The sequence below is a fragment of the Elusimicrobiota bacterium genome, from assembly GCA_028718185.1.
Lineage (GTDB): Bacteria > Elusimicrobiota > UBA8919 > UBA8919 > UBA8919 > JAQUMH01.
The window spans coordinates 115,343-173,013 of record JAQUMH010000004.1; the positions used below are offsets into that span (position 1 = coordinate 115,343).

55 protein-coding genes, 2 tRNA genes and 2 riboswitches (1 of these 59 cut by a window edge) are annotated in these 57,671 nt (G+C 33.6%); all 57 genes read right to left on the reverse strand.

What is annotated here, in order from left to right:
• Nucleotides 1-38: 38 nt before the first annotated feature.
• Nucleotides 39-1,976, reverse strand: a complete 1,938-nt coding sequence (locus tag PHE88_07180; GenBank protein ID MDD5687596.1) for a TonB-dependent receptor — start codon at nucleotides 1,974-1,976, stop codon at nucleotides 39-41.
• 192 nt (nucleotides 1,977-2,168) lie between these two features.
• Nucleotides 2,169-2,370, reverse strand: a riboswitch (cobalamin riboswitch).
• A complete protein-coding gene (locus PHE88_07185) occupies nucleotides 2,326-3,126 on the reverse strand; it encodes an ABC transporter ATP-binding protein (protein ID MDD5687597.1) in 801 nt (266 codons plus the stop codon). It overlaps the preceding riboswitch by 45 nt.
• Entirely contained in the window at nucleotides 3,111-4,109 is a 999-nt protein-coding gene (locus PHE88_07190) for an iron ABC transporter permease (GenBank protein MDD5687598.1), read from the reverse strand. The genes PHE88_07185 and PHE88_07190 overlap by 16 nt, the downstream gene beginning before the upstream one ends.
• Nucleotides 4,099-4,920 carry a cobalamin-binding protein gene (locus PHE88_07195; GenBank protein MDD5687599.1) on the reverse strand — a complete coding sequence of 274 codons (822 nt, stop codon included), beginning with the start codon at nucleotides 4,918-4,920 and terminating at the stop codon, nucleotides 4,099-4,101. Before PHE88_07195 ends, PHE88_07190 begins: the two co-directional genes overlap by 11 nt.
• Nucleotides 4,921-4,940: 20 nt before the next feature.
• The gene (gene cobS / locus PHE88_07200) at nucleotides 4,941-5,666 is read right to left on the reverse strand and encodes an adenosylcobinamide-GDP ribazoletransferase (protein MDD5687600.1); all 726 of its coding nucleotides are present in this window, start codon (nucleotides 5,664-5,666) and stop codon (nucleotides 4,941-4,943) included.
• Between the two features lie 4 nt (nucleotides 5,667-5,670).
• Complete coding sequence (gene cobT, locus PHE88_07205) at nucleotides 5,671-6,738, reverse strand: nicotinate-nucleotide--dimethylbenzimidazole phosphoribosyltransferase (GenBank protein MDD5687601.1); 1,068 nt, start codon at nucleotides 6,736-6,738, stop codon at nucleotides 5,671-5,673.
• Nucleotides 6,739-6,995: 257 nt separating this feature from the next.
• Entirely contained in the window at nucleotides 6,996-7,508 is a 513-nt protein-coding gene (cobU, locus tag PHE88_07210) for a bifunctional adenosylcobinamide kinase/adenosylcobinamide-phosphate guanylyltransferase (GenBank protein MDD5687602.1), read from the reverse strand.
• A gap of 1 nt (nucleotide 7,509) precedes the next feature.
• Nucleotides 7,510-8,022, reverse strand: a complete 513-nt coding sequence (cobO, locus tag PHE88_07215; protein MDD5687603.1) for a cob(I)yrinic acid a,c-diamide adenosyltransferase — start codon at nucleotides 8,020-8,022, stop codon at nucleotides 7,510-7,512.
• 305 nt (nucleotides 8,023-8,327) lie between these two features.
• On the reverse strand, nucleotides 8,328-9,182 hold the full coding sequence (locus PHE88_07220) for a PHP domain-containing protein (GenBank protein ID MDD5687604.1): 855 nt from the start codon (nucleotides 9,180-9,182) through the stop codon (nucleotides 8,328-8,330).
• Nucleotides 9,183-9,255: 73 nt separating this feature from the next.
• The gene (locus PHE88_07225; protein MDD5687605.1) at nucleotides 9,256-10,560 is read right to left on the reverse strand and encodes a PhoH family protein; all 1,305 of its coding nucleotides are present in this window, start codon (nucleotides 10,558-10,560) and stop codon (nucleotides 9,256-9,258) included.
• Between the two features lie 168 nt (nucleotides 10,561-10,728).
• The gene (locus PHE88_07230) at nucleotides 10,729-12,243 is read right to left on the reverse strand and encodes an MBL fold metallo-hydrolase (GenBank protein MDD5687606.1); all 1,515 of its coding nucleotides are present in this window, start codon (nucleotides 12,241-12,243) and stop codon (nucleotides 10,729-10,731) included.
• 308 nt (nucleotides 12,244-12,551) lie between these two features.
• Entirely contained in the window at nucleotides 12,552-16,373 is a 3,822-nt protein-coding gene (locus tag PHE88_07235) for an AAA domain-containing protein (GenBank protein ID MDD5687607.1), read from the reverse strand.
• A 157-nt stretch (nucleotides 16,374-16,530) separates the two neighbouring features.
• The gene (locus PHE88_07240; GenBank protein MDD5687608.1) at nucleotides 16,531-16,788 is read right to left on the reverse strand and encodes a GIY-YIG nuclease family protein; all 258 of its coding nucleotides are present in this window, start codon (nucleotides 16,786-16,788) and stop codon (nucleotides 16,531-16,533) included.
• Between the two features lie 296 nt (nucleotides 16,789-17,084).
• Nucleotides 17,085-17,155 (reverse strand) — tRNA-Gly (locus PHE88_07245).
• 52 nt (nucleotides 17,156-17,207) lie between these two features.
• Nucleotides 17,208-18,107 (reverse strand): GAF domain-containing protein, encoded by a 900-nt coding sequence (locus PHE88_07250; GenBank protein ID MDD5687609.1) that lies wholly within the window; start codon nucleotides 18,105-18,107, stop codon nucleotides 17,208-17,210.
• 102 nt (nucleotides 18,108-18,209) lie between these two features.
• Complete coding sequence (locus PHE88_07255) at nucleotides 18,210-19,646, reverse strand: HD domain-containing protein (GenBank protein MDD5687610.1); 1,437 nt, start codon at nucleotides 19,644-19,646, stop codon at nucleotides 18,210-18,212.
• An 86-nt stretch (nucleotides 19,647-19,732) separates the two neighbouring features.
• Nucleotides 19,733-20,515, reverse strand: coding sequence for an ATP-binding cassette domain-containing protein (locus PHE88_07260; GenBank protein MDD5687611.1), 783 nt, complete (start codon nucleotides 20,513-20,515; stop codon nucleotides 19,733-19,735).
• Nucleotides 20,505-21,236, reverse strand: coding sequence for a L,D-transpeptidase (locus PHE88_07265; GenBank protein MDD5687612.1), 732 nt, complete (start codon nucleotides 21,234-21,236; stop codon nucleotides 20,505-20,507). The genes PHE88_07260 and PHE88_07265 overlap by 11 nt, the downstream gene beginning before the upstream one ends.
• 135 nt (nucleotides 21,237-21,371) lie before the next feature.
• Nucleotides 21,372-22,136: a L,D-transpeptidase gene (locus tag PHE88_07270; protein MDD5687613.1), complete on the reverse strand. Its 765-nt coding sequence runs from the start codon at nucleotides 22,134-22,136 to the stop codon at nucleotides 21,372-21,374.
• Entirely contained in the window at nucleotides 22,133-23,080 is a 948-nt protein-coding gene (locus PHE88_07275) for an ABC transporter ATP-binding protein (GenBank protein ID MDD5687614.1), read from the reverse strand. The genes PHE88_07270 and PHE88_07275 overlap by 4 nt, the downstream gene beginning before the upstream one ends.
• Before the next feature lie 5 nt (nucleotides 23,081-23,085).
• Complete coding sequence (locus tag PHE88_07280; GenBank protein ID MDD5687615.1) at nucleotides 23,086-23,916, reverse strand: ABC transporter permease; 831 nt, start codon at nucleotides 23,914-23,916, stop codon at nucleotides 23,086-23,088.
• Between the two features lie 133 nt (nucleotides 23,917-24,049).
• On the reverse strand, nucleotides 24,050-25,024 hold the full coding sequence (locus tag PHE88_07285) for an ABC transporter permease (GenBank protein MDD5687616.1): 975 nt from the start codon (nucleotides 25,022-25,024) through the stop codon (nucleotides 24,050-24,052).
• Between the two features lie 122 nt (nucleotides 25,025-25,146).
• Nucleotides 25,147-26,769, reverse strand: a complete 1,623-nt coding sequence (locus PHE88_07290; protein ID MDD5687617.1) for a peptide-binding protein — start codon at nucleotides 26,767-26,769, stop codon at nucleotides 25,147-25,149.
• 12 nt (nucleotides 26,770-26,781) lie between these two features.
• Entirely contained in the window at nucleotides 26,782-28,074 is a 1,293-nt protein-coding gene (locus PHE88_07295) for a pitrilysin family protein (protein MDD5687618.1), read from the reverse strand.
• Between the two features lie 4 nt (nucleotides 28,075-28,078).
• Nucleotides 28,079-29,377, reverse strand: a complete 1,299-nt coding sequence (locus tag PHE88_07300) for a pitrilysin family protein (GenBank protein MDD5687619.1) — start codon at nucleotides 29,375-29,377, stop codon at nucleotides 28,079-28,081.
• A 20-nt stretch (nucleotides 29,378-29,397) separates the two neighbouring features.
• A complete protein-coding gene (locus PHE88_07305; GenBank protein MDD5687620.1) occupies nucleotides 29,398-29,847 on the reverse strand; it encodes a hypothetical protein in 450 nt (149 codons plus the stop codon).
• A gap of 46 nt (nucleotides 29,848-29,893) precedes the next feature.
• Nucleotides 29,894-30,133 carry an Lrp/AsnC ligand binding domain-containing protein gene (locus tag PHE88_07310; protein ID MDD5687621.1) on the reverse strand — a complete coding sequence of 80 codons (240 nt, stop codon included), beginning with the start codon at nucleotides 30,131-30,133 and terminating at the stop codon, nucleotides 29,894-29,896.
• A 50-nt stretch (nucleotides 30,134-30,183) separates the two neighbouring features.
• Entirely contained in the window at nucleotides 30,184-30,843 is a 660-nt protein-coding gene (locus PHE88_07315) for an NAD(P)H-hydrate epimerase (protein MDD5687622.1), read from the reverse strand.
• Complete coding sequence (locus tag PHE88_07320) at nucleotides 30,813-31,829, reverse strand: galactose-1-phosphate uridylyltransferase (GenBank protein MDD5687623.1); 1,017 nt, start codon at nucleotides 31,827-31,829, stop codon at nucleotides 30,813-30,815. The genes PHE88_07315 and PHE88_07320 overlap by 31 nt, the downstream gene beginning before the upstream one ends.
• A 60-nt stretch (nucleotides 31,830-31,889) precedes the next feature.
• On the reverse strand, nucleotides 31,890-32,579 hold the full coding sequence (locus PHE88_07325) for an endonuclease V (protein MDD5687624.1): 690 nt from the start codon (nucleotides 32,577-32,579) through the stop codon (nucleotides 31,890-31,892).
• 25 nt (nucleotides 32,580-32,604) lie between these two features.
• On the reverse strand, nucleotides 32,605-33,462 hold the full coding sequence (locus tag PHE88_07330; protein MDD5687625.1) for a radical SAM protein: 858 nt from the start codon (nucleotides 33,460-33,462) through the stop codon (nucleotides 32,605-32,607).
• Entirely contained in the window at nucleotides 33,459-34,028 is a 570-nt protein-coding gene (locus PHE88_07335; protein ID MDD5687626.1) for a YIP1 family protein, read from the reverse strand. The genes PHE88_07330 and PHE88_07335 overlap by 4 nt, the downstream gene beginning before the upstream one ends.
• A gap of 48 nt (nucleotides 34,029-34,076) precedes the next feature.
• Complete coding sequence (gene sppA, locus PHE88_07340) at nucleotides 34,077-35,003, reverse strand: signal peptide peptidase SppA (GenBank protein MDD5687627.1); 927 nt, start codon at nucleotides 35,001-35,003, stop codon at nucleotides 34,077-34,079.
• On the reverse strand, nucleotides 34,990-35,373 hold the full coding sequence (locus PHE88_07345) for a hypothetical protein (protein ID MDD5687628.1): 384 nt from the start codon (nucleotides 35,371-35,373) through the stop codon (nucleotides 34,990-34,992). Before PHE88_07345 ends, sppA begins: the two co-directional genes overlap by 14 nt.
• Before the next feature lie 61 nt (nucleotides 35,374-35,434).
• Nucleotides 35,435-37,294: a hypothetical protein gene (locus PHE88_07350; protein ID MDD5687629.1), complete on the reverse strand. Its 1,860-nt coding sequence runs from the start codon at nucleotides 37,292-37,294 to the stop codon at nucleotides 35,435-35,437.
• Nucleotides 37,291-37,731 (reverse strand): D-aminoacyl-tRNA deacylase, encoded by a 441-nt coding sequence (gene dtd / locus PHE88_07355; GenBank protein MDD5687630.1) that lies wholly within the window; start codon nucleotides 37,729-37,731, stop codon nucleotides 37,291-37,293. Before dtd ends, PHE88_07350 begins: the two co-directional genes overlap by 4 nt.
• 48 nt (nucleotides 37,732-37,779) lie before the next feature.
• A complete protein-coding gene (locus tag PHE88_07360) occupies nucleotides 37,780-38,232 on the reverse strand; it encodes a TIGR00725 family protein (protein ID MDD5687631.1) in 453 nt (150 codons plus the stop codon).
• Nucleotides 38,233-38,365: 133 nt separating this feature from the next.
• A tRNA-Arg gene (locus PHE88_07365) sits at nucleotides 38,366-38,437 on the reverse strand.
• A complete protein-coding gene (gene alaS, locus PHE88_07370; GenBank protein ID MDD5687632.1) occupies nucleotides 38,428-41,064 on the reverse strand; it encodes an alanine--tRNA ligase in 2,637 nt (878 codons plus the stop codon). Before alaS ends, PHE88_07365 begins: the two co-directional genes overlap by 10 nt.
• 55 nt (nucleotides 41,065-41,119) lie before the next feature.
• Nucleotides 41,120-41,593, reverse strand: coding sequence for a regulatory protein RecX (locus PHE88_07375; GenBank protein ID MDD5687633.1), 474 nt, complete (start codon nucleotides 41,591-41,593; stop codon nucleotides 41,120-41,122).
• Nucleotides 41,584-42,033 carry a Mut7-C RNAse domain-containing protein gene (locus PHE88_07380; GenBank protein ID MDD5687634.1) on the reverse strand — a complete coding sequence of 150 codons (450 nt, stop codon included), beginning with the start codon at nucleotides 42,031-42,033 and terminating at the stop codon, nucleotides 41,584-41,586. The genes PHE88_07375 and PHE88_07380 overlap by 10 nt, the downstream gene beginning before the upstream one ends.
• A gap of 8 nt (nucleotides 42,034-42,041) precedes the next feature.
• On the reverse strand, nucleotides 42,042-42,401 hold the full coding sequence (locus tag PHE88_07385) for a peptide chain release factor-like protein (GenBank protein ID MDD5687635.1): 360 nt from the start codon (nucleotides 42,399-42,401) through the stop codon (nucleotides 42,042-42,044).
• Nucleotides 42,402-42,505: 104 nt separating this feature from the next.
• On the reverse strand, nucleotides 42,506-44,497 hold the full coding sequence (gene ligA, locus PHE88_07390) for an NAD-dependent DNA ligase LigA (GenBank protein MDD5687636.1): 1,992 nt from the start codon (nucleotides 44,495-44,497) through the stop codon (nucleotides 42,506-42,508).
• Nucleotide 44,498: 1 nt separating this feature from the next.
• Entirely contained in the window at nucleotides 44,499-44,912 is a 414-nt protein-coding gene (nusB, locus tag PHE88_07395; protein ID MDD5687637.1) for a transcription antitermination factor NusB, read from the reverse strand.
• A 164-nt stretch (nucleotides 44,913-45,076) separates the two neighbouring features.
• A complete protein-coding gene (gene ribE / locus PHE88_07400; GenBank protein MDD5687638.1) occupies nucleotides 45,077-45,544 on the reverse strand; it encodes a 6,7-dimethyl-8-ribityllumazine synthase in 468 nt (155 codons plus the stop codon).
• A gap of 87 nt (nucleotides 45,545-45,631) precedes the next feature.
• Nucleotides 45,632-46,831 carry a bifunctional 3,4-dihydroxy-2-butanone-4-phosphate synthase/GTP cyclohydrolase II gene (locus tag PHE88_07405; protein ID MDD5687639.1) on the reverse strand — a complete coding sequence of 400 codons (1,200 nt, stop codon included), beginning with the start codon at nucleotides 46,829-46,831 and terminating at the stop codon, nucleotides 45,632-45,634.
• Nucleotides 46,828-47,514 carry a riboflavin synthase gene (locus PHE88_07410; protein ID MDD5687640.1) on the reverse strand — a complete coding sequence of 229 codons (687 nt, stop codon included), beginning with the start codon at nucleotides 47,512-47,514 and terminating at the stop codon, nucleotides 46,828-46,830. The genes PHE88_07405 and PHE88_07410 overlap by 4 nt, the downstream gene beginning before the upstream one ends.
• 56 nt (nucleotides 47,515-47,570) lie before the next feature.
• The gene (locus PHE88_07415; protein MDD5687641.1) at nucleotides 47,571-48,554 is read right to left on the reverse strand and encodes a CehA/McbA family metallohydrolase; all 984 of its coding nucleotides are present in this window, start codon (nucleotides 48,552-48,554) and stop codon (nucleotides 47,571-47,573) included.
• Nucleotides 48,547-49,617, reverse strand: coding sequence for a bifunctional diaminohydroxyphosphoribosylaminopyrimidine deaminase/5-amino-6-(5-phosphoribosylamino)uracil reductase RibD (gene ribD, locus PHE88_07420; protein MDD5687642.1), 1,071 nt, complete (start codon nucleotides 49,615-49,617; stop codon nucleotides 48,547-48,549). The genes PHE88_07415 and ribD overlap by 8 nt, the downstream gene beginning before the upstream one ends.
• 156 nt (nucleotides 49,618-49,773) lie before the next feature.
• Nucleotides 49,774-49,898: riboswitch (FMN riboswitch) on the reverse strand.
• 115 nt (nucleotides 49,899-50,013) lie between these two features.
• Nucleotides 50,014-50,241, reverse strand: a complete 228-nt coding sequence (locus tag PHE88_07425; GenBank protein MDD5687643.1) for a zinc ribbon domain-containing protein — start codon at nucleotides 50,239-50,241, stop codon at nucleotides 50,014-50,016.
• A 33-nt stretch (nucleotides 50,242-50,274) separates the two neighbouring features.
• Nucleotides 50,275-51,195 carry a thioredoxin-disulfide reductase gene (gene trxB, locus PHE88_07430; protein MDD5687644.1) on the reverse strand — a complete coding sequence of 307 codons (921 nt, stop codon included), beginning with the start codon at nucleotides 51,193-51,195 and terminating at the stop codon, nucleotides 50,275-50,277.
• Nucleotides 51,196-51,763: 568 nt separating this feature from the next.
• Nucleotides 51,764-52,744: a virulence protein RhuM/Fic/DOC family protein gene (locus tag PHE88_07435; GenBank protein ID MDD5687645.1), complete on the reverse strand. Its 981-nt coding sequence runs from the start codon at nucleotides 52,742-52,744 to the stop codon at nucleotides 51,764-51,766.
• Nucleotides 52,745-52,921: 177 nt separating this feature from the next.
• Nucleotides 52,922-53,446, reverse strand: a complete 525-nt coding sequence (locus tag PHE88_07440) for an NADH-quinone oxidoreductase subunit B family protein (protein ID MDD5687646.1) — start codon at nucleotides 53,444-53,446, stop codon at nucleotides 52,922-52,924.
• Between the two features lie 179 nt (nucleotides 53,447-53,625).
• Complete coding sequence (locus PHE88_07445; protein ID MDD5687647.1) at nucleotides 53,626-55,215, reverse strand: NADH-quinone oxidoreductase subunit C; 1,590 nt, start codon at nucleotides 55,213-55,215, stop codon at nucleotides 53,626-53,628.
• Nucleotides 55,216-55,225: 10 nt separating this feature from the next.
• Nucleotides 55,226-56,683: a hydrogenase 4 subunit F gene (locus PHE88_07450; GenBank protein MDD5687648.1), complete on the reverse strand. Its 1,458-nt coding sequence runs from the start codon at nucleotides 56,681-56,683 to the stop codon at nucleotides 55,226-55,228.
• A 6-nt stretch (nucleotides 56,684-56,689) separates the two neighbouring features.
• Nucleotides 56,690-57,322, reverse strand: a complete 633-nt coding sequence (locus PHE88_07455; GenBank protein ID MDD5687649.1) for a hypothetical protein — start codon at nucleotides 57,320-57,322, stop codon at nucleotides 56,690-56,692.
• A gap of 1 nt (nucleotide 57,323) precedes the next feature.
• On the reverse strand, nucleotides 57,324-57,671 hold the final stretch of the coding sequence (locus PHE88_07460; GenBank protein ID MDD5687650.1) for an NADH-quinone oxidoreductase subunit H. Its footprint extends 573 nt past the window's final position; only the last 348 of its 921 coding nucleotides appear in the window; its start codon lies off the right edge, out of view; its stop codon occupies nucleotides 57,324-57,326.

Genomic DNA, 57,671 nt, shown 5'->3' on the forward strand with positions numbered 1-57,671 from the left:
CGTCGACCACAAATTAATGCTAATTATGAATACTAGATTTAATCCCACAGATACAAATTTACACCGGTTGAATATGTCCTTCCCGGAAGCGGGAAATTTTCCCTTGAAACATACCTTTTATTAAGAATGTTATCGATAGCAAAGAACACTTCTGACTGAAGAATTTCCCTGCTTAATCTTAAACTTACAATCGTATGTCCGGCAACCAGATGTTTTTCCCATGCAGACATCCAATCATTCCACTCCTCCCAGTCCTGCCTGTGTGTAAATTCAACCTTTAAGTTTGCTTTTATTTTTTTTGGTGCCAAATAATTTAAATCGTAATTCAAACGGTGTTTTGGCGTATACTGTAAAGTTTTGTAGGTTCCTGTTTTCTTTCCCATACTTTCAAGAAAGGTATAATTGATATTTTGGGATAGCTTCTTATTTATGTCATTCTGAACTTCAATTTCAATCCCTCTTGAAAACGCTTTGCCTATATTTACAGGTCTCCATTGTTCATAATTTAACGTCGGAAAACTTTTCTGCCACTCAATTAAATCTTTTACATTTGTATAAAAAAATGTAATTTTCGATAATAAAGTCTCTTTTTTATATTCTATACCAAAATCCGTCCCTACTGATTTTTCTGGTTTTATATTTACATTTCCCTGCGTATCTCCGGCATTTCCCCAAATTGAAGCCGGCCAGGAAATGTATGGCGAAAAAGATTCTTCAAAAGTAGGTGCACGGAAAGCAGTCCCGACATTTGCTGATAGTTTTATATCATCAGTTAATTTATATACAGAAGAGATTCTGGGATTTGTTGATTCTTTATAAATAGAATTATAATCATATCTAACACTGGGTGTTAGTGATAATTTTTTAATTTCAAATGTCTTCTGAATATACCCGGCTGAATTTTCTCTGATTTTATTCATTGTTTTAACTTGTAAATCAAATCTCTCAAAACTTTCGACTTTTCTTTCAATTCCGAACACGATATCATTAAGAGTTTCAACTTGTAAGTTTAACCCGAGATTTGAAGGTTGCGAAATACTATCAGTAAAGGCATCGGGATTTTTATAACGTTTTCTCTGATAATCATTATAAATATTTGTTTCAACAGTTATGTTGTTTATATTTATTTTATGCTGGAGCTGATTGTAATATTTTTTATCTCTTTCATATGCATTTGGAAAAGATGCTGCTACTTCATTATTATTATTAAATTTACTAACCGGTGTATTATTAGTTCCGGGTATTCCGATTCTGGAATTCAACAATCCATTGTTAAGTGTTATATCGCCATACTTCCCTAAATTATATCCTGTTTTTAAGGATAAGTTTAAATTATCATAGTCGGAATTTTCCCTGAAACCATCAGTAAAATTCTTGCTTGCTGTCAGGTAAATATCCGCCTTTCCCGGTTTAGCAGAAAAGTTCATATTATAATTTTTAGTGTTGAAACTTCCATAACTATAACCGATTTCTGTTCTTGGTTTTTCATATATCGCTTTTTTAGTAATAATATTGACAACGCCACCCAAAGCATTTGCACCATACAGGGCAGAAGATGGTCCCCGCATAACTTCAACTCTCTCAATATTTTCGGTTGGTATTTCAGTAAGATTTGCGAACCCGAGCGATGTATCATTAACAGGTCTTCCGTCAACCATTACCAGAACCTGTTTTGATGAATCACCGCCGCTCCTTATTCGCATTGTTGATTCAGAACCAATTGTGCCTAATTTGGATACTTCTGTAATTCCCGTTGTCGTATTTAGCACTTCACCCACATTCCCTGAATCTGATTCAATAATATCATTTTCATTTACAACGGAAATATTTGTCGGATTTTTTTCAACAGGAACATCTTTCCTGAGCCCGATATACACGCTGGTTTCTTCCGCAAAAATAATTCCCATAAACGTTAAAACTAATAATATGCTAAATATCTTTTTTCCACATAAAGTGGATATCACTTTATTCAACATTTTCCCCTCCATATTTTATAAATAACTTTGAAATATGCTTCGCGTAATTTATAATAATTCATAGAAATTTGTTGTTTAATTTCTACTAATTTCCATATATTTCCTAATTTCTATCATAATTTGCAATCTCTAATTACCTAATTAACTTTTTCATACCCACCTCCCTTTCTCTCGAAGAGTTCCCCGATGTAACACCGGGTTTAATGAACAAACAGGTTTCCTGACTCAGGTTCGTCTGAAATTTCGCCTTCCCATACCGATTTTTTGTCGGGATAGTGGCATTTATAAAACTTCATCCCCTTTACAGTAGCGGGACTGTTCCCGATTTACACGGGATTCCCTGTTTTGTTCATGCCTGCTTGCCGGCAGGCAGGTTTGACACTAATACAACATACGGCTTTTTTGAAATAGGATTTTCTTTGACAACAACAATTGTATTATAAACATCTTCAATGAGTTTGTAGTTCAAGACACTTTCAGGTTTCCCGTCAGCAGAAACTCTGCCTTCTTTTATAAGAATTATACGATTACAATATTCAGACGCAAGATTTAAATCGTGCATTATTGATAATATTGTTATACCATTTGTATTCATATTCTTTAGTATGTCCATTATTTCCACCTGATGTTTTATGTCCAAATGTGTTATCGGTTCATCCAAAAGCAGTATTTTTGGCTGTTGTGCGATAGCTTGTGCTAAAAAGACTCTTTGTCTTTCACCACCTGAAAGTTCGCTGATTTTTTTTTCTTTTAAAGATATTACATCAAATTCAACCATAGCTTTTTCTACTATTTCCATATCGCTGCTTCCTAATTTCTCAAAACGTTTTAAATATGGAAATCTGCCCATGCAAACATATTCTTCTACGGTAAAAGGAAATATTACGTTTAAAAACTGGGGAAGCACCGCTACACTTCTTGCAAGTTCACTAAAAGAGATTTCAGAAAGATTCTTTCCTTTTAATAATATTTCCCCTTTATAATGTCTTATTATTTTAGTGAGCGCTCTAAAAAGAGTTGTTTTCCCGGAGCCGTTAGGACCCAAAACCCCTATAAAATCACCGTCGTTCACAGAAAAAGACAGGTCTTTTATTATAGATTTGTCATCATAACCGCAAACAAGATTTTTTACTTCTAAAATATTTCCCATTTTTTTGCTCTTATTAAAACAATTAGAAAAAATAATCCGCCGACAATCCCCGTAATAACACCAACAGGCAGTTCTACAGGTTTAATAATTGTCCTTGCAAAGGTATCACAAATAGTAAGAAATATTGCTCCGGAAAGAGCAGACACTGGAATTAAAACCTGGTGGTCCGGACCTACAATTTTTCTCGATAAATGAGGTATAATTAGCCCTACAAAACCTATTATGCCTGATACAGAAACACAAGCCCCGACTATAAGTGACGAAAATACAAAAAATATCTTTTTGCTTTTCTCTACATTAACCCCTAAATGTGATGCTTTTTCTTCTCCTAAAGTCAAAATATTTAAATCGCGGCTGAACAATAAAAGTAATCCAATTCCAAAAAGAACTAAAATAGATACAATTTTTATAAGATTTGTATCTGCGGAAGATAAATCACCCATCAACCATAAAATAGTTCTATGAATGTCAGTTGATTGAGATAATGCAAAAATGAAAAGCACTATAGAAGAAAAAAGAAAACTTAAAACTACTCCGCCCAAAATTAAGATAGGAACAGAAAATCGTTTTTTTGAAGCAATTATATAAATCAGGAAAACGGTCAATAAAGAACCTAAGAAAGCAGATAAAGGCAAATATAAAGCCCCATAATTAGCTAAACCGGTAGCAATCAGGATAGTTACACCCAATGATGCTCCACCTGATATTCCGAGCGTGTAAGGGTCAGCTAATGGATTCCTTAAGATTCCCTGAAACACACAACCGGTTGCAGCTAATCCTGCACCTACAACAATACACAAAATGATTCTTGGAAGACGCACCTGATATATAATTGTTTGAAGCAATGTATCGGTTGTTTTACCGTTTAAAACGGAAATTATATTACTTAATGAGATATTAGTCCCGCCAAATAGCAAAGAAAGAAAAGATACAAGTAATAGTAAAAGTATTAAACCTGAAATAGTTGCAGTTTTATTTTTCATTTTTATTTTGTAGAAAATTACTGATTATTTTTAAAGATTCAAGGTATCTTATAGGCGTAGGCCTGCACAAGGTATTCGCATCAATTATATAAATCCTTTTATTTTTTACTGCATTTATACTTTTATATTTTTTCCAGAAATCGTTCTCATTTTCAGACTCTCCATGACCGCTAATCGCCAGGATTATATCCGGGTTGCGTTCTATAATCGCTTCTATATTTACCCTGAAATATTCACTTGATGTATTTTCAAAAACATTTATTTCACCGGCAGTTTTTACAATTTCATTTATGAATGTTTTATTTCCTACAGTTACTAAAGGGTCTATACCGATTTCAACAAAAATACTATGTTTTTTCTTTACTTTTTTCCTGATTTTATAAACTTCCTGCTGTACTCCGTTTAGAATATTATCTGCTTTCTTTTCCCTTCCTGTAATTTTTGCAATTTGGACAAATTGTTCGCATATTTGTGTAAAATTTATCGGTTCTATAAAAGCAAAAACATTTATGCCGAATTTTTTTAACTTATTTACAACATCCGGCTGTATATTGCTTGCCAAAACAATATCCGGCTTAAGAGATAATATCTTTTCTAAATTAGGTTCCATGTATGTCCCGATTTTTTCTTTCTTTTTTGCTGCTTCAGGGTAATCGCAAAAAGTTGTAACCCCGACTATTTCATCTTCGACATTCAAAAGATAAAGCTGCTCGGTAATTGACGGCAAAAGAGAAATTATTCTCTTCGGCATTTCAGCAGCAAAAGTAGTGTTTGTTAAAAATAAAAAGAAAAAAATAGTTTTTAGCATCATTTTATAACTCTCTTTGAGCGTCATATAAGTACAATAATTAAAAACAATGAAATAACTTCGGATATTTCATTTATAAACCCCAGATTATCTCCGGTAATTCCACCGATTTTATGTTCAAATAATTTTGTTATAAGCAAAGTAGTCAATACTATTACAATTAACACTAACAATCCTGTGGTTTTAAAACATAAGAAAACTAATAATAACGCCAAAATACTTGCAATTAAGCAATCTGTTAGTTTAGATGAATTTATAAACATCTTTCCTAACCCTTCTTTTACAGGTTTTGAGATAATTATAGGAAGAACCATAGAAAATCTTGAGACAACTGACATTAGAATTAATGATTTGAAAACATGTTCTTGAGGCAGTGAATAAATAAAACAAAATTTAGTCAGAACAAGTAAAACTATTCCTACCATTCCAATACTACCGATATGCACATCATCCATTATCCTGATAATTTCATATTTATTTTTCCCGCCATAAAGACCGTCAATCGTATCAGCAAAACCATCAATATGTATCCCACCTGATATAACAGTTAATGTTATTAAAACAAACAAATCCGTTATAAGCTTTGGCATGAATTTCGAGAAAACAATATTTACTCCAATTAAAATAAAACCAATCAGCAACCCCACAACAGGAAAGAATATTACAGGGTGTTTCAATTCCTGTAAATATTTTTTAGGTACAGGTATAATTGTTAATAAACCAATTGCTGAAAAGAAATTTTTAATCATAACATCATTCCATTTTTTTGCTGACTTCTGCCGAATCAAAAGTCGCCATTTGTGTGAGTATTTTGCAGCTTGCATCTACTATATTTATCGCTAACGCTGCTCCGGTTCCTTCACCAAGACGAAGATTTAGATTTAAAATAGGTTTTAATCCAAGATGATTCAGAATAACAATATGTCCCTGTTCAACCGAACAGTGAGAAGCAATCAAATACTCCCTGGTTGTTGGCTGCATAGCACAAGCCAGAAGAGCTGCTGCTCCTGAAATAAATCCGTCAATAACAACAGGAATTTTATTTGCAGCACCGGCAAGAATTATTCCAGCAAGCCCGCCAATTTCAAAACCACCGACTTTAGAAAGAACATCAATCCCGCTTTTGCTATTCGGTTTATTCAATGCAATAGCTTTTTTTATTGTTTCAATTTTGCTCCCTAATGTTTTATCATCAATTCCGGTTCCTCTCCCTGTAACTTTTTCAACTTCAACATTACATATTAGTGAAGTTATTGCAGAAGATGAGGTCGTATTGCCAATCCCCATATCACCCGTGCCTATGATATCAATTCCATTTTTCAGTTCCTCTTCAACAAGTTCTATTCCCATTTCAATAGATTTTATTGCTTCGTCTTCCGTCATTGCAGGACCCTTTGCAAAATTTTTAGTTCCTTTTGCTATTTTTTTATTCCAAAATCCTGAATCCTTAATTTTCAATTCTTCCGCTACCCCTAAATCAGCAACAATGACTTTTGCGCCTATATGTCTTGCTAAAACATTAATTCCGGCGCCGCCACGGATAAAATTATAAACCATTTGTGCTGTTACTTCTTTTGGATAACAGGACACACATTCATCCACAACCCCATGGTCAGCTGCCAGTGTAAATATTACCTTTTTTTTTAATTCCGGCGATTCTTTCTTTGTAATTGCAACAACCTGTTTTGCAAGTTCTTCCAATCTCCCTAAAGAACCCAATGGTTTCGTTAAATTATCAAGCCGTTTTTGTGTATGTTTTAAAAGAATTTCATCAAGTGGTTTGATGTTTTCAACAGTAGTCACAATTTTTTTACCTAACATTTATCCCTCCTAAATTATATTCGATAATTTCATAATTAGCATAGTATTGAAAAATATAGTTTTTTACGATTTAGAGACATTTAGGTGAATAAACCGTTAAAAAATTTCAATGTTTGAACGAACGAAGTGAGAGAGTTTTGAAATTTTAGGTTTATGCACCGTTAAAAATGTCTCGTTTAGTGAAAAACTAGATTTTTTAAACTATTTTTTACAATGCAAGCAACTATCCTTTCCGCCGCTCCATGAAGATATTACTTTCATATTTTTTTAATTGTCATAGGAATTCCTGCTATTAAAAAATAAACTTCATCTGCATATTCAGCCACAACCTGATTTACCCTGCCTAAAATATCTCTAAAATCTCTTGCAAGCTTATTTTTGGGAACTATTCCCATTCCTACTTCATTTGAAACAATAATCATATTTTTGTTTTTGCTTTTAAATTCGCTAAGAAATCTTCTGACATTATCAACAATTTTTTCTTCAGTTTTCTTGTATAACATACAATTCGAAACAAAAATTGTAAGACAATCAATAATTGCAGTATCAAAATCCTTTTTATAAATATCTGAAAGATTATCTTTGATTTCAATCGTTTTGAAACTTTTAGGTCTGGATTTTTTATGCTTCTCTATTCTTATTTTCATTTCATTATCAAAGGGCATAGCAGTTGCAACAAATATTACATTTTTTTTCTTTTTGGCAAGTTCAATGGCGTATGAACTTTTCCCGCTTCTTACACCGCCTAAAATAAATGTTATTTTTCCCATTTTAAAACTCAATCCCTTTACGTGATTTTATTCCTTTATAATACGGATGTTTTACAAGCCGCATATCTGTTACTAAATCAGCTAATTTAAGTATTTTCTTATGAGCACTTCTTCCCGTAATAACTATTTCCATGGTTTTTGGTCTTTTTTTAAGCAGATTGACTATCTTTTCAACATCAACAAAACCGTCATGAATAACAACATTTAACTCATCAAGAATCAATAAATCATATTTATTTTCTTTAAATATCTTTTCAATCAAACCAGTAATTTCTGAACATTCATTTTTAATATCTTTTATTTTTATATTTTTATAAAAACACGGATGCTTTTGTGCAAACGAATAAAAATTTATTTTTTTTAGTTTTGATAAAACATTTTGTTCTCCATAAAAATTTTTATCTTTAAAAAACTGGATTATGCACACTTTCATACCGTGTCCTAAAGTTCTTATAGACAGACCAATAGCAGCTGTTGTTTTCCCTTTGCCATTACCTGTATAAACTTGTATCATATGTATTATTTCCCCTATTTACTTTTGTAGTTGCAGACCCTCGGTCTGCCAACATTATGGCACCGCAAGGCGGTGCGACTACAATTATGAGACTTGCCACAAAAAAAAACCTAACTCCAGAAAGAGTCAGGTAATTTAAACCACCTTTTTCCCCTCGGAATTTTCATAACTGATAGACCGGGCTTTACCGTTGCGGGGCAGCTTCCGAATTCCTACCTAACAGCAGGCAGGTCACGGAATTCCTTCAGTTATAAGTCTTAATTGATATTATATAAAAATTAAATAATTAGTCAAGAAAAAAAATATTAGTTATTTTTTAAATTGCCATTTTGAAGTTTTTTCAACTTAGCAACAGTTGTATATGGAACTTTCACTGTTCCTATTATTGAAGCAACTCCTTCCATAGCACCATGACAATCAGAACCACCGGTTGCTACTAATCCAAGTTTATCTGCTATATTTTTTAACTTTTTAGTCTCGCTTGAAGAAAGTTTAGTATGCCAGACCTCTATACCCTTTAAACCTGATTTAACAAGTGGCGGAATAATATTAATTTCAATGTCTTTAAAATGCGGGTGCGCAAGCACAGGAATACCCCCAACCTGCAAAATCAGCTTTATAGCTTCATCCGACGATAAACAATATTTTTTAACATACGCAGGTTTACCGACAGCTAGATACTTCCAGAACGCTTCAGATATATTTGAAACAATTTTATTTTCGACTAAAGCTTTTGCAAAATGCAGACGACCAATAACGCCTAAACCTGCAATTCCAAATAACCTTTTTTCATCAATAACAACTCCAAGATTTTTAAACTTATCCAATATTTGATATGCCCTTTCTTTTCTTGCTTCACGGAATGTTTTTAGTCTCTCTTGCAAAAACGAATCTTTCCAATTAATAAAATAACCCAATATATGCATTTCCTGTTCTTTATTATTTTCTATTTCAACAGAAAGTTCAATACCGGGAATCACTTCAACTTCTCTTTTTAAACCCTCGTCTATCGCTATTTGCACACCATCGGTTGTATCATGGTCTGTTATACTTATGGCAGCAATTTTAAATTCCTGTGCATATCTAACACTTTCATCCGGAGATAATGTTCCATCTGAATATTTTGTATGAACATGTAAATCAGCAAAAAGGTTATCCATAATAAAAAAAACGCGAATGTTCGCTGAATTAACGCGAATAAACGCGAATCATGTTAATGTTTATTCGCCTATATTATAAGAGTTCGCCTGCTAAGGCTGCTAAATTTGATCTTTCTGTTTTTTTAAAACTAATATGCCCGTAGGTTTCCTGACCTTTGAATCTTTCAACAAGATAGGTAAGACCATTAGAATCGGCATCAAGGTAGGGATTGTCTATTTGATATGGGTCACCTGTTAGCACAACTTTTGTGCCTTCTCCCGCCCTTGAAATAATTGTTTTTATTTCATGAGGGGTAAGGTTTTGTGCATCATCAATAATAATAAACTGTTTAGGAATACTTCTGCCCCTAAGGAACGCTAATGCTTCAATTTCGATTTTCCCGCTGTCAAAGAAATACTGGACTTTTTCTTCGGTATTCTCATCCGGATTGTTTTTATCTACAAGGAACTCCAAATTATCGTATATAGAACCCATCCATTGCGAGATTTTTTCTTCTTTTGTCCCTGGTAAATATCCGATATCTTTACCGACAGGCGTTACTGATTTCCCTACAAGGAGCCGTTTATAATTTTTTTCATCTATTGTTTTTTGAAGTCCTGCCGCTAAGGATAATAATGTCTTACCTGCACCCGGAACACCGATAAGAGTTACAAGCATGATACTATCCGAAAGCAAAAGCTCAAATGCAAATTTTTGTTCCATATTCAGCGGTTTTAGTCCCCAAACAGCAGTTTCTTTATAAACAAGCGCAACGAGTGTTTTTGACTTCATATCATACTTGGCAAGTGCTGACTTTTGCGGGTTTGATTCATCTTTTAACATTACAAATTCATTTGCGGTAAGTTCTTCTTTTACTTTTGTTGATTTATTTTTATAAAATTTATCAAGCACTTCGCTTGATACGCTGATTTCCCTGTAACCCTGGTATAATTGCTCGATTTTTATTTTTTCTTTTTCATAATCCTGAGTTTTAACGCCTATTGCTTCTGCCTTAATTCTCAAATTTATGTCTTTTGTTATGAATACTACCTGTTCTCCCTTTTTTTGTCTTGCAAATGCCGAAGAAAGAATGAGATTATCTTTCCTTGAGTTTGAAAAATCGTAAGGTAGGGTTAGTTTTTGTTCAAGTTCTACGAACAGTTTTCCGCCATCTGCTAAAGAAACGCCTTCGCTGAGCCTGCCTTTTATAATAAGTTGACTTAATTTACGCGATACGCTTCTTGCTGCTTTACCTCTTTCATCATGTAACGTTTTTAAATTATCAAGTTCCTCAATAACTGTCATAGGAATAACAACATTATTGTCCTTAAATTCAGTAAATGCTTCCGGGTCATGAATCAAAACGTTCGTGTCAAGTATAAAAGTTTTTTTAGCCATAATCTTATTTTACATTTTGATTGAAAAAAGTCAAGGATATTTTTACTTTTTCGCAGAAAAAGTACCCCCCTGCCAGTTTTGTCTACAACAAAACTAGGGGGGATTCCTTATAGTATTTTTCTTTTATTCTCAGTCTGCTACTTGTTCAGTGTCTATATGCAAGGGTTTTCACAATTCTATTGACTTTCTCAATTCCGGTCTTAAAACCTTCACTCCAAACTCTTCAAATATAGCAGAATTTTCAGTATGAACAGGTATAACACATTTTGGATTAACCGATTTTATAAATTTTTTCAAGTCCTTTTTGGATATGTGCCCTGACGTGTGTGCATGTTCCATTTTCAATCCGGCGAGTTTTATCCAATTTTTAAGTATATCATACGAAAACTCCATTTCTTCGTTAAACGGTTCTGCTTTTCCGTATATATAAGTTCCCTGTATTTTCCCATTAACCGGTAAAAACTGCAGGAACGTAAGAGGTCCGTTTGAAGTATACAAAATATACTTTTCCGGATTACTTAAAATTGCTTCCCTCCCTATAGGACCCCAGAAAATATTTTCATTTGGTATTTTTATTGCATCCGGATGCTTTTCAGCAGTATCCTGTGCTGAAAGCAATATCCTCTGATAACCATCTCTTCCGGTAACAAAAGTTTCAACAAACAAATTCATTGCTGCAGTAGGCATTTCCGAGTATTTCTTAGATTTTTTATTAAGCTTTTCCCTGGATAAGTAGATTTTAAAATCATCTATACTCAATAAATTATCAACAATATTTTTAGGTTCATTATAATTTAAATACAAAATAAAGTAAGCTTTTTTATCATCAATTACCAATTCTCTTCCCGTCTCTTTTGCCACCCTGTGTAAAGTCCTTACCCTGTCTATATCTGCGGGAGAAGCATCATAAATTACCAATCCTTTCTCTTTTTTTGTAATATCGCATGCAGCTGCAAAAACCTCGTCTTCACTTTCTAATGCATCGTTGTCCTCATTTCTTGATAAACGTGTACCTTCTGTAATTAAAACATCTATTTTTTCTTTTGATATAGCTTCTAAAAACGATTCTGTTTCTTTTTTCCTATACCCGTGGAACCTGAAATCACCGGTATACACTATTTTCTTATTTTTAGTTAAAATCAAAAATGCACTTGCGCCGACTACTGAATGGTCCACATCAAACCTGCGGATTTTAATATCCCTGCCAATCTGCTTCTCTTCATTTAACTCAATAACGTTAAAAGATTCCTGCTCGGCTTCAGCAGCCCAGTTTTTATTAATATCGCCTCTTAATTTAAGGAATTTTTTTGTAGCAGCAGATGAATAGATGGGAATATCGGGACGAACTAACCCAAGATAACCGGAATGGTCAAGATGCCCGTGTGATAAGAGTATAGCATCCACGTTGCGGTCTTCAGGAATCCCATTTACAGTAAAATCTCCATTAGCTTCATAACTTACTTTAAGTCCGGCATTCTTATAAAGGCCTTCTATCTCAGGAATAACACCTATTTTACGAAGGTCATCTATGTTTGTTGGTCTTAATAAAGGGAATTCAAAGAATTTCCCCTCTTCATTAAAAGACATACCAAAATCAAGGAATATTTTAGTATTGCCTTCTTCAAGGAAAATCTTATTCCCACCGATTTCGTCTACACCACCAAAAAATGTTAGTTTAGGCATAATTTATATACTAAGAAAACTTTAATTTGAGAAGATAAGCATTACTTTTTATTTTCAATTATCTATCAAGATTATTGTTGAAATTTTGAGAAATCAACTAAGCCATCCCATCGTTAGCCTATGAACTTATTTATTGTGTAATTATGATGGAATATATCGGTACCCAACTTAGGATACCTACCGTACCAACTGTTATGCACCACTTTAAAGTTAGTTGATGTCCCCTAACTTCCCTTTATCTATTTATCTAACAACATTCATCATTCCCTATAAGACAACCATTTAAACATCGTCCTTCTTCTTCCTGTTTATTTTAACAAATCAATTATAAATTGAAACACTGTGTTGCGATCAAATTTTTCATCTATCCAATCGGCATATTTAATTCGGCAGAATCTCCAACCTGCAGCTTCAAGAACACGTTGGCGTTCCTCATCACTTTCAATATGGATACCATATGCCTCATCTATTTCGTCTTTGAAATGACATGGTCCATCACACTCAATTGCAATACGCTTTCCTGTATTTGTATTACTTATGACAAAATCAATCTTGAAACCACAACTTTCCACTTGATTTTGAATTTTATAACCATGTTTTAGATACGCGAGTAAAAGATTGAAAAATTCTTCTTCAAAATAAGAATCAAATGGCTTGAGATCGGTTGAATAAAATTTAACCTCTCCGTTATCTTGTGCGTATTCAAGATATTTCTTCAACCAAATTCTCTCTGGCATTTCTTGCAGTGACAAACTGATGAAGCAATGTACTTGCAATCTTGCCCGTGAAAACGCAACATTAACTCTACCTTTGTTTATATCGGCTCGAATATCGCCACCTTCACCTGTTAACGGCACATATCTATTTTTTTGCTCAGGCATCCTGATGACGAATGAATAAATTATAATATCTTTCTCATCACCCTGAATACCCTCAATAATACTAACTATGTAATTGTCATCTTCTTCTCTAAATCCCTCTTTCTCAAAGAGGTCGCGGATATAAGTCGCTTGAGCGTTAAAAAATGATAAAATACCAATAGATTTTTCATGATAGCGTTTATCATTACGTAATTCCTTAAAAAGTTCTAATACCCCTTTTGCTTCAGCAACATTTACATTGTCCGAAAATTCTTCACTCCAATCTGATTTAATTTCATGAATAATCATTATGCGGTTTGTATTTTTGTAAGTAAGATAATTATTGTTAATTGGTATTAACTCCTTGCCCTTGGGTGTATAAAAATATTCATTACTAAAACCTATCAATTCTGCCGGTGAACGGTAATGATATCGGAGTGGTCTATCCATAAAACCTCGCTTGTATGCAATATCTAAAACAGATTGAACAGCAGAACCAGTTGATTTAATTTGTCTTTCTTCTGGTATTTGATAACGATGTGCCAGTTCATCAAATATGCGATTTGATTTGAACATTATCGTACTATCACGCATTTGTTCGCTATCACCAACAAATAAAACTCTATTTGTCCGATACATAACTGGCAAAGTATAAGCGACGTTGCATTGAGACGCCTCATCTAAAATTACATAATCGAAAATCCCAGCCTCAAGCGGAATAATGCGACTGGCATCATCAAGTTCCATAATCCAAACAGGAATTAAATCAAGGATCGCTTTGAAATTATTCACATCTTTACGAAGATTATCAAATGTTTTAAACGCTTTTTTTGACTTTCCAAAAGCACTTGCAAGTTTTCTTACAACCTGCTTGATTGTTATTCCCGTTTTCCATTTCTCAATTATTCCCTTATTGATAATATTTTGGATATAAAGAGCGACTCGCTTAATTCTTTTTTCCTCTGTTCGTTTTAACTCAGAACCTATCCTATTTGTGCTGTCCGTTTTTGCTAGTTTTTTAAGTTCTGATTTTATTTCCTGTACACGTAGAATTCTATTTTTTATTTCTTTAAAATCCGTAAGTTTTAAATTATCAATTTTATCGTCTAAAACCTCAAACTCGTCATTGGTGATACCACAATTACTTAATTTTTGTTGTAATATTTTCTCAACATTATTAAGGAATTGGATATTTTCATAGTAAGAACAATGATTATAAAGATAATCCAGTTCCTTTGATTGTTCGTTTCGTGATATCTCGCTGGCCAATATTTTATCTATATAATCAACAATTTCGAGTGGTAGTTTCTTGCGAATATTACTGAGACGTAAATTTCGAATTATATTATTAACTTTACGGAAAAATATTGAATGGCGGTCATAACCTGTTTTTGCAACATCATCTCTAATATTTTCAATTGCTTCAGAAAAATGTTCACTATTTAGTTTAAGAATACGCAAAAACCGATCAAATTCTTTCTTTTTGTCGCTTCGCTCGTATTCTCCGATAACTTTGTTAAGTGTTTCTATTTCCATTCTTATATTTTTTATTTCTTGCCATTCGGCAAATGAAAAACTTTTGGCAAAATATTCAAAATTGGAAACATTAACATCATATTCTTTAAGCTGAATAAGCTCTTGATGTAACTGGTAATATTTTCTCTGAATAGCAATAACTTCATTTAGCGCATTACGATTTTTTTCTTTTTCTTCAACAATCTTATCAATCGTTGGAGATGAAATACTGTCGCCACTATATTCCACTAAATGTTTTCTTGCATTAAATTTGTATCCAAGTTTTTCAATATGAGCTCCGAGTGCACTTAATTGTGGCGCAATACCATCTGCTTCATCTTCTTCCCCAATTTGCGCCGAGTTTGGATTGGGAAGATAGCCAAACAAATATTTTACATCAAGTTTTTTGAGTTTATCTTTTACAACTTTAAGAGCTTGTGCTTTTTGGCTAACGAAAAGTACGCGACTACCAGTAGCGGCAAGATGACAAAGTATATTTGAAATTGTTTCTGATTTCCCGGTTCCAGGCGGACCTTGAATAATTGCCGCTTTGTTTCCAAGAATTGAAAGCGTAGAAAGTTGATATTTGTCGTAAAGAAATGGAAAATATAAGTCTTTTTCATGCGGAGTGCCGGTCTCGATGTTTAATTCATCGTCTTGCGCCCAGCTTGTAAGCGCGGTTTTACTAAGTTCTTCTTCTGTTAATTGAGTAAGTTTTGCTAAATCATCGGCAAGAAAATAATTTGCTTTCGGGCTTAAAGCAATTTTTATTTCTTCAAGTGAAAAAGATTTTTCATCAAAATTAGTGTTCTTTAGTCTAAGTTGTGCCTTTATTTTGTGCCATATTTCTATGAAAATATCTAAATTTATTATGGGCAAAGTAAATTGCCCCTCAATTTCATATTTACCCATCTCTTCTAAAAGCTGAAAATACAAATCATCACCGAGTATTGATTCTAGCATTCCTATGTTCACTTGGACTTCTGGATCAACGAGACAAATAGAATATTCCTTAGCACCTGTTTTTTTGTTAAATTCTTGTTCTATTTTTACCGGTAATGAAAAAAGTGGATACCTATCAATCTTGGTTCTTACTGATTTTTCTTCCACATTTTCTGTTTGTTCATCTGGTAAAATAATGTCTTCACTACTTTCAATAGGAATTTCAATTTCAAAATATCCAAAACTTAATATAATCTGTTTTGTATATTGGTCATTTCTGTATTTGCTATAAATATCATTTATTTTGTTTGCCAGTTCTTTTTCTTTTTCGTAAACATCCATTTCACTTTCAGGAACATCTTTTGGGTCATATTTATAAAAAGTTTTTAAATTAATTAATTCACCAACTTTTTCGTCAGTATCTCTATTTAATAAACCGAGTAATCCAAAAATTACTGTTGGCAAATTAACAGAATATTTCTGTTGTGCCAGCACTGTACGTTCTCTGGTTACTTTTACATAACCAAGACAATACTTTATGAAATTTAAAAGATTGTTATCCATAATATTCATATTTTGCCCAGTTGGAATAATTATAGTCTTTTTATTAAACTCTTCTTTCGTTATCTGATCCGGTTCTTTTGCTAAACCTTGTGTTTTAGGTATGTTTGTCAGTTCTTTTTCCAATGTCTCCGCTTCATTCTTTGATAGTTTCCACCTCTTTTGTGTATTTGGATCAATATAAAAGTATTCCCACTCCTGTGTATTAGGATTTTTTTCCCGGATGTATTTGTGTGCTGCTCTGAAATCCATGCTGATTGCTCCTTCTAATTATCTTCGATTCCTTATTGTCATCTATTTTACAAACAACTTCTTATTTTCAGCTTCTATTTCTCTAACAAATTCTGTTAAAACCTTGAGTAATCAGTCTTTTCTCAAATTTCAAGATTTATTGCAAAAGTCTTCGTTCTTATCTACTTTTTATTAAACGCAATTTCCTTTCCTTTGTCCAGCGTTTTATTTCGCTTTCGCGTTTTGTTGCTGATGACCTGTTGGGGTGTTTTTCTGTATAAACGCATTTAACGGGTGTTTTATTTGAGGTGTATCTTGCGCCGGTGCCTTTATTGTGTTCGGTGAGGCGTCTTTTAAGGTCAGATGTGATTCCGGTATAAAGAGTGGTGTCGGAGCATTTTAGGATGTAAAGGTAATAAGGGCTGGGGCTTTTCATGGGGCAGTGTCCTTTGCTGCTAATAAGGTTAAAGTTTTAAAATTCCTTTAAGACTTTATTGATTACCCCGATTCTTATTCATAAGTGAATATGTAATCGGGGTTACCTACTTGTCCGGTCCAGTAGGTCCGAACGAGTATAATATGGACATATACCTAGTCCTTATGACAGGACTAGGTATTGAAAATTTTGAATTTCCGTGAAATCCTCTATTTATTATCCCGATTTTTATTTATAACTGAATATGTGATCGGGATCATTATTTTACGTTTCCGGTAGGGAACGCAAAATAATTGAGCGGGTGAGGGGAATCGAACCCCCGTCTTCAGCTTGGGAAGCTGACATTCTGCCATTAGACCACACCCGCGTGATAAAAAAGTTAATTAGTTGATTAGTGAATTAGTAAATTAGGGTAAAAATTATTTTGCAAAATCGGTTATGTCTTGGAAAATCATTCCGCTGCCGGCTAATTTGCCTAGTTTGTCTTTAATTAATATGGTTCCGTATCCTATTAGGATTCGTTTGTTGTTTTTCCCTAATGTATAAACTTCCTGCCTGTTTAATATTTGCTGATTTATAAAGGCATCGAAAAGGATTGTTGGTATCTCGGTTTGTCTTATAAATACATCTTTCGTATTTTTACCAATTGCAGATGATTTATTTATACCTAAAATATTTTGTGCCTGTGAATTAAACATTGTTATCTTGCCCTCTTTATTTGCAGAAATAAAACCGCCGGGGATACTTTCAATGATGTTTTCTGTATAGTCCTTTGAATACAGGACTTCCTGGTATAACTCGGTATTTTCAATCATCATAGCAATAAAACTGGAAATTGTTAAAAGTAGTTCTTTGTCCAGTTCTTCAAATTTAATTTGCTTATTTATGACTTCAATTGCTCCGTAATTTTTATTTTTTAATATAATCGGGACACAAAGTATGTTTTTAGTAGTAATACCGGCGATATCATCAACTTCTTTTGAATATTGTACGTGTTTCTGCGGTTCATTTACTATTTCGGACCTGCCTACTTGTGCTACCCAACCTACAAATCCAAAACCAAGCTTATGTTTCAATCGCTCATCACGTTTGATAATCCCTTCACTATTTTTACCAACGCTTGTAAGACATGTAAGCCGTTTCTGTTCATAATCAATAGTATAAATAGTCGCAGTTTCAATTTTCAAAGTATCAATAACAATAGATAAAATCTTACCGGATAGTTCCTTAAGAGTAAGCTTAAAACTTAAAAATGATGCAATCTCGTGTAACGCCTTTAAATGTTCTATTTCACTTTTTACAGCAGGCACATAATCCATAATTAGCGACCTCATCGCAAGATTACACAGATTTTAAAAGACGATTACGCAGATATTACCGTCGGAATCTAATCTGTGTAATCTTGTCTTTAATCGGCGTAATCAGAGATTGTTAGATTTTTTAACAATTTCATTATATATTTTTTTCATATTTTTGCAAATATTTTTTATGAACTTTTTGGCTTCTTCTTTTGTTTTTACTCTTTTTGTTACTTGTGCTTCTTCAAGTTTATGTAGGATTTTACCTACTAATGGTCCTTCCGGGATTTTTAATATTTTCATAATTTCACTGCCGTTTAACAGTTTTTCCGGAACGACCTTTTCTTTCTTTAAATAATATCTGTTTAATAATTTATTGGCAACTGTTTTATGAAGGTTTCTTATTTTGCTTTCGGGGTATGTATAAGCGTCGCTTACAGATAATACGATAAGGTCAATAGCATCATTTCCGAGGTCTCTAAAATACCGCCAAACGGCTTTATCTGTCAATTTTGATGCAGATGTAAGGTTGCCTAACCGCATATGATGTTTTGTAAGAATCTTAAGATACCGTATTTCATCTTTTGAGATTTTCAATCGCTTGCCTATATTACCGATTATATCACTTCCTGTATCTTCATGTCCGAAAAACCGCAGGCGACCGTCAATTTTTTTGGAAGATAGCGGTTTCCCGACATCATGTAAAAGCACAGCAAGTTTTAAGAGTGTTCTCCTCTTTAATATTCTCGAAATATTTTCATCAAGATGCCGGTTTATCTTTTCATAATGCTTGGGGAATATTTTTTTGAAATTAGTATCATAAAAATTCTCTAATACTTTTAAAGTTTTAAATGAGTGGCTTAATAGTCCCATTTTACCGTAGTAACACTTTGCTTCATTTTTCATTAAGGTGAGTTCCGGCAGTATAACACCAAGCAAACCGGAATCATAAATCTTTAATACTGTAAAATAGCTGTTTTTGGATTGTAATATCAGGAATATTTCGCTTTGAATCCTCTCAGCGGAAACATTTTTTAGTTTAACAGAATGTTTCTTTATAAAGCTTTCGGTATTTTTTTCAACCTTAAATTTTAATTGCCCGGAAAACCGGTAAGCACGTAAAAGCCGTAAAGGGTCGTCAATGAAATTTCTTTCTGAAATGCACCTGATAATTTTGTGTTTTAAATCGGAATAACCCTTAAAAGGGTCTATTATACCGGTAAGTATTGAAGTTGAACTGTGTTCAACCGGCAATGCAATAGAATTTATAGTAAAATCCCGTCTCCCTAAATCTTCAAAGATGTCTTTTCCCTGCATTTTCGAGAAATCATATATTTCACCACCGGTAATAACCCTGTATATCTTGTTAAAATCGTCTAAAACCACAAAACTACCTTTGCTTTTATTAGCAAAATCGCTTGCTATACTTTTTGCGTTACCCCGTATTACCAAATCAATATCTTTTGTTTCTTTACCTAATAACAAATCGCGGACATAACCGCCTACAAACCAAATGTCTTTTTTATTCTTCAATAAATCTATCATTTTATTAATATGCATTCAAGTTAAGCAAAGCTTCGCTTTGCAGCTACAAACCAATTGATATTGTAGCCGCAGAGCGTTAGCTCTGCTAAACACTGAAATTCCTATACATTTAAAATCGGTATTGATGAAACTAAATTTTGCGTATAAGGATTTTTTGCGTTGTTTATAATTTCACTTGGTTTATCTTGTTCAACAATCTTACCGTTCTGCATCACTGCAATCTCATCCGATACTGACCCTAATAAATTCAAATCGTGAGAAATTATGATATACGATAACCCCAAATTATCCTTTAAATCCAGGAAAAGATTCATAATCTGTGCCTGGACTGAAATGTCTAAAGAAGAAACGGGCTCATCTGCAACAATTATTTCCGGTTCTACTGCTAATGCCCTTGCAATTGCAATCCTCTGCCTTTGACCGCCTGAAAATTGGTGAGGATATTTTTTTAATGAAGCTTCGGGTAAACCGACAAACCCTAAAATCTCTATTGCACGTTTTTTTATCTCATAATTTTTGTTTGTTGTTCTAATTGCTTCAAATATCATTGTTCCTACAGTAAGTTTTGGATTAAGCGAAGAAAACGGGTCCTGGAAAATCATCTGAATTTTACGGGCAAGTTCAATTCTTGTGTAACTTAATATATTTTCATTATCTATAATAATATCGCCTGAATCAGACCGTATAAATCCTACAATGATTTTAGCAAGTGTCGTTTTTCCGCTTCCCGATTCGCCTGCTATTCCTAAAACTTTCCCTCTTTCCAAAGCAATTGAAACCTTTTCAACTGCTTTTACTTTAATAGGCGCACCTATGAATAATGTTTTTTCAATTAAAAAACTTTTACTTACATCAGTGGTTTTTAAAACTAAATTATTCAACATATAATTTATTGCCTACATAAATAGAATCATAAAATTTCTTCATAGCTTTTGTATTCAACTGTATGCAAACATGATTTATCGTATCGTGATACTTATAATTTTTTGATTTATCATGTATTATGAGAAAATCAGTGAAATAGATTGCATAATTTCCAAGAGCTCCTGTCATTAATCTTTCAGGGGAATTCTCAGCTGGGATTTCTACTGTTATATCCTCAAATGTCCATACCGGTCTTATCGGCGTAGGCATTTTTTCTTTTGCAAGTACTTTTAATATTTTCTTATCAATTTCACTCTTTAAAAAGTCTTGTACAAATTTTTTATAAACAGGTATATCTGACACTATCTTTCCTCTCTTGACAAGTTTCAATCTGTTTGATGTCGTGTCAAATATTATTTTAGTTGTAAGTATGTTAAGTTGTCCATTAAGCAATCTATTCTCTTTAAACAAAGCTTTATACTGTTCCATTAACGATTTTTTCTCATTTTCAAGGCTTGGTATCATATCCTGCTTTATTACTTCTACATCGCTGTAATCGGATTGGATTAATATCAATTCATAATTTTTCTGATTTGAAAGCATTTTCAATTGCTTGTTTAATTCTGATGTTTCATGTTCCATTGCATTGGTATAACTTGGAAGTTTTAAATGTATAAATAAAGCTATACCAAATATAAATAATATACAAATCCTTAATATAATCCTAAAAAATTTAATCACTATACCCTCGTTTCATTTAAACCTGTAATTACCCTTATTTTATATCAAACAAACCCTATGAAAATTCTATAATATCCCCCCCCTCACCTTTCGTCCTCTCCCCTGTGGGGAGAGGAAAGAGGTGAGGGGTAAGTCTTAATAAATATATACAACAGTTTTATTGATTTTTACAATGTTATATATATATTCCAAATCAACTGCTCCTAACCGGATGCAGCCATGCGAAACCGCCCTTCCTAAAAATTCCTCTTTTTGGGTTCCATGAATCTTATAACCAAAACCTAAATCCATTGCATATTTGCCAAGTTCCCCTTCTACTCTTCTTTCCGGAGCATTTAGCAGCGGTATATCCTTTTTATCTTCTAAAAATGCCCAATCGGGCTTAACCCAAATCGGGTTTTCTATCTTACTTTTTATTACAAAAACACCCCTTGGTGTAATAAATTCCCATTTTCTTCCTGTTTTTTTATCTACAATCGTCCCGCCTTTACCTACGGAACATTTTGCTTCTTTTATAATTTGCCCTTTTTGCTTAACATAAAGAACATTTTCTTTAGTATCTACAAGAATGTAAATATCTTTACTGTTAATAATTTCATTTATTCTACCAGATGTCAATAAATTTTCATTTGAATAATATATACTTTTTTCAATTAAGTTTTTATTATTTTCAATTAATAAAAGTTGCCTGCTTTTCAATATATTTGATTGTTTATATATTTTATTTCTTTCCTTTTCTATTTGCTTAATATCCTTGGAGATATAGTATATTTGTCTTTTCACAGGATTATATTCATTTCTTATACTCAGGAAATTGTAAATATCTATAACTGCCATTACAACTACTATAGCTATCGCTAATCCAAAAATAATATTTATTATTTTCTTTAATATTTTCATGGGTTAAAACACCTTAATTTCCTATTATCATTCTCAACCAACTGTGGAACGTTCTTTAGGCATTTTTCTATTCTTCTCGGACACCTTGGATTAAACTTGCAGCCATCCGGCAACAATGCAGGTTCAGGAACATCCCCCGGTATTGTGTTAAACCTTGTTTGTTTCACATTTGCCTTAGGAATTGCCGACAAAAGTGCTTTAGTATAAGGATGAAGCGGATTTTTTAATATTTCTTTTGTATTACCTTCTTCAACAATTTCACCTGCGTACATAACAATAATTCTGTTACACAAGTCAGAAATAATCCCAAAATTATGAGTGATAAATATTATTGTTAAATTAAGTTCTTTCGAAAGTTTCTCAAAGAGTTTAAGTATTTCTTTTTGAATTGTTACATCCAGGGCAGTAGTCGGTTCATCCGCAATAAGAATTTCAGGATTAGGTGCAAGAGCCTGAGCAATCATAACCCTTTGCCGCATTCCGCCTGATAGCTGGTGCGGGTAGGAATTTCTTATTCTTTCAGGATTATTCAACTGGACCATTTCTAAAATCTTATTTATTTTATCTTCCGAATAATCCTTATTGTGTGCTTTAAGAGTTTCTCTTATCTGTTCGCCAATTTTTATTACAGGATTTAACGATGACAACGGGTCCTGAAAAACAAAGCCTATTTTAGCACCTCTGATTTTTCTTATTTCATCACCTTTTAGTTGTAGAATATCTTCACCATAAAAGGATATTTTTCCATTTGAGATATTCGCTTCTTTAGGTAAAAGATTTATTATAGAAAGCCCGAGCGTTGTTTTTCCGCAGCCGGACTCGCCAACTATTGCAAGAGAATCGGTTTTGTTTAATGTAAATGAAACGTCCCTAACCGCAGGTATTGATTTTTCCCCTACTTTATATTCAACAAAAAGATTTTTTATAGATAAAATATCAGGCATATTGTTTAACTCGCTCTCGGGTCAAAAACATCCCGCAATCCTTCACCTAAAAGATTCCAGCCAAGAACCGTTATTAAAATGGCTAGCCCCGGGAAAAATGAAAGCCACCATGCGATATGTATATAATCCTTTCCGCTTGTCAAAATATTTCCCCATGATGGCGTTGGTGGTTGTACCCCAAGCCCTAAAAAGGAAAGTCCTGATTCGGTAAGTATGGCTGCGCCAACCCCTAAAATACTTGCAACTATTACAGGTGCCATAACGTTCGGCAAAATATGAACAAAAATAATTTTTCTCTTTTTAAGTCCAAGCCCTTTAGCGGCAGTTATAAAATCGCGTTCCTTTATTGAAAGTGTTTCGCTGCGAACTAACCGCGCAAGACTTGGCCAGGAAGTAAGCCCTATTACAATCATTACATTATAAATATTCGGTTCTAAAAAAGCTATTACCATTAAAATCAAAAAAAATGTCGGAAAGCATAACATCACATCGACAAATCGCATGATTATAGCATCTGTTTTTCCGCCAAAATAACCGGATATAAGCCCAAGAATCGTTCCGATAATAACAGAAATGCCTACAGCGATAATACCGACTGATATAGAAATACGTGTCCCATAAATCATTCTTGAAAAAACATCCCGACCTATCTCATCAGTTCCTAAAATATGACTTTTTGACGGTGGCTGCAATCGTTCTATAATATTTCCTTCAATTGGATTATTAGTTGAAATCCATGAAGCGAAAATTGCGATTAAAATTAAAGAAATTATTATTAAGGTTCCTGTAACTGCGAGCTTATTTTTAAATAATTTATTTAAATATATTTTTAGCATAAATATTTAACTTACAATTCCCTGTGGCTTGCATAGGGTCACCTTATGTCATTCCCACGAAAGTGGGAATCCAGAAGATAAAGAAATAGATTCCGTGTCAAGCACGGAATGACAGAATAACAAAAGGGAGTGTTCATTTTCTATACCTTATTCTTGGATCTACGTATGCATATGTTATATCTGCTATCAGATTGCCAAGCAGTGTTAAAACCGCTACAATAGTTCCCACACACATAATAACAGGATAATCTCTTGACATTATCGCTTCGTATCCAAGCCGTCCCATTCCGGGCCAGGCAAAAATTGTCTCAAAGATAAAAGAACCGCCGATTAAATCCGGAAGGGTAAGACCAATAATAGTAACTATAGGAATAAGTGCGTTTCTCAATGCATGTTTAAAAATTACAGATGTTTCAGATAAACCTTTTGCCCTGGCAGTCCTTATATAATCCTGATGCAACACTTCGAGCATTGCGGATCTTGTATATCTTGAAAGTCCTGCAAGTCCTGTAAATGCTGATATAAAAACAGGTAAAACAAGGTGTTTTGCAAGATCTGATATTTTCCCGAAAACAGTAAGTTCGTCAAAATTTATTGAACGAAAACCTGAAACTGGAAACCATCCCAGCTGAAGTCCAAATAAAATCATCAAAAGTATAGCCAGCCAAAACGTAGGAATTGAAAATCCGATAAAAACGCTAACAGTTGTAATTTTGTCAAAAAAAGAACCTTTTTTTACAGCGGAAAAAACACCGATAGGGATTGCAACAATAAAAATAAGTATTATTGAAAAAAAGTTCAAAAGAAGGGTTGCAGGGAAACGTTCTACTATCTTTTTTATTACCGGTCTGTCATCTTTGAATGATTTACCAAAATCAAGTTTTACTAACCGTTTAACCCATAACCAGTATTGGACATAAATAGGTTTATCAAGACCATAAATAGCAACCAATCTTTGTTTTGCTTCTACACTGATTTTTTGGTTCATATCGGTCAAAACATCAGTCGGTTTCCCGGGTGATAGATGCATTACAAGAAAAGTCATTATTGTTATACCAAAAATAACGGGAATCATAAGAAGCAATCGTCTAAAGACATAATTAATCATAAATTAGTCCTATTGTTTATTTTCAAACCTTTTCGCCAAAAGTCATATAATATTCCCCCTCATCTTTCATCTTCTCCCCTTAGGGGAGAAGAAAGAGTTGAGGGGTAGCATAGTCCTGTGGTTTATTCCTGTATTGTGTATTTCTGTTTTTCTTTTGGGACGTACCATTCCTTAAAATTCCAGCCAATACCCAAAGGGGCGACTTCCGGACCAATAAATCTTTTATGAATTACAGGAAGCGCATCTGCAATATACAGGAAAGTATAAGGTTGTTCATCAGCCAATATTTCATGCATTCTTCTATAGATTTTCTGTCTTTTCTTTATATCAAAAATTACACGTCCTTCTTCTAAAAGCTTATCAATTTCTTTGTTTTCATAAGATATGAAATTATATTGTCCTTCCTTCCTTTGTGACGAATGCCATATTCCATACTGGTCAGGGTCCCTTGATAATGCCCAGCCTAAAATTATAGCATCAAAATTCTTCTTATCAACATATTGATGAATGAATGTTGACCATTCTAAAATTCTTATATTAACTTTTATGCCTACTTTTTTAAGATGTTCCTGTATCAATTCGGCAGCTATTGACCGTGATTTATTACCCTGATTGGTAATTAGCGTAAATTCAAACTTTTTGCCATTTTTATCAAGCCAACCGTCATTATCTGAATCTTTCCAGCCGAAACTTTTAAAAATATCTTTTGCCTTTTCAGGATTATATTCATAGTCTTTTACGTCAGGATTATAAGCCCAGCTTGTCGGCGGAAAAGGACCGGTTGCAGGAACACCATAACCGAGTAATATACCGCCTATTATTTCCTTTTTATTTATTGAATAGGCAATTGCTTGTCTTATTTTCTTTTCCTTAAAAAGCGGGTTTAAAAGGTTATATGCGAGGTAAGAATACCCGAACGACGGATACCTAAACTTATTATAATTTTTGAAAAAACTCTGATAAGCATTATACTGGTCGGGTGTTAAACCCATGGAATCTATTGTTTCACTTCGCAATTCTAAAAACTGAACTGACTCGTCCGGAATAATTCTATATATATATTTTGCTATGTTTGGCCTGCCTTCAAAGTAATCAGAATTTGCTTCAAGCACTATTTTTTCGTCTGTTTTCCACTCAACAAATTTATAAGGTCCAGTGCCAATCGGTTTCCTGTTTGCCGGATGAGTATTAAAATCAACGCTTTCTCCGTTTTTAGCGGAAAATATATGTTTTGGTATGATTCCCATTCCCCATGATATTAGACCGGGTGAAAACGGTTTTTTATATGTAATCTTTATTTTATGCGGGTTAATTATTTCAAACTTTGTTACAAGTTCAAAATCGGAAGAATAAGGCGTTTTTACTTTCGGGTCGATAAGTTTTTCGTAAGTAAATTTTACATCTTCTGCTGTAAACGGTTGTCCATCATGCCACTTAACATTCTTTCTTAAATTGAAAATTATTACTTTCCCGTCATCAGATACATTCCATGATTCTGCCAAATCACCTACTATTATTATATTTTTATCGTATTTTACCAGACCGTTGAAAACAAGATTGTTAATATCGCCTGATGCAGAATCTGAAGATAAGACAGGATTCAGATATGAAGCATCTCCAATTGATGCCTCAATATAATAATCTCCAAAAACCGATTTAGATACCAAGGACTTTTCAATAACAGGTTTTTTACATCCGCTAAAAGAAATTAAAATGATTAAAAAAGAAATTAACAATTGCCGCATTAATATTCCCTGTTATTTTATTATTACTGTTGTTAATTTATCAACGTTAAAATATTTACCGCAAACTTCTTTAATATCAGCTATTGAAACATTATCAATATCATTTAAATATTGCATATCGTAATTATATCCTTTTCCCATAACTTCCCACCAACCGAGATACCATGCTTGTCTTTGAATTGTCCTGTGTTCGAGCAAATAAGTGCCTTTAAGATATTCCTTTGCATTTTTTAGTTCTTCTTCATTGACTTCTGATATCTTTTTTAACTCTTCCTGAAATGTCCGCTCAACCAATCCTATATTTTCTTTTGATGTCCCTGCATATAACACAAAAGCGCTAATTTCTTTTCTTGTCGGGTAAAAAGAATCTGCTTCATAAACTAAACCATTTCTTTCTCTTAATGCAGTGAAAAGCATGGAACCCATCCCATTTCCGACAAGAGCGTTAATAAGTTTGATTGTGCTGTATTCTTTCTGATTAATACTTGGTGCAACAAAACCTGACATAATATACGATTGTTGAAATTTTCCTGAATATATTTTTCGTGACGGATTTGACCAATTATCCTTAAATTGTTTTTGACTTAAAGCTTTTTCTTCGCTTTCAATGATTTTTATATTACCAAAATATTTCCTAACAAGCATTTCTGCTTTTTCAAAGTCAATATCACCGGCAATAGATAATACCATATTCCCCGGTTTGAAACATTTTCTGTAATTGTCTGATATTTGAGAAATGTTGATTGAAGAAACAGTAGATTCATAACCTTCTACAGGTTTATGATACGGCTGATTTTCAAATATTGCTTCATTAAACTGGTCATATGCAACATCAAATATATTATCTGACTTTGATTTAATTGCTGCAATTGTTCTGTTTTTCTCTTTTTCTAATTGTTTTTCGGGAAAAGAAGCGTTATTTATAACATCACTGAAAATATCAAAAGCTGAAACGATATTTTCTGAAGGTACAATCATTGATACTCCCACAAAATCATTTGAACAGCTTGCTGAAATACTTTCACCTAGCAACTCCGTTTCAATTGCAATCTTTTCAGAAGTGCGGTTAACCGTACCTTCCAGCAGTAAATCAGCCATAAGATTAGTCAGTCCCGCTTCTTTATCTGATTCACTTGCAGACCCTCTTTTTATAAATAAATTTACAGATACTAACTTAATTTCCTTTTTCTCTAAATGAATTAAAGTAAAACCGTTTTCTAACTGTATTTTGTTAATCTGAGCAGAAAGAATAGAAACAAGAAGCAAGAAATAAGAAGTAAGAAACAAGAATAATATTTTTTTCATAAAATTATGGTGTAATTACAATTGTCGGTATATCCGGAAATATTAAATACTTTGAAATTACTTTCTTTATGTTAGATGTTGTCACCTTTCTTACGTTTTTCACATAACTCTCCGGAATATTTTTGTTCCCCAAAACAGCATAAAATCCTAATTCTTCCGCTTTACCGTCCGGCGTTTGTAATTGTAATAGTTTATCTCTTATTAAGAGTATTTTTGCCCTATTTAGTTCCTCGTCGGAAACACCATTCATTGAAATATCCAGCAGCTCAAGTAAAATCCTATTTGATAAAGTTGATACATTCCCGGGTAGACATTGTGAATAAACGTAAAACAACCCCGGTCCTTCCTGGGTTACAAAAGACGACGTAATATTAAAGGCAAGTCTGGATTCTTCAACGAATTTCTTATTCAATCTCGATGCTTTACCGTTACCCAATATATAAGATGCAATATCTAATGAAAATTGATCTTTGCTGTTTATGTTTGCTGCCGGAAAACCTAATAAAATGTAAGCCTGAGAGACATCTCTTTTAATGATTTTTTTTGATAACTTTTTGGAAACATTTAAATCTTTTGACGAAAATATTCTTTTCTGGCTTTTAATTTTCGGTAATTTTCCAAAATTATTACTTAATACAGCTAAAACTTCGTTCTTTTCATAATTTCCTGTCACTACAATAAAAATATTTTCAGATGTGTAGAATTTCTTGTGAAATGCCAGTAAATCACCTCTTTTTAAGTTTAAAATAATTTCTTCAGTTCCAATAACTCTTTGCGCATATTTAAGCGGAGAATAAACCTGTTCGTAAAATTCATTAAAAAGCTGTGATTGAGGATTATCATCTTTTCTTTTAATTTCTTCAACAACGACATGTCTTTCTTTTTCTATCTCTTCAGCCGGAAATTCCGGGTTCAAAATAGCATCTGTTAATATCTCAACTGCTTTTAAACAATAACTGCTTGATACAATAGTGTAAAAATATGTGTAGTCCAGAGATGTAGCTGCATTAATAATTCCGCCTATTTTTTCGATTTCAGGGGCAATTTCTTTTTGTGTCCTTGTTTTAGTTCCTTTAAAAATCGTATGTTCTATAAAGTGAGATATCCCGGATTCTTCTTTACTTTCATCTACAGCGCCTGCTCTAACCCATACCTGAATCGCTGATAAAGAGGAATTTTTGTCGCTGTCAAAAATAACATTTACACCATTTTTCAGCTTAATGTATTCGGAATATACGTTGGAGATAAATAACAGTGAGCTAAAAAGGATAACAAAAAAAATACTTCTAAGGACAATTTTCATATTAATATGGTTTTGGAATATTACTTTTTACTTTTAGATTTTATCTTCTTTATTTTTACTGTTTTCTGACCTACTTTTTTTATTTTATTGATTTTTGCCGGTTTTTTTATTTTTATTTCCTTTTTTTCCATTTCTTCTGATATTAATTCAATTGCTTTCTCTGCCTTTGATTTCTCAGCTGCAACAAAAACAACGACATCTTTTTTACCGCAGGAAAACTCTTTTTCAATTGCTTTTTTCTCAGCTTTGCTAATCCCATAGTGAGGAAGTTCATCTGTTGATATAAATCCGCCTATTTTCGCTTTTTTAGATATTTCCAATTGCAAAGTATCAGAAAACTTAACATCGTCGATTAGCAATTTTGCTTTATTTTTGATTTTAACCCCGAGAACAATCGCTCCTGAAGCCACAAGATTCTTAATAAGATTTGATTCTGTTTTCTGCAGGATTTTAGTGATATCTTTTATCATATTATCCCCCTGACACAAGCGGTTTACACGCTTGTGGTAAAATAACTTATATTGCTGTTGTTAAAAGTGTTTCTGTTGAAGAGACACCTATTGTCGCACGTATTTTATGAACAACCAGGGTTGTCAAATCCTGTATACTATTTGCTTCAACATCTATAACTAAATCCCACCTGCCCAGTACAGCACTGATATGTGTTATACCTTTTATGCTTCTTAGTTTATTAAGTGCTTGTTTTTCTTTACCTGCAACTAACCGGACCATTATAATCCCACTAGCCATTGCCATTTTTGTCACCTCCCTATTAACGAAAGAATTAAGAATTCAGGATTCAGGACTCAGAATACAGAATTCAGCTTAATACCTATATCAACGACATAAATCTTACCTGATAACTTTTTACCATCGTTTAAAAGTAGTCCTTGTTTCATGGCTGTCATAGTAACAGTGACTTTTGCCTTTACTGCAGCTCCCAAACTAAATCCTGTGTCGGTATCTATGCCTGATGGTATATCAATTGATACTACGGGTTTCTTCAATGAGTTTATTTTTTCAATTACTTGTTTATATGGTTCCCGTATTTTACCGCTAATTCCGATGCCCAGTAGCGCATCAACAATTAAATCTGTTTTAAAGTATTTTAATTTATCTGAATATAAATTAATAATCGGAACTTTGATTTTTCTTATAATTTTCAGATTAAGCCGTGCAATATCTTTATACTTATTTTCTTTCTGTATAATAAATACTTTTACTTTTACATTTTTATTAAAAAGATGTCTTGCAACTACAAAACCATCACCACCGTTATTCCCGCCACCGCAGAATATTGCTACATGTTTTGGATGAAATCTTTTCAAAATAATTTCTGCTACATTTTTTCCGGCGTTCTCCATTAGAACAACCGGTGGAATTAAATGTTTTTCAACAGCAATTCTTTCAAAACTTCGCATTGCTGATACTGATATTATTTTGCATCTCTTAATAATTTTGCGCATATTTCCGGGAAAAGCGGCTGAATATGGAATCCGGAACCCCATTCAAAGCCTGTGATTTCACTAACCTGAGGACACACTTCAATATGCCAGTGGAAATCATCAAAAATAGTTTTCCAATGACCCTGTTCTTCTCTCATATACGGTATAGTATGCAGTATATAATTCAAAGGCGGGTCATTTAAAGCAATAGATATTTTTGACAAGGTGTTTTTAAGAATCTGTGATAAATTTTTCAATGATGAATCATTTTCTAACCTGTAATCGGCATTGTGGTTTTTTGGTAAAATAAGCAATTCAAAAGGAAATTTCGCTGCAAATGGTACAAAAGCAATATAATCTGAATTTTCATCAACAATTCTGGTTTTATCCTTTTGCTCTTGCCTGATAATATCACAAAAAAGACATCTTTCTTTATAAGAAAAATATTCTTTTGCAGATATCAACTCGTCATGTATTGCTTTAGGTATAAGAGGAAGAGATGCAAGCTGGGAATGTGTGTGTCCGTATCTGAAAGGCGATTTTGGTCTTTGATTTTTAAATATAAGCGTATATTTCAGCCGTTCATCATTATTTAAATCTCTCAGCCGTGACTGGTAAACTTTAAAAACAAGCTGTATTTGTTCAACGGGTAAATCACAAATATTCTTTATATGCTGGGGTGATTCAATAATCAATTCATGAGCTCCGATATTATTCATCAAATCATAAATTCCCCGCCCAACTTTACCCATTTCACCGTCAATTTTGAATGCTGCTGATTTTGATGGTACTACTCTTACCTGCCAACCGGGCATATTAGGACGTGTATCAAATTTTCTTATTGAATATATTTCAGGAAGTGTTTGGCTTTCGTTGCCGTCACAAAAATAACAAATATTGTTAAGTTCTTTTTGAGGAGCTTTTAAAGATACTAAAAACTCTTCTTCACTTTGCGTTCCGGTAATAACCCATTTTTGTGTTACTAAATCCCGTCTTAATTCAGGCATATTTTACCTTCCTTTCTAACACTTTCTTTGCTCGTGCAAAATTATATAATTTTTCTTTTGTTATGTCAATTCACTTTTTGCTTCATTGTGTGCCAATCTTAAAGGTTCCGGTATGCGATATTTACTAAGACATTTAAAAACGACATCTGCGCCAATACCAAATCCTATCCGGTGTCCTTGTGAAATAAATATAGGTTTCGTATATATTTTTGAGCGCATGCAAGTACCAATAAGAGTTCCGGCATCATCTTTTAAAAAAGTATAAGCTCCTTTTAATCCCGGCGGCGGTTCATCATAATTACCATACAACAAAGATTTAGCACAACCGATTGATGGTTTGTCTAGGACAACTCCGAGATGCGACGCAATACCAACACCTCTCGGATGAGCAATTCCTTGCCCGTCAAATAAGAATATGTCCGGTTCAGTTTTTAATTTTTTAATTGCTTCTATCAAAACAGGACCTTCCCTGAAAGAAAGATATCCCGGTATATAAGGAAACTTGAATTTCCCTTTATATTTTATTTTAACTTTTTCTAAGACATTCAATGTTTTTATGTCTAAAACTACAATTGCTGCATATATTTGCTGTTCACCTTTTGAATAAGAAACATCACAACCAGCTACCGTATTTATCTGCGAAACATCCTCATAATCACTTTTGAATTCTATTTTATTTGAAATATTTTGTTGAATAACTTTTGCCTCTTGAACACTGAAAGGTACTTCAAATTTATTTTTTATTTTCATATTAATATTGATTCTTCAGTATTCGCTATATGACCTGACGCCAACCGTTGTTTAATCCGTAATTATCTGCGAATTTAAGCACAACCTTATATTCTTCTTCGGTTACTTTGTTTTGCAGCTCAGGAAACTTATTTGCCTTATTTGCCGGATGATACTGCGCCATAATTGAAATATATGTTTTTGTTGATATTTCTTCAGCAATAAATTTAAATATTTTTTCTGAAGAAGCTATATTTTTAGGTAATACCAGATGCCTTATTAAAAGTCCCTTAATCGCAATCCCATTTTTTATCTTCAAGTTACCTACTTGCCTGTACATTTCTTTTAAAGCACTTTTGTTCAGCTCCCAATATTTTTTTGCATCTGAGTATTTTACAGCATTTTTATTATCAGCATATTTCGAATCAGGCATGTAAATATCTATGAAACCATTAAGTAACTTTAATGTCTCAGCTTTTTCATAACCGCTCGAGTTGTATACAACAGGGATTTTAAGTCCTTTATTTTTTGCTTTAGAAATTGCTTCAATTATTTGCGGAACCACATGTGTCGGGGTGACAAGGTTTATATTATGCGCATTTTGTTTTTGTAAATACAACATGATTTCTGCCAGTTTTTCTATTGATATTTCATTGCCATTGTGCAGTTGACTTATAGGGTAATTCTGACAGAAAACACACCTTAAATTACATCCTGTAAAGAAAATCGTACCGGACCCGTTAACTCCGGAAACCGGCGGTTCTTCACCAAAATGAAGATTATAAGCAGATATTTTAGGGTCTTTTCCTATTTTACAAAATCCGGTTTTATTTTTTAAGCGGTTAACATTACAATTTCGCGGGCAAATAGAACAGTTTTCAAGAAGTGCTAAAATATTCGTCATACTATCATGCTAAAAACAGAGAATAATCCAATAACAGAAAAGGTAAAAACTGTAATGAATATTATAGATAAGATAATGAACGGTGAAATAGCTATAAACCAGGTTTTCATAATAGAAATATTGTAAAGCGTTTTTATTGAAATAAATACAAGGTAATCCAGCCAGATAAATACAATTATTAATGCGAAATAATAAAACCTTACATCCACATACTTACCAATTATTGAAACAGGCAGCAGCAGTATCATTGGAGCGAGCGAAAAATTTAAAAGCTGGAAAAGGGTGACAACACTGCCCTGACCATTCAGCAATTCTGCTATGAAGTGAAAACAACAGGAAGCTGTTACTAAAATTAAAATATTTGAAAATAAAACAAAAAACATTATTAAAATAAAATTTATATTCCCGGAAGGAAACACAGTAGAATTGGCAATACAAAAGCTTATATTAGCAAAAACAAAAACAACTAAAGAAAGAAATACCGGTTTTTTTGTAATTACCGATTTCATCGCTTCTTTCGGATTATCTAAAAATGTTAAAACCAGCTCAATGTTTTCTGTAAACATATTTATTTTAAATTTAGCATACCCGTCGTTTCTTAATGAAACTTAAGGTTATTCTAAAATATATTCAAACCGGACATTTGTATTAGAAAAAACTTTTGTAAATCCTTTCTCGTCCAATCCTGAAGGAATAAATTCAAATAATTTTTCCCATTGGTCATATTCGGATACTATTTTTACATTTCCTTTAATATTTGCCAGCTTTTTTGCTTCATCTATTGCTTCTTCTAAACCGCCAAGCGAATCAACAAGCCCGACTTCCTGCGCCTGCATCCCCGTAAAAATCCTGCCGTCAGCCAGGGAACGTGCTTTATTTTCTTCAAGTTTCCTGCCGGTGATTACTGCCGACAAGAACTGTTCATATGCATTATTTATTAAATCCTGAAATATTTTCCTTTCGTCTTCAGTCATGGTCCTGGAAAAACTTCCAATATCCTTATGTTCACCGGATTTTACTGTTTCTATCTTTACGCCTATTTTCTTCATAAGTTCAGTAAAGTTTCCTACCTGTAAAATTACCCCTATTGAACCCGTCAGAGACCCCGGATTTGCTACAATTTTATCAGCAGCCGCAGCTATATAATACCCCCCTGATGCAGCAACATCTAAAAAAGAAGCGACAACATATTTTCCGCTTTTTTTAACTTTCAATATTTCAGAATAAATCTCCTGAACTGCTGCGACAGTGCCACCCGGAGAATTTATCCTGAGGACAACCGCTTTAACTGACGAATCTTCGCTTATTTTTTTTAACCGTTTTACAATTTTATCAGAATCGCGGGAGAACGGTCCCGAAGAAGCCATTGACCCTTTTATTGTACCGTAGATATTTACTATTGCTATTTTATCCTGTGAAATCTGCATAGAAGGTTTTTTCTCGGTTTTTAACGCTGATTGGGAAAAAACAACCCACAATCCTAATATAAATGACAAAGTGAATAAAATAGCGATAAAAACAGCCAGTTTATTTCGGTTCATATATTATTACCTCCAATTTAATTCTTTTTGTTTCTTTTTTAATTTCATTATAATCAATTGCGTATCTTTCGCAAATTTTCTTAAAATCTTCCCCGCGGTTTCTCCTGGTAACTACATCAGTAAGCGGTTTTTCTGTTTTCTTTGAAATCAATATAATTTTAATTAATTCGCTATATCCAAACCCTTTGTTTTTTAATACTTGAATGTCTTCCGGCGTCATCTGCCAATAAGTAACCGATTGTGATAAATTCCTGCAAAAAGGTTCAATTACAATCGGCTTTTTTTTAACTTCTTCCTTTTTCTCATTGTGATATTCATCATTAAATTCATCGAAAACACTTCCAGATTGGTTTATATCATCAATAGCCATAACCTTTCCAGCTTTTGAAATAATAGCTAAAAACAAAATTATGACGCATATAATATTTTTTCTATTGAGCAATAACATATTTAAAAACCGTTGAATTTTTCCCGCTATAATTAACCTGTACTGCAATCATATTTTTCAAGTCTTTCTCCCAGGCAGGTATATTTATTATTGTCCTGAAAGTCAGCGTCTGGGATTGATGTGGACGTAACTCCGCAATAGTTTTTTGATGATTGTCGAGAATTTCTCCTCCTATTAAATACAGGTCCACTAAAACATTTTTTTGTTTCTTGTTTGTTAAATTTTCCACAACAATAGACGTCATAAATTCTTTTTTTGTTTTTACTTTCAATGGTATATCAATTTTAGCAAATACCGGCAGTAAGTTGTTTAAACGTCTCATTTCTGTAATTGCCGCTGCACCTGCAAGCAGCCATTCTTTGGGTGTATATGGCTTGATTCGTCCCCATAATGCTCTTGATAAATCGTGAATAAAAATTCCGTTTGCAGCTGAATCATTATATATTTTTTTCGTTGCATCGACAATACGATTATAAAACTCTTCTGGTCCAGGCGGATTTAATATCTTTTGATGTAAAGGCCAATCCACAACATCACCAAGTATAAGATTTGCTTCACCTTTTTTTACATAATTATGCCAATCATCCAAAAGTTCATCAAATTGTCCGCGAGTAGCTTCATATAACATTAAAGCATTTATATCTACTCCTGCATCTGTAAACATTATTGAATCCTGCCCGTGCTGCCAGCCTTTTTCCCAGGTTAAAATAAAAACCCAAAGCGGTTTTTTTAGTTTTACTTCTGTGGTAATTCTATTAAGAATTTGTGAAACCTTATGAGCTCGCCACCACTGCCATTGGTCTATTAAATTAAGATTTCTACGGGATACCTTTTCATTGGCAAGCCAGCTCATTCTTCTTGAACTATTAAATTTTTCCCACCCTTCAGGAACCTTTATATTCATTTCATCTACAAATTCATTTACAAGTTCATAACCTCCAAGTGCATTCCTTATATAGTCAAGCCCGATATAGTCTATTTCAGGTATATCATTAAGAACTTTTATGAATTTTATTATGTCAGATATCCTTTTTTCGTCAAGCAGGGATATTGCACGTGTTTCAATAGGTCCGCCCTTCTCAGAATTATAATCATATGCATACTTATAATTTTTGAATTTATATTGCCCGAAAGTAAGGTAGGAAATAAGATACGCTCCGAATTTCAAACCTTGTTTATGCGCTTCTTCGCCAATTTCCGGTAGTTTTGATATATTTCTTTCCGCCCATGGAAAATGTTCGTCTGCATTCGGACTATCTGCTTTTGTTTGACCGACAAGATACCAGAAAGCGTCAGCTCCTGTAAATTTTGTCCAGTCAAGCATCCCCTTCCAACCGGTTTCTTTTCCTTCCGGGTTTATTAATTTTATTTTCGAAAGTGTTGTTGTTTGTTCAAATGTTAAAACTCCGAATCCATCCGGGTAGCATTTTTTGAGTTTTCTATGCTTAATAATGAATTCTTTAGTTTTATACTTCATGTCCGGAGTAATTCTAGGTTCAATATGATATTTACCGCTGGCAGCATTCCACGGACAGGGCCATTGACCTTCCCATTGCATCTTTCTACTGTTATATTTTAGAGATATTTTTTCTAAATTACCGATACCAATAATCCTATTTTTGTCTTTGTATATAGATACAAACAATGGTTCATTTTTATACTTTTCTTGTAGTTTTTTATTTTTTATTTTTGCCGTTATATTTATAAATTCCCAGTGTAAATACTCTTTTTTATTTGTTGATAAAAAAACATCTGTTTTTATAAATACAACTGCTCGGTAAATACCAAAAAATATTAAAAATGAAAATAATAGTGATATTGTAATGATTATAATTTTTTTCATTGATTAGTATCCATTAAAATAGTTACAGGTCCGTCGTTATGAATTTCAACAAGCATGTCTGCTGCAAACTTACCGCTTTTAACTATTAATCCTGTTTTTGCAAGTTCTTCTAAAAATCTTTTATATAAAATATTTGCTTTTTCTGGTTTTGCCGCAGAAGTGAAATCCGGTCTCCTTCCTTTTTCACAATTAGCATACAGGGTAAATTGTGATACGACAAGAATTTCACCTTTTATATCTGAAACGGAAAAATTAAATTTATTACTATTGTCGGGAAAAATCCGTAAATTTAAGATTTTGTCTACAAGCCACTTAATTTTGTCATCAACGTCATTTTCTCCTACACCAAATAATATAACCAATCCATTATTTATTTCTTCTTTTACATTTTCGTAAGAAACTGATGCTTTTTTTACTCGTTGAATAACTACTTTCATGTCACTTTGCTCATAACACGAAACATTTTGTGTCTGTTTTATATTTCTTTATTTTGTGCTTGTTTCGTGTTCATTTACTATTTCAAAGACTTCTTTTATAGAATCAGCCTTTATTATTCCAGGAATATCCCACGTTTTTATTCCGATAACTGTTTTATCTATCGCTTTCGCAAGTCCTATTTCCGATAATGTCCCGTATTTTCCGCCGATTGCTATTATTATATCAGATGTTCTGACAATTATTGCATTCCTTGCGTGACTCATCGCTGTAAGAACAGGGATATCGATAAAGTCATTTGCTTCATCCTTCGTTTTTCCGGGAAGTATCCCTATAGTTAACCCGCCGCTTTTCTTAGCACCCCGGCAGGCTGCTTCCATGACCCCGCCCATTCCACCACAAATTAAAGCATGTTTTCTCTTAGCGATTTCCGAACCAATATCTTCAGCAATCTTTTCAGTTTTTTTATCGCAAGTACTTCCACCAATTATTCCTATAATCATAAAATAAGCACTCGCTTTGCTCGTGTGCACTAATTATCACGAATTTTGCAACTCCTCACGAATTTGCTACGAATATTCGTAATTAATTCGTGATATTTGCTCTTATTCGTGTATATTCGTGTCTATTAAAAAACGCTCCTGACAGGAGTCGAACCTGCATGACCAGCTTCGGAGGCTGGTGCTCTATCCGTTGAACTACAGGAGCATCTTTTCAACTGATAAAAGTGCTTCATCCAGCTTTGAAATATCTTTTCCGCCTGCTTGTGCCATGTCAACCCTGCCACCGCCGCCACCACCAACTATTTTAGATATTTCTTTTATTATGCTTCTGGCATCATATTTTTCAGTTAAGTCGTTTGTTATAGAAGTAATTATAGATGGTTTCTCATTTATAACTGAACCGGTTACTATAATTCCGGACTTGATTTTGTTTTTGAGGTTGTCTGTAATATTTCTCAGTTCTTCAATAGAAGAAGCATCTACTTTTACAGTTAATAACTTTATTCCTTTAATAGTTTTAATATTTTTCAATAAATCCTCATCGGACGTTTTAGACATTTTTGATTTTAGAACATCTTTTTCAAGAGATTTCTTTTCATTTATCAATTTCTGAAGTTTTGAGATTACCTCATTTTGAGACGATTTTAACAGTTCGGAGATTTCCATTATTGTATCTCTTTGATTTGACATCATATTATATGAATGTATCCCGGTAATACCTTCAATTCTTCTTAACCCGCTACCAATACTACTTTCAGAAACAATTATAAACTGTCCTATCTCACCGGTATATTTACAATGTGTTCCGCCGCACAGCTCAACGCTTTCGGGTTTTTGTTCGTCACCAATAATCACACACCTGACTTTTTCACCATATTTTTCACCAAATAACGCCATTGCTCCTATTTTTTTCGCTTCTTCAACAGTAGTAATCTTTGTTGTAACCGGTAAGTTTTCCAGTATTCTCTTATTTACATGTTCCTCAATAAGCTTTAATTCTTCTCTTTTTAGCTGTGTTGTATGAGAAAAGTCGAACCGGAACCTTTCATCTGTAACTAATGAACCACGCTGTACAACATGATTCCCGACAATCTGCCTTAATGCTTTGTGAAGAAGGTGAGTCACTGTATGGTTTTTCATAATATTTCTTCTTCGCTGAAGATTAATTTCCAAATCAACAGTATCTCCTATTTTCAAAACACCTTTTGTAATTTTTGCTTTGTGAATGATAAGATTTTCTACGGGTTTTTGAGTATCAAGTATCTCAGCTTGACTTTGAATCCCCCGTCGGGATTCATTGAGGTCTGAGACTTCGGACATCGGACTTCGGACTATTATCTTGCCTTCATCTCCTATCTGTCCCCCACTCTCCCCATAAAACGTTGTCTCTTTTAGAATAAGCTCAACCTCGTCACCTTCTACTGCTTCTTCAACCACTTTACCGTCTTTTACAAGTGCTATAATTTTAGACACGATTTTTGTCTCGCTATAACCGCTGAATTCCGTATTTCCATATTTTTTATATAATACGTAATAACTGTTTATATCAACGTCTCCTGAACCTTTCCATGATGTTTTCGAACGATTTCTTTGAGTTTCCATTTCTTTTTCAAACTCTTTTTCATTTACGGTAATTCCTGCTTCTTCTAATATTTCTTTTGTTATTTCAAATGGAAAACCGTATGTATCATACAAAACAAACGCATCTTTTCCCGAAATTGTTTTTCTATTTTTTTTAAGATTTTCAAGAATTTCCATTCCTTTTTCAAGTGTCAATAAAAACTTTTCTTCTTCCATTTTTATAATTCTTAAGATATGTTCCCTTTGAGCGGTAAGTTCAGGATATGCTGTCTTCATGGTCTCTATAACTTCCCCGCATACTTTATATAAAAACGGCTCATTTAATTTTAGTTTTTTACCGTGAGTCAATGCACGTCTTAAAATTCTCCTTAATACATAGCCTCTTCCTTCATTAGAAGGCAAAATTCCGTCAGATACCATAAAAGTCATTGCACGACAGTGGTCTGAAATGATTTTAACTGAAACACTTTTCCTTTCTTGCGACATATTTTCCACAAAATGAACAATTTTAGATAATTCATCAATTTCATAATTTGTGTTGACATTTTGTACGACTGATGCAAGCCTTTCAAGCCCCATACCGGTATCGATATTTTTTTGCGGCAAATTCTTTAATGTACCATCAGTCTGCTTATCGTATTGTGTAAAAACAAGATTCCATATTTCCAGATATCTATCGCAATCGCAACCCGGTTTACATGATGGTTTTCCACAACCCCTATCTTCTCCTGTATCATATAATATCTCTGAACATGGACCGCACGGTCCAACATCTCCCATCTGCCAGAAATTAGAATCTTCTCCCAGCTTAATAATTCTATTTTTTGGAATTATCTTCTCCCATATTTTATATGCTTCTTCGTCATCTCTGTAGACTGAGACATACAGTTTTTTCTTATCTAATTTGATTTCATTTGTCAGAAAATCCCACGCCCATTCAATTGTTTCTTTTTTAAAATAATCCCCGAACGAAAAATTACCTAACATTTCAAAAAACGTCAAATGCCTTGCCGTGTGTCCTACTTTTTCTATGTCTGAAGTCCTTAGACACTTTTGTATAGATGTCGCTCTTTGTTTTTTGCCATCTACTTTCTGAATACCTAAATAATAATTTTTGAACCTAACCATTCCCGCAGATGTAAATAACAAAGATGGGTCCGATGAAGGAACAAGAGAATCACTTGTAAATATTTTATGTTCCCTTTCTTCAAAATACTTTATATATTTTTTCCTGATTTCATTTGTATCCATATTATTATACGCCTAAAAGATTTATTATACTAATTTTACGGAAATTTAACAGTTTTTATTTATTATCTATATATTTTTTCCACACTTCGTCTATTACATCATAAGGGAAACCTTTATTTGCTAAAAATTGAAAGATTTTGGTTTTTGCTTTCAGCTGTTCTAATTTTCGATATCTCTGTAATTTATTTTTTATCGCTCCGTAAGCTAATTCTGGCTCCTTTATAGCAAAGGAACTGAATATTTCCTGAATAGTCTCTCTTTTTATACCTTTTCGTATAAGTTCATTTAAAACATAATTTTTGCTCTTGTTGTGTCTAAATCTATATTCCGCCCATTCCTTTGCAAACTTATCATCATCAATCAACTTCATACTGTCTAATTTTTCAATTACTTTATCAATAACCGGATTCTCATAATTTCTTCCAAGCTTATCTTGTATTTCTTTTACAGAGTAATTTCTCCTTGCAAAAAGCCAAAATGCATATTTTAACGCCTTTTGATAATTTGTAGATTTTTCTTTTATTTCCATTTTTTAATCAGTTTTTCTGCGAGTTCTATATGTGAACCCTGCCAGTAGACTTTTTTGCAAGCTGAACAATATGAAAAATTATTGTGTGTATTAAAAATGAATACAGGTACTTTATCCTTAATTTTGTTTTTTTCAATAGCTTCAAGTGAGGTATTGCACTTAATACAACGAGTAAAAATATCGTCTTTACTTATTTTAAGATTTAAGTCTCTTTTCAATTGCTCTATTTGCTCGAAAATATTTTCACTTTCAATAAAAATAATCTTTATAGGTCTTTTTCTTGAAATCCCGGTATCTCTTGTTAAAAGTATTCTTCCCTGCTTTATACTTTCAAAAACCAACTCACTATCAGAGTCGCCTTTAAAATATATAGTGTCATACCCAAAAAGACGCAACCATTTTGCCACCCGACCCAGCATCTCATCAACTATAAACTTCATTTTTATATCTAATATGTCACGCTTTTACGATTCTGTTTTTTTTCTGATTGAAAATGTTTTTCTTGTAGTAGTTTCTCTTTCGCTCTTTTAGACCGTTTGCGTTTCTGTCTTCTTATCTTTTCAATCCGTTTTTGTTCTTCGCTCTGTTTCCCTAATATTTTTTGTTCAATTTTGCTTGTCAATATTCTCCTGGCAATAAAACGATTTAAGGATTGTGACCTTTCTTCCTGACATTTAACTTCAATTCCGGTAGGCACATGCATCAGATGAACGCAAGTTGATGTTTTATTCACATTTTGCCCGCCTTTCCCGCCAGACCTAATGAAACTCTCAATAATATCCTTTTCAAAAATGCCCAATTTCTGCATTTTATCTTCTAATAGCTTTTGCTTTTTAAAATTCACACCAAAGTTTAACATAATTTTAATTATGATTTCCTTCTGTTTTGTCAATTATCAAGACACGTCCCATTTTACTTTATCATATTTAGGAAATCAGTTTCGGATATTATCTTCACGCCCAATTTCTGCGCTTTCTTGTATTTTGAACCAGGATTATCTCCAGCAACGACAAAATCGGTTTTTTGGCTGACTGATGATGAATCATTGCCGCCAAGTTCCCTGACTTTTGCTTCCGCATCAGTTCTTGAAAGGTTTTTCAACTCTCCTGTGAAAACAAATGTTTTCCCTTCAAGAATTTTTGGACCTTTTTTTAATTCTTCTTTTATATTGACACCTGCTTTTTTTAACCTTTCAATTAGTTTTTGAGTTTCGGGTTGATTGAAAAATTTCACAATTGATTCCGCTACAACCGGACCGACTTCATGTATTTTTTGTAAATCTTCAACAGTAGCATTAACTAATTTATCAATTGTCAAATATCTTTCTGCTAAAATTATTGCAGCTTTTTCTCCTACATTACGAATACCCAACGCAAAAAGCAAGCGGCTTAAAGGTCTTGATTTGCTTTTCGCAATAGCTTCAATAATATTTTGTGCTTTTTTATCCTTAAATAAATCCAGTTTAAGAAAATCATCTTTTTTAAGATAATAAATATCTGCAAAATCTGAAATCATTTTTTTTGAAACAAGCTGTTCAACTATTGCATCTCCAAACCCTTCAATATCCATTGCTTCTCTTTTTGCAAAATGAGTCAGCCCTCTTTCAATCTGTGCCGGACAGGACGGGTTTATACATCTCCAGGCAACCTCTTCTTCTTTTTCTTTGACAATTGACTGGTTACAGACAGGACATTCTTTGGGAATTTTTATCTTTTTTTCGTTTCCTGTCCTTTTTGATTCAATTACCTTTATTATTTTAGGAATTACTTCCCCTGCTCTTTCTATCAAAACAGTATCTCCTGTTCTGATTCCAAGCCGTTCAATTTCATCAAAATTATGAAGAGTTGCCCTTGATATAACAACCCCGCCGCATTCAACAGGTTCAAGTTCAGCAACAGGAGTCAGAATCCCGGTCCTACCTACTTGCATGGTTACGTTTATCAATTTTGTAGTTGCCTGTTTTGCAGGAAACTTATAGGCAATTGCCCATCTTGGCGACTTCATTGTAAACCCGAGTTTTTGCTGCTGGGAAATTGAGTTTATTTTTACAACCAACCCGTCAATTTCGTAAGGTAATTCTTCTCTTTCTTTTTCCAGTTTATCACATAAGACAATAACATCTTCAATTTTTTTAACTATATTTATATTTCTAAGAGTTGTCGATAATCCGCTTTTTTTACATAATTTAAGGAATTCAATGTATGTTTTAAATTCCTCAACACCTTCAATATTCCCGTGCGAATGAACTATAAACTTTAATTTCCTTTCACTGGTAATTCGTGGATTTTTTTGTCTTAAAGAACCTGCTGCAGCATTCCTGGGATTAGCAAACGGCTGCTGTCCGTCTTCTATTATATTTTTATTAAGTTCCTTAAAATCATTTTTCTCAATATAAACTTCACCTCTGACTTCTAAAAAAGGAATATCTGTTAATAATTTAAGGGGAATAGTTTTAATGGTCTTTACGTTCAGAGTTATGTTTTCCCCGTTATCGCCGTCACCTCTGGTAGCACCAAGCATAAGCAATTTGTTTTTATAAGTTAAGGCACAACTTACACCGTCGATTTTTGGCTCAACCACATACTCAATAACATCATTTGGGATCATTTTTCTTATTCTGGTGTCCCATTCCAAAATCTCTTCGGAAGAATATGTATTATCCAGAGAGAGCATTGATGTTGAATGTTTTACTGTTTCGAAATCTTTTACAGCTTCTCCCGAAACTCTCTGTGTCGGCGAATCATCTGTAATAAGTTCCGGATTATTCTTTTCCAACTCCTTGAGACGCCCCATTAGTTTGTCGTATTCAGTATCGGAAATATCCGGCTGAGCAAGAACATAATAAAGGTAATCATGGTGTCCAATTTCTTTTTTTAGTGATTCTATTTCCTGTTTAGCATTCATTCTACTTACCTATTTTATTTTTAACTTTAATTTTATCTAAAACCCCGTTTACAAACTTTCCTGATTCAATAGTTGAAAAATCTTTTGCTAACTCTATCGCTTCATTTATAACAACATTTACAGGAGTTTCCGGTGTATAAAGCAGTTCGTATGAAGCAAACCTCAAAATCGCTCTGTCAATAGAAGCCATCCTGCTAAGGTCCCAATTCTCCGCTACCTCGCCTAAAAGCTTATCAATTTCCTCAATATTACACAATGTACCGTCAACTAATTCCTCAGCGAATAAAACGACTTTTTCTTTGTAATGTTTTGTACCCCAAAAAGATTTCTTTGCTTCCTCTTTTGTCAATTTACATACATCTACCGCAAAAAGCATTTGCATCGCACATTCACGTGATAATCTTCTTAATCCCATTTTAATTTCCTTAAAGATAATTTATTTTTTTATCCCACAACTATTTACAACCCCTCATCCCTGCCTGCCGGTAGGCAGGTTTCATCTTCTCCCCACAGGGGAGAAGACAATTTCCCTTTCATCCTCTACCCTATGGGGAGAGGAAAGAGGTGAGGGGTCACTCATTACTTTATCTGGGAATTTAAGTTTGCCATCTCGATAGCTGTCATTGCTGCAGTAGCCCCTTTATTACCCGCTTTTGTTCCTGCTCTTTCTATCGCCTGCTCAAGAGTATCAGTCGTAAGTACTCCAAAAACAACAGGCACTCCTGTTTTAAGACCTACTGCTGCTATACCCTTTGTAGCTTCAGACGCGATATAATCATTATGTGAAGTGTCGCCTTTAATTATAGCACCTAAACATATTATAGCATCATATTTTTTTAATGACGCTAACTTATTCGCTATATAAGGTATTTCAAAAGAACCCGGCACCCAGACGATATCAATATCTCTCTCGTCGCCATCATGTCTTTTCAAAACATCCACACAACCATCTAAAAGTTTGGAAGTAATGAATTCATTAAACCTCGATATAACAATTCCAAACTTCAAACCCTTTGCCACCAACTTCCCTTCTAAAACCTTGCCCATAGTACCCTCCTGAATACAGGTAGAGTAAATAGGTAAAGGTAAAGTAAAAAAATCTTTACCTGTCCCTCTCTCTACCTTTACCTGTTTTTACAGAAAATGACCGAACTTTTCCTTTTTTGTTTCGAGATATTTTTTCATAAGGTTAGACTTCGGTTCAATTTTAATTGAAATTCGCTTTGTAACTTTCAATCCATAACCTTCAAGTCCGACAATCTTTTTCGGATTGTTTGTCAGAAGCTTTATTGTTGAAAGTCCTAAATCACAAAGTATCTGAGCGCCAATTCCATATTCCCGTAAATCCGGTTTGAAACCAAGTTCTATATTTGCCTCAACAGTATCATAACCCTCATCCTGTAATTCATATGCTCTTAATTTATTAGCAAGACCTATCCCTCTTCCCTCCTGGTGCATATACAACAAAACTCCTCTTCCTTCCTTATTAATAATTTGTGTCGATTTTTCTAATTGTTCACCACAATCACATCGCAGGGAATGTAAAACATCACCGGTAAGACAAGATGAATGGACTCTTACAATAACATTTTTTTTATTTTTCACTTCCCCCTTTATAAGTGCCAAGTGGTTTTCTTTAGTTATTTTGTCCTGATAAAGATGCATTGTAAAATCACAATATCTTGTTGGTAAATCTGCTATTGCTATTTTCTCAATAAGTTTTTCTGTTTGTCTCCGATATTCAATAATTTGTGCAATTGTAATTATTTTTAGCTTGTGTTTTTTGGAAAATCTTAAAAGTTGCGGGAACCTCGCCATTGTTCCGTCTTCATTCATTATTTCACAAATAACACTTGCCGGATAAAGCCCCGATATCTTTGCCATATCCACACCGGACTCGGTATGCCCTGCCCTGACAAGCACCCCGCCTTCCTTACTTCTTAACGGAAAAATATGTCCCGGTTTTATCAGGTCGTCCGGCTTGGTTTTTAAGTCTATTATTGTTTTTACTGTTGTACACCTGTCCTGTGCCGATATACCTGTGGTTATATTTTTTCTGGCATCAACTGAAACAGTAAATGCCGCTTCTTTTACTTCAATACCATTTGTAACCATTGGACCAAGTTTTAATTCATCAAGCCGTTTACCTTCCACAGTAATACATATAAGTCCCCTGCCGTATTTCGCCATAAAGTTAATCTTTGCAGGCGTAATTTTATCAGCAGCATATACAATATCTCCTTCATTTTCCCTTGAAGGATCATCAACAATAATTACCGCTTTACCTTTTCTAAAATCACTGATTGCTTCTCTTACATTTGAAAATTTTATCATAAGTATCCCATTTTCTCCAATGTTTCAAAAGTTATTTTTTCTTTTGATGTTCCTTGAATTACGTATTTTGCTAAAACATCAGTTTCAATATTTACCATATCTCCGCTTTTTCTTGCTACCAACGTTGTGTTTTTTAACGTATGTGGAATTATTGCTACAGAAAAAGACCCTGCCTTTTTATTTACAACAGTTAAACTTATACCATCAATAGCAACCGAACCTTTTTCAACGACATACGTAGACATATTTTTATTAATAGAAAAGTTCCATACTTCAGAATTCTTTAATTTTGAAACTGACAGAATTCTCTCAACACTATCAATATGTCCTGTAACAAAATGTCCTCCAAACCGACCGTCAGATTTAACCGCTCTTTCAAGATTAACCTTATCCCCCACCTTCATATTCTTCAGGTTAGTCATTTTTAATGTTTCTTCAGAAATATCGAATAAGAGATTAGAGATTAGAGATCCCGCCACTTCCTCCACTCCCTCCACTGAATCTTTGGCGGACAAGAAACCGTTTGCGGGCAGGGATAGTTTAGAGTTTGTAACCGTTAAACATACACCGTTGACACAGATACTGTCACCTATTTTAATATCATTAAGCTTTGTTTCAACACTAATTTGTGTTTTACTTATTTTTTTAATTATACCAATATCTTCAATTATCCCTGTAAACATTGTTTTTTTACCTACCACGAAAACGACACGGAACAAATACTGTCTGCTCCGCGATATTATTCAAATATAGGGTTTGAAAAAATCCATGGTTTTAACCCGTATTTTTTCAGATAGCATTCACATCTATATACACCCTTACCATTAACTTGTACGGATAAATTATCCGAATAATCTTCCACAATATTTTGCCCATTTTTAATTATTCTTATAACTGCTTTCTTAGAAGTATTTACTATTATTTTATTGTTTTCTTTATAAAACCTGAAACCTTTCGAGTTAAAATAATAATCATTTGCAACAAACGATTTTCCCGTTTTTATGGCATTATAAACTTTTTTTATATCTGTCTTATCTTTACTTAATGGTTCTTCTAAAGTAATATGGGTTCTGATTGTCTTGAAAGCAAAATCAAACTTAAATATTTTCAATTTTAGTCCAAAATATTTCCGTATATCTTCGTGATTATCAACTTCACCGATACCAAATTTGTGCTCTGCCAGATTTATTTCATCCCATCTCTTAAGTGTTTCCTGTTTTGGACCTTTCAAAAAACATACAGGGAACAAATAACTCAAAATCGCCTTTGGGTAATTTTTCAATGTTTCCTGCCAATCGGTCTGTAAATCCCAAATACAAAAACCGGAAAAACCGGTTATGTTCCAGTCTTTCCATGCATATGATTTAACATCGAATTTCTCATTACCCGGATGGTCAGGATGAGCGATATAGCCAAACCCGCCTTGTTTATTAACTTCGTTAATATATTTTTGAGGTGTATTTTCCTGTTTTGTAACTATAACGGGTTTATTTATGTCAAATGCCAGGTAGTGGTTATATCTTGGTGATATTTCCTCACCAACAATAACAAGCGTGTTTTTATACCATCCTTCATATTTCTTTGCTTCCATAGAAAAGTGATCGGTAATTACAATAAAATCAAGCCCGCACCTGTTGGCTGACTCTGCAATTTCCTCCACTTTCCTGTGTCCGTCAAATGAATAAAAAGAATGAATATGTATTGCACCGCAATAATCAAACATCTATATAACCCTCATATACCAAATCATTTTCTATTTTATTTATCGATATATTTTTAACAGAAATCACATCCTCCATATTTTGAGCTTTACCAATTATTTTCGGGCAAATAAAGAACATGATTTTATCAACAAGTTTTTCGCTGAAAAAAGATTCCACGATAGTTTCTCCGCCTTCTATGACCAAAGACGATATTCCTATTTTGCCAAGCTCAATCAAAAGTTTTTTAATGTTTATAAGATTGTTTTTTACCGGTAATTCCAGAATTTTGACCCTCATTTTCTTGAGTTTTTCTTTTTTACTTTTGTTTGAATTTACTGATGTTGCAATTATAGTAGTCGCTTCATTGTTTATTACATTTGAATTTAGCGGGATTTTTAAATCGGTATCAATTATAATTCTTATTGGATTTTTTCCCATATCATGAGATGTTAAGCTGGGATTATCCCGTAAAACAGTATTTATCCCAACCAACACAGCATCATTAATACTTCTTATTTGATGGACAATCCTCCTTGAACTTATTGAACTTATCCATTTTGAATCACTCGATATTGTTTTAGTCTTACCATCAGCAGAATACGCCATTTTAACTATTACATAAGGTATTTTCTTTGTAACATATTTTATATATATTTCATTTAATTTTTTTGCTTCTTCTTTTAGAATTCCTACTTTGCATTTAATATTGTGTTTTTCCAGTTGTTTTATTCCTTTACAGGAAACAAACGGATTAGGGTCTTTCATTGCAATAACTACTTTTTTTATTCCTGCATTTATTATCTTCGGAACACAAGGTGGAGTTTTCTTGTTATAATGACAGCAAGGTTCCATGTTTACATACATAGTAGCATCTTTTGGATTTTGACAATTCTTTAATGCTTCTATTTCCGCATGATGTCCCCCGCAATACTTATGATAACCGGAAGATATAATCCTCCCGTTTTTAACAATTACACAACCGACAAGAGGATTAGGACTTACGTGCCCGGCACCTTTTTCAGCCAATTTTATTGCAACTTGCATGTATTTTTTTTCTTCATCTATATAATCTACTTTTTTCATTTGATTAAACCTTTCTCATGTACCTGCCCCCCTCAACTCTTTCTTCTCCCCTATGGGGAGAAGATGAAAAATGAGGGGTTTCTATTATAAATAAAAATCCCCGACAATACTTCGGGGATTATAAATAAACAGACTTATCCTGCTTTTTATTATTTTATTACTCTTCTATTATCCGGACTTTTACCGTCGGTATCTGAATTTCACAGATTCGGTCCCAATTTTATCGGAATTAGCGGACTATCACCGCCGGTAATGAATTTCACACAACCCCGAAGAGTTTTTATATTATATAAAAAATATGCATAAAGTCAACAAAATTATTCTTCTTAACAAACACATCGCAGCTTTCTACAAAATACAAAAAATAAGGAGAACACCTACGATTACGGGGTAACTTCACCTATGTTTACATCCCGGACAACAACCAGGAGTGCCATGTGCGACATCACAAGTTTTAGTATCACATTTATTACTGTTACCGCTTACTGCAAAACTTGAAAATATTCTTGTAATTTTGCTGCTCCCGCATTTCTCACATTTTGGCTTATCTTTATCTGCTGTCACATTTACTAATATATCAAATTCCTCTTTACAGTCTTTGCAAACAAAAGAATGTATCGGCATATTTCCCTCCAAAGACAGATAGAATAAAAATCTTTACCTGTCCTTTAAACTTTCTAAATATTTTTCTGCTGAAATTGCTGCTATTGCCCCATCACTACAAGCGGTAACAATTTGTTTTAATGACTTTTTACGACAATCACCACTCGCAAAAACACTGTCTATACTGGTTTTCATTTCTTCATCTGTAATTATGTAACCGGATTCATCAAGTTTAACAATATCTTTTAATAGATTTGTATTAGGATTATATCCGACAAATATAAACACACCGTCGCAGGTTACATTCTCTCTTTCTAATGTCCGGACATTTTCAATTAAAATGCCTTCAACTTTCTTTGTTCCTTCAATCTTTATAACTTTTGAATTCCATAAAAACTTAATCTTCTTATTTGCTAATGCCCTTTCTTGTATAATTTTTGTCGCCCGTAAACTATCTCTGCGATGTACGATAAAAACCGTACTGGCAAATTTCGTAAGGAATAGCGCCTCTTCAACAGCAGTGTCACCACCGCCTATGACAGCAACAACTTTATTTTTAAAAAATGCTGCATCGCAGGTAGCACAATAAGACACTCCATTACCTTTAAATTCAACCTCTCCATAAATACCAAGCAATTTTGGTTTTGCACCGGATGCAACAATCAAAGATAATGTATTATAAACCTTGTCTTCTGTTTTAATTTCTATATGGTGGTCTACTAATTTTATAGAGATTACTTCAGAACAAACAACCTCAAGTCCGAATTTCTCTGCTTGTGTCTTAAGCTTAAGGACAAGCCCGGCACCGTTGATTCCTTCAGGAAATCCCGGATAATTTTCAATTAAATTTGTTATAACTGCCTGCCCGTCAACACCATAATTGTCAATCAGGAGCGTTTTTAACCGTGCTCTTGAAGCATAAATCCCCGCTGTTAATCCCGCAGGTCCACCACCAATAATTATTACATCATACATAATTTAGTATCCAGTTGTTTTATGCAATCCTCAAACTAATACCTAATGAATTTATTATTTTAATAAAATTTGAAAGTCTCGAATCTGACTTAAAAAATGAGCGATAAAGATTTTCCCTGATTAATCCGGTATCTTTCGATAATTTAGATATTCCACCGCGAACCTTAAACCAATTGCAATTGCTGCAAGAAAGGCCCTTTCGTTCCCATCCTTTTGAAACTCCTCAAGGACTACTTCTCTATAACTTTCAAGTTCTTTAGGATGTAATCAACTTCAAATTCATCAAATGTTCTAAGTTTTCTTTTGCTCATGATAGTCCTTCCAATATTCAAAAAATAACAACCGTTCAACAAAAGGTTTCTGATGTTAGTTATCTTATAAATTACAACAGTCCATTCATAAACTTCTAACATTATTGTAGTATGTATGCTACAATATGTCAAGCGTATTTCTTATTTTTGATATATAAAATTATAGACTTGTGAAGAGAATCATTGCTTTTTATTTCCAATCTCCGGTTAAGATTATTGTTGAAAAGTCGGAGCAATAGGATTGTACCTACACTTTCTCATTTCAGCAGATTTAAAATGACTTTAATCATAACATCTTTTTCTGATGTCTTACTTGTTGCAATCATTAATGTTAAGGCAACCAAAGAGTTGTTGTCAATATGACTCGACCCGTCTTTACTAAACAAAATTCTGTTTTTCTGTAAAAAACAGATAAAAAGTGCCGCAGCAATACGTTTGTTCCCATCCACAAAACTATGATTTTTAACAATAAAATATAACAAGTTAGCAGCTTTTTCTTCTATGGTAGGATAAACGTCCTTACCATCAAATGTCTGATAAATTGTTCTAAGCGAACTTTCAAAACTTTTATCTTTTTTCTGTCCAAAAAAAGAAGAACTTTTGAATTTTATCCTCATCTCATCTATGATCAGTCTGGCATTTTCAGAATCAAGTGTATATTTTATCTCCTTTGTTCCTTTTGGAACAGATAGACAACCATTGTCATAATCATCCAAAATATCAAGAGCACGAGAATATTGATTAATTACTGTAAAAAGACCTCTAGTTTCATCGGAAATATTTTCAAGACTAATAACATTGCCTAAAAGTTTCAAAGATTTTTGTAATTCCAGATATTTGCGTTCAAACATCTTCAGTCGTTTCTCATTAATAGTATAACCGTCAATTAAATACTTTTTTAATACATTGGTTGCCCAAATACGAAATTGAGTTCCCTGCTTTGATTTTACCCTATATCCAAGAGAAATAATAATATCTAAATTATAGAATTCAATATCTCGCTCAATCTGTCTTTTACCTTCTTTTTGAACTATTCGGAATTTCCGAATAGTTGCATGCTTCTCTAATTCATTCTCTTTATAAATATTTCTAATATGTTCATTTATTGTAGAAATACCCTTATTAAATAATTCTGCCATCTGTTTCTGAGTCAACCATACAGTATCTTTATCTAACCTGACCTCGAATCGATTTCTATATAAAACAATTTGCCCTTTAGTTTCTACTTGTATTTTCATTTTCTATCTCCTGTATGATTTCTGTTCAACTATTGAGAAATCAGGCAAAATTTAAAACTAATGATTCTTCGCAATTATATTACAACTTTTTTACAGAATTTACAACTAATAAAAAATATCGATTTACAGCAGGTGGTTTTATCAATAAAAATATTAGTATTGAATAATATTGTGTAATTATTTTGTCTTTCCTAATAAAATCAGGATTGCTTTTACTATGTCTATGGGTTTTGGGGGGCATCCGTGGATATGTGCTGAAACAGGTAAAACATTCTTCACCCCGGAAAGTGTATAATATGAGTTCTTGAATTTTCCGCCATCCAATGCACAGTCACCGAGAGTAATTACAAGTTTCGGTCCAGGCATCGCATCATAAGTTCTTTTTAATGCAAGTTCCATGTTTTTCGATACAGGACCTGTAACAAGAAGAGCATCTGCATGGCGAGGAGATGCTACAAAATCCACGCCAAAACGCTGTATATCATAAATCGGGTTTGTTGCTGCAATAATTTCCGATTCACATGCACCGCACGACCCGGTATCCACTTCCCGAATATGAAACGACCTTGAAAATCTTTTCTTTATTGCTTTTTTAAGTTCCGCACCAAGCATTTCATATTCTTTAGAAACAGGAATTTCTTTTATGCTTAATGGTCGTGTTTGAAGAGCTTTTCTTATACTATTTTTAAATATTTCTATCATATTTTATATCTGATTACATTCACCCCGATGTTACATCGAGGCAAGAATTTTTAACACCGATTACACTAATTAAAGCATTACTATTCTTGTTAGCAAAATGAACTTTATAACAACAGTATATTATTTCTCTGTTTTCCATAATCTGTGTAATCTACTTTCTAATCTGCGTAATCAGAGTCTTATAAATCATTCCCAGAATATGAAAAGTCAAAGCTTTTATTGCAAAGAGGAAAATCAGGAACGATGTTTCCCGGCATTGCAAACGCAAGACCTTCCCAATTCCTGAATGACGGGTCAACAATTTTACATCTGACTATATGACCTTCTGCGTCAATTTTAACCCAATACAACACCGGTCCCCGCCATCCTTCTGCACATCCGAGCGCATAACCTTCTTTAATTTTTGGAAGCTGCTCTTTCTTCGATTCAAACGGTTTAATCATATCTAAGAACTGTTTCACTATCTTAATTGACTCTTCAAATTCATCGAACCGGATTTTCAGACGTGCTGAAACATCTCCGGACAAACAGTGTATACTATTAAACTTAACTTTATCGTATATCCCATGAAAATCTTTTCTTAAATCTTTATCAATGCCAGATGCGCGACCTGCCGGTCCCAGCACGCCCAAATCTTCAGCAATGTTTTTTCTTAAAATTCCGGTAGAATCCGCCCTGTCCATAAATGAGACGTTTGAAAGAATCATTTTCTTAAGTTCGTTTAAATCTTTTTGAAGCATTTCAAGATTTTGAATTAAAACTTGTTTTTTATCATCATTAAAATCGCATAAAACTCCGCCAATAGCGTTAACATTTTTCAAATACCGCGACTCTGTTAATTTTTCGTTCAAATCTAAAATACTTTCTTTCATCAAAGAAGCGAACGCTGACGGAAAAGAAAACCCGACATCAACAGCAATACCGCCTATATCGTTCACATGATTATACATACGTTCTAATTCAAGTAAGACCGCCCGGACATATTGAATATTTTCAGGGACATTAATTTTTAATATTTTCTCAATTGAATTACAAAAAGCCCAGCTATGGGCAAATGCTGAATCACCCGAAACACACTCGCTTAAAGAAACTGCTTCGTTTAAGCTTAGATTTTCAAAAATCTTTTCAACTCCACGATGGGTAAACCCAAGATGTATCTCAAGATTTATTACCGGCTCACCGGCAACACTAAACCTGAAATGACCGGGCGCGATTAGCCCTGCATGCACAGGACCTACAGCAACCTCAAAAACGCCGTCCCCTTCAACTTCTTTCAATTTATGTTCAGATTTCGGGGAATCTTTTATTTTTTTAGAATCAAAATCTTTCCTAAGAGGAAAATTACCTTGAGGCCAGACCTCTTCATGAAGTTTAAGCCGTCTTGTATCAGGACTGTTTTTTGGCACAATACCGAACATTTCATATATTTCCCGCTCAAAAAGTGCAGCGGAATAAATATCTTTTGATAGCGATTCAAATTCCGCGTTGTCTTTTGGAACTTCCGTTGTAATAAAAACCCATTTTTTAAATTCAATTGATTGAAAAGCACACAATAATCCAAAAACACCTTTTTCTTTCCTTTCATCAACTGCAAAAAATGACATCACAGGTGAATGCAGATATTTATGCATTGCAAGACACATTGGCTTAAAGTCACCCGCTCCCACCCGAGCATATATTTCATCCGGCTCCTTTTCCTCAATTCTCAAACTCAAAGGTTTTAAATTATACTTTTCTTCAATATCATCAAATATTTTTATATAATTCATAATTTCCCCGCTATATGTTTCCGAGCAGTATCCCTGACGCTGCTTTTAATAAAGAATTAAAAAATCCCGGGAATAAAAACCCCGAGACACATACAAAAACAAAAAGAAAAATGAATGCTGCTTTTGTAATCGAAGGGTCTTTTGATGCAATCATATCTTCGGGTTTCTTACCAAAACTTATTCCGGCAATATGTTCTACAAGTCCGTAAAAAACTACTGCTAAAACGAATATATACACAACACTTGCCATATAACTTCCTTTTACAAACCCTGCATATAAAACTGCCATTTCACTAAAAAATACCGAAAACGGCGGCATACCACTAAGAGCGAATGCTGTTATAATCGTAAAAACTCCGGCAAAAGGAATCGCCTTTACCGCACCTTTGATTTTACGCATATTGTGGGTGTTATATTTTTCAATTATTTCACCTGCGCCAAAAAACATAACCGCTTTTGTCGCTGCGTGATTAAATGTATGTAGCAGTGCTCCATAACAACCTATTGGTCCGCCGAAACCCAGTCCAAGAACGATAATTCCGATATGTTCAACACTACTGTATGCAAGAAGCCGTTTCAAATCTTTCTGTACAAGAACAAATACTGCGGCAACAGTTATAGAAATAAGACCGAAAAAAACAAATAAATGTGAGGTGTAACCTGAACCAATTGCTTTATTTGTAACTATGGCAAACCGCATAATAGCATAGACGGACGTTTTAAGTAAAACTCCTGATAAAAGCGCACTTATCGGCGTAACTGCCTGGCTGTGCGCATCCGGAAGCCATGTATGCATCGGGGCAAGACCTGCCTTGGTACCATAACCGACAAGTATGAAAAGAAACGCGATTTTGATTATATGTCCGTCAAGTTTTGATGCAACGGAAATAAAATCTGTCCAGTTAAGACTTTTAATTCCCCCATCATGGGAAACCGTATAGTAAAACAATATTGTACCCAAAAGAGCAAGTGTTATACCAACCGAACAAATAATAATGTATTTCCATGCGGCTTCAACCGAATGTTTACTATTGTAGAAGCCGACAAGAAACGCTGAAGCAAGAGTCGTCATTTCTATAGCAATCCAGACAAACCCGAGATTATTAACAAGCGTTACAAGATACATTGAAAAAGTGAACAGGTTAAATAAAAGATAATATATTTTTGATTGCGACTCAGGAAACTTTTTGTTTTGAACATCTTTCTCTATAAACGATATTGAATAAAGTGCAGAAGCAAAAGTTATAAGCGATACTGTCAAGATAAAGAAAGCGCTGAGAGCATCGGCATAAAATATTGCTTCTGAAAAATGTTTTACGGCAAGAATCTTGTTAGCAAAACAAAACGAAATTAACAGTTCCACACCGTAGCCAATTGTAGTTATGGTGCCTGCTATCACCGGCTTCTCCACTAATGCAGATATTATTGCAAGAACAACCGGAATGATTAGTATCAAATATATTTCCATTAAATCCTATCCCCTGAGCTTTGTTAATTTATTTACATCAATATGAGTAAAGAGTTCGTTTATGCGATAAACAAATATACCAAGTATCACAACAATTATAAAAATGTCAAAGAAAACTGCTATTTCCATTAAAAACGGCATACCCCCGCATAATGTGGTTGCAGTAAGAAAAACTCCGTTTTCCATTAAAAGAAGACCGACAATTTGAGCTACCGCTTTGCGGCGCGTTACCATAATAAACAAACCTGTAAACGTAACAGAAAGCGAAACTGCAAACGAAGTAATAACAAGATTTTCTTTTAAAACAACAATTTCTTTTGCAAAATAATACGATAATACAGTCAATATAATTACCAAAAAAAGCGAAAGAACCGGATTTACCAGAAGACCAAGGTCTTCGTTTGTGTTTATTTTCTTAATTACCCAGCGCAGAAACAAAGGAATTGCTATAACTTTAAGCGTAAAGATTAATCCTGCAAGAACGTACATTCCGTTATCAGCAGACCTGTATGCAATAAAAAGAACGCACCCGAAAAGAAAAAAGGACTGCAAACAAAAACCCGTAATAAGAGCAGTCATTCGTTTTGCGATAACCATTAAAAACGTCATTACAAAAATACCGAAAATAAAAAAATTCATTTTATAATCCCAATACCACTAACACAAGTGCAGTACCTGAAAGGACAAATGCGAATGTCGTAAAATCAGGGACACGGAAAAGACGCATCTTTGCTACTGTAACTTCAATTACTGCAACAACAAAAGAAATTAAAAGTATTTTGGAAATAAATATTCCTGAATAAACTAAAATTGAAGACATACTGAAATCGGTCAATTGGAAAACCGGAAAAATAACTATTGAAAGAAGTGAAAAAAAGATAATTTGTTTGATTTGGGCTGCAAGTTCTATCAATGCAAGAGACCTTCCTGAATATTCCAAAATCATAGCTTCATGGACCATAGTAAGTTCAAGATGGGTTTCCTGATT

Coding starts and splice junctions, on each gene's coding strand:
- PHE88_07180 (MDD5687596.1), bottom strand. CDS start 1,976: ATGTTGAATAAAGTGATATCCACTTTATGTGGAAAAAAGATATTTAGC.
- PHE88_07185 (MDD5687597.1), bottom strand. CDS start 3,126: ATGGGAAATATTTTAGAAGTAAAAAATCTTGTTTGCGGTTATGATGAC.
- PHE88_07190 (MDD5687598.1), bottom strand. CDS start 4,109: ATGAAAAATAAAACTGCAACTATTTCAGGTTTAATACTTTTACTATTA.
- PHE88_07195 (MDD5687599.1), bottom strand. CDS start 4,920: ATGATGCTAAAAACTATTTTTTTCTTTTTATTTTTAACAAACACTACT.
- cobS (MDD5687600.1), bottom strand. CDS start 5,666: ATGATTAAAAATTTCTTTTCAGCAATTGGTTTATTAACAATTATACCT.
- cobT (MDD5687601.1), bottom strand. CDS start 6,738: ATGTTAGGTAAAAAAATTGTGACTACTGTTGAAAACATCAAACCACTT.
- cobU (MDD5687602.1), bottom strand. CDS start 7,508: ATGGGAAAAATAACATTTATTTTAGGCGGTGTAAGAAGCGGGAAAAGT.
- cobO (MDD5687603.1), bottom strand. CDS start 8,022: ATGATACAAGTTTATACAGGTAATGGCAAAGGGAAAACAACAGCTGCT.
- PHE88_07220 (MDD5687604.1), bottom strand. CDS start 9,182: ATGGATAACCTTTTTGCTGATTTACATGTTCATACAAAATATTCAGAT.
- PHE88_07225 (MDD5687605.1), bottom strand. CDS start 10,560: ATGGCTAAAAAAACTTTTATACTTGACACGAACGTTTTGATTCATGAC.
- PHE88_07230 (MDD5687606.1), bottom strand. CDS start 12,243: ATGCCTAAACTAACATTTTTTGGTGGTGTAGACGAAATCGGTGGGAAT.
- PHE88_07235 (MDD5687607.1), bottom strand. CDS start 16,373: ATGGATTTCAGAGCAGCACACAAATACATCCGGGAAAAAAATCCTAAT.
- PHE88_07240 (MDD5687608.1), bottom strand. CDS start 16,788: ATGAAAAGCCCCAGCCCTTATTACCTTTACATCCTAAAATGCTCCGAC.
- PHE88_07250 (MDD5687609.1), bottom strand. CDS start 18,107: ATGGATTATGTGCCTGCTGTAAAAAGTGAAATAGAACATTTAAAGGCG.
- PHE88_07255 (MDD5687610.1), bottom strand. CDS start 19,646: ATGCATATTAATAAAATGATAGATTTATTGAAGAATAAAAAAGACATT.
- PHE88_07260 (MDD5687611.1), bottom strand. CDS start 20,515: ATGTTGAATAATTTAGTTTTAAAAACCACTGATGTAAGTAAAAGTTTT.
- PHE88_07270 (MDD5687613.1), bottom strand. CDS start 22,136: ATGAAAATATTAAAGAAAATAATAAATATTATTTTTGGATTAGCGATA.
- PHE88_07275 (MDD5687614.1), bottom strand. CDS start 23,080: ATGCCTGATATTTTATCTATAAAAAATCTTTTTGTTGAATATAAAGTA.
- PHE88_07280 (MDD5687615.1), bottom strand. CDS start 23,916: ATGCTAAAAATATATTTAAATAAATTATTTAAAAATAAGCTCGCAGTT.
- PHE88_07285 (MDD5687616.1), bottom strand. CDS start 25,024: ATGATTAATTATGTCTTTAGACGATTGCTTCTTATGATTCCCGTTATT.
- PHE88_07290 (MDD5687617.1), bottom strand. CDS start 26,769: ATGCGGCAATTGTTAATTTCTTTTTTAATCATTTTAATTTCTTTTAGC.
- PHE88_07295 (MDD5687618.1), bottom strand. CDS start 28,074: ATGAAAAAAATATTATTCTTGTTTCTTACTTCTTATTTCTTGCTTCTT.
- PHE88_07300 (MDD5687619.1), bottom strand. CDS start 29,377: ATGAAAATTGTCCTTAGAAGTATTTTTTTTGTTATCCTTTTTAGCTCA.
- PHE88_07305 (MDD5687620.1), bottom strand. CDS start 29,847: ATGATAAAAGATATCACTAAAATCCTGCAGAAAACAGAATCAAATCTT.
- PHE88_07310 (MDD5687621.1), bottom strand. CDS start 30,133: ATGGCAATGGCTAGTGGGATTATAATGGTCCGGTTAGTTGCAGGTAAA.
- PHE88_07315 (MDD5687622.1), bottom strand. CDS start 30,843: ATGCGCAAAATTATTAAGAGATGCAAAATAATATCAGTATCAGCAATG.
- PHE88_07320 (MDD5687623.1), bottom strand. CDS start 31,829: ATGCCTGAATTAAGACGGGATTTAGTAACACAAAAATGGGTTATTACC.
- PHE88_07325 (MDD5687624.1), bottom strand. CDS start 32,579: ATGAAAATAAAAAATAAATTTGAAGTACCTTTCAGTGTTCAAGAGGCA.
- PHE88_07330 (MDD5687625.1), bottom strand. CDS start 33,462: ATGACGAATATTTTAGCACTTCTTGAAAACTGTTCTATTTGCCCGCGA.
- PHE88_07335 (MDD5687626.1), bottom strand. CDS start 34,028: ATGTTTACAGAAAACATTGAGCTGGTTTTAACATTTTTAGATAATCCG.
- sppA (MDD5687627.1), bottom strand. CDS start 35,003: ATGAACCGAAATAAACTGGCTGTTTTTATCGCTATTTTATTCACTTTG.
- PHE88_07345 (MDD5687628.1), bottom strand. CDS start 35,373: ATGGCTATTGATGATATAAACCAATCTGGAAGTGTTTTCGATGAATTT.
- PHE88_07350 (MDD5687629.1), bottom strand. CDS start 37,294: ATGAAAAAAATTATAATCATTACAATATCACTATTATTTTCATTTTTA.
- dtd (MDD5687630.1), bottom strand. CDS start 37,731: ATGAAAGTAGTTATTCAACGAGTAAAAAAAGCATCAGTTTCTTACGAA.
- PHE88_07360 (MDD5687631.1), bottom strand. CDS start 38,232: ATGATTATAGGAATAATTGGTGGAAGTACTTGCGATAAAAAAACTGAA.
- alaS (MDD5687632.1), bottom strand. CDS start 41,064: ATGGATACAAATGAAATCAGGAAAAAATATATAAAGTATTTTGAAGAA.
- PHE88_07375 (MDD5687633.1), bottom strand. CDS start 41,593: ATGGAAATAAAAGAAAAATCTACAAATTATCAAAAGGCGTTAAAATAT.
- PHE88_07380 (MDD5687634.1), bottom strand. CDS start 42,033: ATGAAGTTTATAGTTGATGAGATGCTGGGTCGGGTGGCAAAATGGTTG.
- PHE88_07385 (MDD5687635.1), bottom strand. CDS start 42,401: ATGCAGAAATTGGGCATTTTTGAAAAGGATATTATTGAGAGTTTCATT.
- ligA (MDD5687636.1), bottom strand. CDS start 44,497: ATGAATGCTAAACAGGAAATAGAATCACTAAAAAAAGAAATTGGACAC.
- nusB (MDD5687637.1), bottom strand. CDS start 44,912: ATGGGATTAAGAAGATTATCACGTGAATGTGCGATGCAAATGCTTTTT.
- ribE (MDD5687638.1), bottom strand. CDS start 45,544: ATGGGCAAGGTTTTAGAAGGGAAGTTGGTGGCAAAGGGTTTGAAGTTT.
- PHE88_07405 (MDD5687639.1), bottom strand. CDS start 46,831: ATGATAAAATTTTCAAATGTAAGAGAAGCAATCAGTGATTTTAGAAAA.
- PHE88_07410 (MDD5687640.1), bottom strand. CDS start 47,514: ATGTTTACAGGGATAATTGAAGATATTGGTATAATTAAAAAAATAAGT.
- PHE88_07415 (MDD5687641.1), bottom strand. CDS start 48,554: ATGTTTGATTATTGCGGTGCAATACATATTCATTCTTTTTATTCATTT.
- ribD (MDD5687642.1), bottom strand. CDS start 49,617: ATGAAAAAAGTAGATTATATAGATGAAGAAAAAAAATACATGCAAGTT.
- PHE88_07425 (MDD5687643.1), bottom strand. CDS start 50,241: ATGCCGATACATTCTTTTGTTTGCAAAGACTGTAAAGAGGAATTTGAT.
- trxB (MDD5687644.1), bottom strand. CDS start 51,195: ATGTATGATGTAATAATTATTGGTGGTGGACCTGCGGGATTAACAGCG.
- PHE88_07435 (MDD5687645.1), bottom strand. CDS start 52,744: ATGAAAATACAAGTAGAAACTAAAGGGCAAATTGTTTTATATAGAAAT.
- PHE88_07440 (MDD5687646.1), bottom strand. CDS start 53,446: ATGATAGAAATATTTAAAAATAGTATAAGAAAAGCTCTTCAAACACGA.
- PHE88_07445 (MDD5687647.1), bottom strand. CDS start 55,215: ATGAATTATATAAAAATATTTGATGATATTGAAGAAAAGTATAATTTA.
- PHE88_07450 (MDD5687648.1), bottom strand. CDS start 56,683: ATGGAAATATATTTGATACTAATCATTCCGGTTGTTCTTGCAATAATA.
- PHE88_07455 (MDD5687649.1), bottom strand. CDS start 57,322: ATGAATTTTTTTATTTTCGGTATTTTTGTAATGACGTTTTTAATGGTT.